Source organism: Aquincola tertiaricarbonis (assembly GCF_000969605.1).
Lineage (GTDB): Bacteria > Pseudomonadota > Gammaproteobacteria > Burkholderiales > Burkholderiaceae_C > Aquincola > Aquincola tertiaricarbonis.
In genome coordinates this window covers 225335-280636 of the sequence record NZ_JZUE01000007.1, presented here as the reverse complement: position 1 = coordinate 280636, position 55302 = coordinate 225335, and the positions used below count along the sequence as shown (strand labels likewise).

The window sequence follows — 55302 nt, the reverse complement described above, 5'->3', positions numbered from 1 at the left end:
CTCTCGGAGGGGGCTCGGGGGAGCCGTGCGTAGAGCCGCAGGCTAGGAGGCGGCGCGGCTTCTGCCGCGCAGACTCCTAGCTCTGCATCAGCCGCCGGCTCTTGGCGATGGACATGAGGATGCCCAGCCCAAGGCCCATGGTGACCATGGCGGTGCCGCCATAGCTGACGAAGGGCAGCGGCACGCCCACCACCGGCAGGATGCCGCTGACCATGCCCATGTTCACGAAGCAGTAGGTGAAGATGGACAACGACAGCGCCCCGGCCAGCAGGCGGGCGAAGACGGTGGGCGCCTCGGCCGCGATCATCAGGCCGCGGAACAGCAGGAAGGTGAAGCCGAGTAGCAGACCGGCCACGCCGGCCAGGCCGAACTCCTCGCTGAAGGCGGCGAAGATGAAGTCGGTGGTGCGCTCGGGGATGAACTCCAGGTGCGTCTGGGTGCCGTTCATGAAGCCCTTGCCGTGGATGCCACCGGAGCCGATGGCGATCATGCCCTGGATGATGTGGAAGCCCTTGCCCAGCGGGTCCTGCGTGGGATCGAGCAGGGTGCACACGCGATGCTTCTGGTACTCCCGCAGCACCGGCCACACGACGTCGGGCTGGCAGATCGCGTCTTCCGACAACACCAGCGCGGTGATGCCCACGCCGCCGAGCACGATGACCGGCAGGATGAGCTTCCAGCTCAGGCCGGCAAAGAACATCACGTACAGCCCGCCGGCCAGGATGAGGATGGCGGTGCCCAGGTCGGGCTGCTTCATCACCAGGCCCACCGGCACGGCCAGGATCAGCCCGCCCACCGCGAAGTCCAGCGCGCGCAACTGGCCTTCGCGCTTCTGGAACCACCAGGCCATCATCAGCGGCATGCCGATCTTCAGGATCTCGCTGGGCTGCACCACCACGCCCACGTCCAGCCAGCGGGTGGCGCCCTTCTTGGTGACGCCGAAGATGGCCGTGGCCACCAGCAGCGCCACGCCCACCACGTAGATGGGCACGGCCAGCATCATCAGCCGCTGCGGCGGCACCTGCGCCACTACCAGCAGCACCGCGGCGCCCAGCAGCATGTTGCGGCCATGGTCCACGAAGCGGGTGCCGTGGTCGTAGCCGGCGGAATACATGGCCACCAGGCCAGCGCCGGCCAGCATCAAGATGCCGATGATCAGCCAGTAGTCGTAGCCGATGAACAGCGGCCGCAGGCGGACCCACAGCGAAGGGCGTTCGATCACCGCGCTCATCGTGTCGCCCGGTTGTGCGGCGCGCTCTGCGCCACCTGCTGCGCCGCCGAGGCGGGCGGTGCAGGCGGCACCGCGGGCACCGGCGCCGGTGCACCGCGCTCGCTGCCCACGTCCAGCGCCACGCCGGGCAGGCCGGCCATGGCGGTGCCGCCGGGCAAGGGCACGTCGGCCGCCTGGCGCGGTGTGCCGAAGGGGGCGCCGGACTTGCCCTGCTGGGTCAGGGCCATGTCCTCGTCGTTGGGCCACAGGCCCTGCAGCGCGTAGTCGAACACCCGGCGGGCGATCGGCGCCGCGGCAGCCGCGCCCCAGCCGGCGTTCTCCACGATCACCGCCAGCGCGATGGTCGGGGCTTCCAGCGGCGCGAACGCCATGTACACCGAGTGGTCGCGCTGGTACTCGCTGAGCTTGGCGGCGTTGTACTTCTCATTGGCGCGTACGCCCACCGCCTGCGCGGTGCCGGTCTTGCCGCCGGTCTTGTAGGGCGCGCCGGCGAACACCGGCGTGGAGGTGCCCTCCTGCGTCACGCCGTGCAGCGCACGCAGGATCAGCGACACATGCTCCGGCTTGTAGGCCAGCGGTTCCAGCGCGTCGCCGGAGACGCGTGTCTTCTGGTGCGTGACCACGTTCTCCACCTCCCGCACCAGCCGCGGCTGGAAGCGCTGGCCGCCGGCCACCAGCGTGGCCGTGGCGCTGGCCAGCTGCAGCATGGTGAAGTTGTTGTAGCCCTGGCCGATGCCCAGCGAGATGGTCTCGCCCGAGTACCAGCGCTGCTGCTCGGGCCGCTTGTAGGCCCGCTTCTTCCAGGCGGTGGAAGGCAGCAGGCCGGCGCTTTCGCCTTCCAGGTCGATGCCGGTGCGGCGGCCGAAGCCCAGCGGCGACAGCTGCTCGTGCATCAGGTCCACGCCCATCTCGTTGGCCAGCGAGTAGTAGTAGACGTTGCTGGACTTGACGATGGAGCGGTACATGTCCACCGGCCCGAGGCCCTTGTCGCCGTGGCTGCGGAAGGTGTGGTTGCCGAAGACGAAGCTGCCGTTGTCCTGCACCACCGCGCCGCCGCTGCGCTTGCCGCTGTTGAGCGCAGCCAGCGCCATGAAGGGCTTGAAGGTGGAGCCCGGCGGGTACGTGCCGCGCAGCGCACGGTTCAGCAGCGGCCGGTCGATGGACTCGTTGAGTTCCTTCCAGCTGTCGTAGTCGATGCCGTCGACGAACAGGTTGGGGTCGAAGGTGGGCTTGCTGACGAACGCCAGCACCTCGCCGTTGCGCGGGTCGATGGCCACCAGCGCGCCACGGCGGTCGCCGAACATCTGTTCCACCAGCGCCTGCAGCTTGATGTCGAGCGACAGCACCAGGGTGTTGCCGGGCGTGGAGGGATGGCTCTTCAACCGACGCACGGCGCGGCCGCCGGCGCTGGTCTCCACCTCCTCGAAGCCCGTCTGGCCGTGCAGCTCGCGCTCGTAGCTCTGCTCCACGCCCAGCTTGCCGATGACCTCGGTGCCGCGGTAGTTGGCCTGGACATCCTCGTCCCAGTCCTCCATCGCCTTCTTCTCGGTCTGGTTGATGCGGCCGATGTAGCCCACCACATGCGCACCCACTTCGCCCAGCGGATAGTTGCGGAACAGCCGGGCGCGCACGTCCACGCCGGGGTAGCGGAAGCGCTGCGCCATGAAGCGCGCCACCTCGGCGTCGTCGAGCTTGGTGCGGATGGGCAGCGACTCGAAGCTCTTGCTTTCCTCCATCAGCCGCTTGAAGCGGCGGCGATCGCGCGGCTGGATGTCCACCAGCTTCGCCAGCGAATCGATGGTGGCTTCCAGGTCGTGCACCTTGGAAGGCGTGATCTCCAGCGTGTAGGCCGAATAGTTGGTGGCCAGCACCACGCCGTTGCGGTCGACGATGAGCCCGCGGTTGGGCACCACCGGCAGCACGGCGATGCGGTTGGCCTCGGCCCGCGTCGCCAGCTCTTCGTGGCGCACCACCTGCAGGTGCACCATGCGCGCGGCGATCAGCCCGAAGCCGAACAGCACGAAGACGGCCGCAGCCAGCAGACGGCCGCGGAAGCGGCTCATCTCGCGTTCGAGGTTCTTGATCTCGGTCACAGCGGTCGATTCTGATCCGGATCGGGCGCGCGGCGCTGCGGCGCCAGCAGCAGCCACGTTGCCGGCAGCCACAAGGCCGACTCGATCACCGGCGCCCAGAGGATCTGCCAGCCCGGCAGCATGCCGCCGGCGGCCAGCCGCACGATGATGGACACCGCATGCGCGGCGGCGAACAGCGGCAGCACATGCAGCGCCTGCGCCGGCAGGCTGAACCAGCGCAGCCGGCGGTGAATGGTGATGGCGAAGAACGACAGCAGCGTGTAGGCGAGCGCGTGCTGTCCGAGCAGCGCGGCCTCGTGCACGTCCATCAGCAGGCCGAACACGAAGGCGGCGCCCACGCCGACCCGGCGCGGCTGGTGCACGTTCCAGAACACCAGCACCAGCGCCAGCAGGTCCGGCATCGCCGGTTCACGGCCGAACGGCAGCAGGTTGAACACCAGCGCGAACAGCAGCGTGAACCAGACGAAGAAGGGATTGGCCGGCAGCAGCAGCTGGTCCGACCCGCGCGGCATGATCATGGCTTGCGCTTGCTCCGGGGGTCGACCTTGGCTTCCGGCTCCGGCGGCGGGGGCGGCGGCAATTGGGTGCTCAGCGGCTCCAGCACCAGCACATGGCGCACGCCGTCCAGCGGCGCCGAAGGTTGCAGCGTGATGCGGGCGAATCCTGCATCCGCCTGGCGTTCCACCGCAGCCACGGTGGCCACCGGCAGGCCTGACGGGTACACGCCGTCCACGCCGGAGGTGGTGAGCACGTCGCCCACCTTCACGTCGGAGTTGGCGGCCATGTAGCGAAGCTCCAGCGCGGCGCCCTGGCCGGGCCCGCCGAAGGCGGCGCTGCGCTGCTGGGTGCGGGTGTTCAGCACTGGGATGGCGGCGTCCTTGTCGGTCAGCAGCGTCACTTCGGCGGTCAGCGGGTACACGCGTGTCACCTGGCCCATCACGCCCGATTCATTGACCACCGGCGATGCGGTCACCACGCCATGGCGCTCGCCGCGGTCGATGAACACCTTGCGCGAGAAGGGGTCGGCCGCCTCGTACAGCACCTCGGCCGCCAGCGAGCGGACCGTCACCGCGGGCCGCAGCTCCAGCAGCGCGCGCAGGCGTTGGTTCTCGCGTTCCAGCAGGTCCACCTGCGCCACGCGCTCGGCCTGGCGAACCATCTGCACCCGGGCCGCGTCCTCGGCCGCACGGGCCTGGCTGATGCCTTCCAGGTAGTCGCGGCCGCCGAGCAGGATCTCGCGCGGCACCATCAGCGCGCGCTCCACCGGCAGCAGCGCGGTGGCCAGCACCGCACGTGCGGTGACCACAAGCTGGAAGCGCCCATCGGCCACCATCAGGAACACGGCCAGCGCGGAGCAGAACAGCAGCTTGGTGAGTGCCGACACGCCCTGGCGGAAGAAGGGCGGGGGAGTGCGGTCGAGGGTGCCCAACTGCATGGTGTCGGCTCAGGAAGTCAGGTGCTCAGATGCGGCAAGGCCGGCCACGTGATGCTGCACGCGCCGGCCCGTGGCAGCAGTGTCGGCGGTTTACTCCGAGGTGAAGATGCTGCCCAGGCGCTCCATGCGCTCCAGGGCCATGCCGCAGCCGCGCACCACGCAGGTCAGCGGATCTTCGGCCACCAGCACCGGCAGGCCGGTTTCCTCTGCCAGCAGGCGGTCCAGGTCGCGCAGCAGCGCGCCGCCGCCGGTGAGCATCATGCCGCGCTCGGCGATGTCGGCACCCAGCTCCGGCGGGGTTTGTTCCAGCGCGTTCTTGACGCTGGAGACGATGTTGTTCAGCGGGTCGGTCAGCGCCTCGAGGATCTCGTTGCTGCTGATGGTGAAGCTGCGCGGCACGCCTTCGCTGAGGTTGCGGCCCTTGACCTCGATCTCCTTGACCTCGGAGCCCGGAAACGCGCTGCCGATGTTCTTCTTGATCGCCTCGGCGGTGGGCTCGCCGATCAGCATGCCGTAGTTGCGGCGGATGTAGTTGATGATGGCTTCGTCGAACTTGTCGCCGCCCACCCGCACGCTGCCCTTGTAGACCATGCCGCCCAGCGACACGACGCCCACTTCCGTGGTGCCGCCGCCGATGTCGACCACCATGGAGCCGGAGGCTTCGCTCACCGGCAGGCCGGCACCGATCGCGGCGGCCATCGGCTCCTCGATCAGGTAGACCTCAGAGGCGCCGGCGCCCAGCGCGCTCTCGCGGATGGCGCGGCGCTCCACCTGGGTGGAGCCGCAGGGCACGCAGATGATGATGCGCGGGCTGGGCTTGAGCACCGAGCGCGGATGCACCATCTTGATGAACTGCTTGAGCATCTGCTCGGTGACGGTGAAGTCGGCGATCACGCCGTCCTTCATCGGGCGGATGGCTTCGATGTTGCCCGGCACCTTGCCCAGCATGGCCTTGGCTTCCGCGCCGACGGCCTGGATCGTCTTCTTGCCGTGGGGGCCGCCTTCGTGGCGGATGGCGACCACGGAGGGCTCGTCCAGCACGATGCCCTTGCCGCGAACGTAGATCAGCGTGTTGGCGGTGCCCAGGTCGATGGCGAGATCGGTGGAGAAGTAACGGCGAAACGATTCGAACATGGCGGGGGGAGGGGGGCGCACTCAACGGCCGCGCGCATCGACCGGACCACCGGGCCCGGGACGCATCGCTGCAGCGGCTGGCGCATCAAATTTGGAGGGTTGTTCGTTCGGAGGGCGTGGCGCCCGGCCCCGAGGGCCGCGCGGCACCTGGATCTCTTGCCCCATCACCTTGCCCAGAACCGGGCACGGCGGCGTTGCGCGGCAACGTGCGGCGGACCATGAGCCTTGTGGGGAACGGGAGATAATACCCCATCAACCCCCGCCGATCGGTGGTTTTGCACGGCGTTGCCGCCGATGTGCAGCCTGATTTACCGACCCGGCGCCAACCCCAACAAGCCCCCACCGATGGCCCTGACCCCCGAGGACGTGAGCCGCATCGCGCATCTGGCGCGGCTGGAACTCAAGCCTGAAGCCCGCACCGAGTTGCTGGAGCAGCTCAACGGCTTTTTCGGCATCGTCGAACGCATGAGCGCCGTGGACACCAGCGGCGTCGAGCCGCTGTACACCCCGCTGTCCGCCGTGCAGGCCGTGCAGCTGCGCCTGCGCGAGGACGCCGTGACCGAATCGAACGAGCGTGAAGCCAACCAGCGCAGCGCCCCGGCCGTGCAGGACGGCCTGTTCCTCGTGCCCAAGGTGATCGAATGAGCGGCGCCGACCTCCACACGCGCGGCGTGGCCGCGCTGTCCGCCGCGCTGGCCGCGGGCGAAGTCTCCAGCGTCGAGCTGACGCAGGCGCTGCTGTCGCGCGCCGAAGGCCATGCGCAACTCGGAAGCTTCCTGCACCTGGACGCCGACAACGCGCTGGCGCAGGCCCGTGCCGCCGACGCACGCCGCGCCGCTGGCCAGGCCCATGCGCTGACCGGCGTGCCCATCGCGCACAAGGACGTGTTCGTCACCGCCGACGCGCCCACCACCGCCGGCTCGAAGATGCTGGCCGGCTACCGCAGCCCGTTCGACGCCACCGTGGTGGCTCGCCTGGGCCGCGGCGCCGATGGCGTGGCCGGCGCCGGCATGGTGAGCCTGGGCAAGCTCAACTGCGACGAGTTCGCGATGGGTTCGGCCAACGAGAACTCGGCCTACGGCGCCGTACGCAACCCCTGGGACACCACGCGGGTGCCGGGCGGCTCCTCGGGCGGCTCGGCCGCGGCCGTTGCCGCGCGGCTGCTGCCTGCCGCCACCGGCACCGACACCGGCGGCTCCATTCGCCAGCCGGCCAGCTTCTCGGGCGTGACCGGCATCAAGCCGACCTACGGCGTGTGCTCGCGATACGGGATGATTGCCTTCGCCTCCAGCCTGGACCAGGCCGGCCCGCTGGCCCGCAGCGCCGAGGACTGCGCGCTACTGCTGTCGGCGATGAGCGGCTTCGACCCGCGCGACGCCACCAGCGCCGAGCGGCCGCCGCAGGACTTCCATGCGCAAATGCTGGCGCCGCGTGAAGGCGCCACCGCCGCCCAGCCGCTGAAAGGCCTGCGCATCGGCCTGCCGAAGGAGTTCTTCCCGCAGGCGCTGGCGGCCGATGTGGAGGGCACGGTGCGCGCGGCGCTGGCCGAGCTGCAGAAGCTCGGCGCCACGCTGGTGGACGTGAGCCTGCCGCGCACCGAGCTGTCGATCCCCGTGTACTACATCATCGCGCCGGCCGAGGCGAGCTCGAACCTGAGCCGCTTCGACGGCGTCAAGTTCGGCCACCGGGCCGACAAGTACGCCGACCTGCTCGACATGTACAAGAAGTCGCGCGCCGAAGGCTTCGGCGCCGAGGTGCAGCGCCGGATCATGATCGGCACCTACGTGCTGAGCCACGGCTACTACGACGCCTACTACCTGCAGGCGCAGAAGCTGCGCCGCATGATCGCCGACGACTTCCAGGCCTGCTTCCGCGACTGCGACGTGATCGCCGGCCCGGTGGCGCCCAGCGTGGCCTGGCATCTGGGCGAGCAGGGCAACGACCCGGTGAAGGCCTACCTGGCCGACATCTTCACGCTGCCCGCCAGCCTGGCCGGCCTGCCCGGCATGAGCGTGCCGGCCGGCACCGGCGACGGCGGCATGCCGGTGGGCCTGCAGCTCATCGGCAACTACTTCGCCGAAGGCACCCTGCTGCATGCCGCCCATGCCTTCCAGCAGGCCACCGACTGGCACACCCGCGCTCCGGCGGGCTTCTAGACAGGAACCGGCACACGCCCATGTCCACTGCCCACATGATCCGCGGCTACGAGGTCGTCATCGGCCTCGAGACGCACGCGCAGCTTTCCACCCAGAGCAAGATCTTCAGCGGCGCCAGCACGCAGTTCGGCGCCGCGCCCAACACCCAGGCCTGCGCCGTCGACCTGGCGCTGCCCGGCACGTTGCCGGTGATGAACCGCGGCGCGGTCGAGCGCGCCATCCGCTTCGGTCTGGCCGTCGGCGCCAAGGTGGCGCCGCTGTCGATCTTTGCGCGCAAGAACTACTTCTACCCGGACCTGCCCAAGGGCTACCAGATCAGCCAGTACGAGATCCCGGTGGTGCAGGGCGGCAAGATCAGCTTCTTCGTCGGCGAGCACCGCAAGACCGTCAACCTGACCCGCGCGCACCTGGAAGAGGATGCCGGCAAGTCGCTGCACGAGGACTACCACGGCCAGACCGGCATCGACCTCAACCGCGCCGGCACGCCGTTGCTGGAAATCGTGTCCGAGCCCGAGATGCGCTCTTCCGCCGAGGCGGTGGAATACGCGCGCACGCTGCACGGCCTGGTCACCTGGCTGGGCATCTGTGACGGCAACATGCAGGAAGGCAGCTTCCGCTGCGACGCCAACGTGTCGGTGCGCCGCCCGGGCCAGCCCTTCGGCACCCGGCGCGAGATCAAGAACCTCAACAGCTTCCGCTTCCTGCAGCAGGCCATCGACTACGAGGTGCAGTGGCAGATCGACCAGCTGGAAGACGGCCTGCCCATCGTGCAGGCGACGGTGCTGTTCAACCCCGACACGGGCGAGACGCGTTCGATGCGCACCAAGGAAGACGCGCACGACTACCGCTACTTCCCCGACCCCGACCTGCCGCCGCTGGTGATCGAGCCGGCCTGGGTCGAGCGGGTGAAGGGCGAGATGCCCGAGCTGCCGGCGACGATGGCCGAGCGCTTCCAGACCGCCGACGGCCTGCCCGCCTACGACGCGACGATGATGACGCAGAGCCTGGCGCTGGCCCGGTTCTACGAGACCGCGCGTGACGCCTGCGGGCAGCCCAAGCTGGTGGCCAACTGGTTGATGGGCGAGGTGTCGCGCCGGCTGAATGCCGAGGGCAAGACGATCGACGCCTGCCCGGTGTCGGCAGCGACGCTGGCCAAGCTGATCGGCCGCATCGGCGACGGCACCATTTCGAACAACGGCGCGCGACAGGTGTTCGAGGCGCTGTGGTCGGGCGAGGCCGACGTCGATGCCGTGATCGAGGCCAAGGGCCTGAAGCAGATGAGCGACACCGGCGCGCTGGAGGCCATCGTGGCCGAGGTGCTGGCGGCCAACCAGAAGTCGGTGGACGAGTTCCGCGCCGGCAAGGACAAGGCCTTCAACGCCCTGGTCGGCCAGGTGATGAAGGCCAGCAAGGGCAAGGCCAATCCGGCCCAGGCCACCGAGCTGCTGAAGAAGAAGCTCAGTTCTTGACGCCGGTGCGGGTGTCGCTGGCGGGCAGCGTCTGCGCCCCGCCCAGCGAGCCCGCCGGCGCGCCGGCCCACAGTCGGCGCAGGCGGTCCAGCTCGGCGTCGTACAGCCGGTTGATGCGCTCGAGCTCGGCCGCCTGGGTCTGCGCGGCGGCGCGCTGTGCCTCGGCTGCGGCCTCGTTGGCGTCCAGCTGCTGCTTCAGCAGGCCGGGCAGCGGGCGGTCCCGGTAGAACTCGGCTTCCGCATCCAGCGGCTTGCGCTCGGCGGCCAGGCGCTGCAGCCGCATCTCGGTATTGCGGATGGCCACGCGCACCGTGTCCAGCGATGCCTCGCGGGCCTTGCGGTGCGCCGCCTCGTTCGGAAAGCGGTTGATCAGGTTGCGGTCACGCCGGATGGCGTCCAGCTGTGCGGTGCGCTCGGCCTGGGCGCGGCGCTCGGCGGCTTCGCGCGCGGCGCGCTCCTCGGCGGTGAGCGACGGCGGGTGGATGCGCTGCAGCGAGCCGTCGCTGTTGAGCACCCGCTGTTCCTGCGCGTTGCAGGCCGGAATGGGGCGGTCGGACGTGAGCCGCCGGCCGTCAGCCGTGGTGCAGGTGTAGATGCCGGGGCTGGCGGATGCCGAAGGCTGCGGCTGCGCCAGCGCGCCACACGCGCCTGTGCACACGAAGGCAGCGGCCAGCCATCGTGCAATTGCCAGGCGGGGTGTCGGTCGGGGCATTCAAATTCCGTAACGGGCTCGGTAGCGGGAAACGCTTTCGGCGTGGGCCGCCAGCGTGCTGTCGCTGGTGGTGTCCAGATAGTCCAGAAGATCTTTGAGCGTGGCAACCGAGACCACGTTCAACTTGAAACGGCTGGTCACGTCCTGCACCGCCGACCAGGGCACGTCGGCGCCGTTCTCGGTGGCCTTTTCCTGCCGGTCCAGCGCCAGCGCCACGCCCACCGGCTGGCCGCCGGCGGCTTCGATCATCGTGATCGATTCGCGCACCGAGGTGCCGGCGGAGATCACGTCGTCGATGATGAGCACGCGGCCACGCACCGGCGCGCCCACCAGCGTGCCGCCCTCGCCGTGGTCCTTGGCTTCCTTGCGGTTGTACGCGAACGGACGGTTATGCCCCAGCCGGGCCAGTTCCATGCTCACGGCGGCGGCCAGGGTGATGCCCTTGTAGGCCGGGCCGAACAGCATGTCGAACTGCAGGCCGGAAGCCAGCAGACGGCGTGCATAGAATTCCGCCAGGCGGCCCAGCTTGGCGCCGTCATCGAACAAGCCGGCGTTGAAGAAATAGGGCGACATCCGCCCCGCCTTGGTCTTGAACTCGCCAAAGCGAAGCACACCGGCCTTCACCGAGAACTCGACGAACTCTTGGGCCAGCGGGTCGGTGTGTTCGTGGGTGCTCATGAAGGAAGGTCCTCAAGGTATGTTTCGGCTCGTCACCCTGAATCTGAACGGCATTCGCTCGGCGGCCACCAAGGGTTTCGAGGCCTGGGCCGCGCAAACGGGCGCAGATTGTATGGGGGTGCAGGAGGTCAAGGCCCAGGCGGATACCGTGGTCGGGCGCTTCGATTCCCTCGACGGCATGGCCGGGCATTTCCACTATGCCGAGAAGAAGGGCTACTCCGGCGTGGGCCTGTATTCGCGCAAGCCGCCCACCGACGTCATCCTCGGCTTCGACCCCGATGAATTCGATGCCGAGGGCCGCTACGTGGAGGCCCGCTACGACACCGGCGGCCGAAAGCTCAGCCTCATCAGCTGTTACTTTCCCAGCGGCAGCAGCGGCGAGGAGCGGCAGGCCGCCAAATTCCGCTTCCTGGCCAAGATGTATCTGCACCTGGTGCGGCTGAGGACCGAGCGCGAATTCATCCTGATGGGCGACATCAACATCGCGCACAAGGAAATCGACCTGAAGAACTGGCGCGGCAACCAGAAGAACAGCGGCTTCCTGCCCGAGGAGCGCGCGTGGATGACCCGCCTCCTGGACGAGGCGGGCCTGGTGGACGTGTTCCGCACGCTCAACGATCGTGCGGAGCAATACACCTGGTGGAGCAACCGCGGGCAGGCCTGGGCCAAGAACGTGGGCTGGCGTCTGGACTACCACCTGGCCACGCCCGGCGTGGCGGCCGCCGCGCGGCGCGAGCACATCTACATCGAGCAGCGCTTTTCAGACCATGCGCCGCTGGTGATCGACTACGACTTCAGCCTCTGACAGGGCGCCGCACGGCACGCCAAGGCCAAAAAGCGTGAATATTCACGCGTAGCAAGTCACATTGCACTGTTGCGTGCCATGCAGGGCGACCTACGCTGTGCTGCGCACCGCCGCCCGCCGCGTGTGAACCGGAGAGTCCATGTCGCCCGACAGCCTGATGTCCAGCGCCCTGCACATGCTGCCCGCGCCCTCCCTGGGCCGACCCGCGGCCTATCGCGGCCTTGAAAGGCGACGTCGGCCCGATGCCGCGCACTGGCTGCAGCTGGCACTGGACGAGGTGGACTACGGCCTGCTGCTGGTGAGCCACCGCGGCCGCGTGCTGCACATGAACCACGTGGCCCGGCTGGACCTCGCCGACGGCGCGCATCCGCTGCTGGTGGTGGGCCATCAACTGCGCACCCGCCATGCCGACGACGACGGCGCGCTGCGCGACGCCCTGGCCGATGCGGCCGAGCGCGACCTGCGCTGCATGCTCACCGTGGGGCAGGCACCACGGCGCGTCAGCCTGGCGGTGGTGCCGCTGGCCGGGCCGCAGGGGCAGGACGAAGGCGCCAGTTTGCTGATGTTCAGCAAGCGGCAGGTATGCGAGGCGCTGTCGGTCGAAGCCTTTGCGCGTGGCCATGGCCTGACCGGCGCCGAGACCCAGGTGCTCAAGGCCCTGTGCAGCGGCGTCACGCCGCACGAGGCGGCGCAGATGCAGGGCGTGCGCCTGTCCACCGTGCGCACGCAGATCGGCAGCATCCGCGCCAAGACGGGCGCCTCCAGCATCCGCGCACTGGTGCAGCAGGTGGCCTGCCTGCCGCCGCTGGTCACGGCCTTGCGTGCCGCCGGCATGAAGGAAGCCGCGCTCGCTGACGCGAGGCTTACACATGCGCACGCCTGAGGCATTGCACAGGTAATTTTGCAAAGCCCGTTACGATGCAGAGAAGAGCATCTGGGCTCACGTGCCGGGCATGTCGAACCAAACCGTCGAAGAAGATCTTTCCTGCCAATTCCTGAGCCCGCTATTGCATCGGCTGGCTCAGCGGGGGCGTGTCTGCCATTACCGCACCGGCTCATTGCTGATCCAGGAAGGCGATCGCGACGACACCATCTACATCCTGCTGTCGGGCCGCGTGCGCGCCTATTCCGTGGGCGAAAAAGGCCAGGAGATCACCTATGGCGTCTACGGCCCGGGCGAATACCTCGGTGAACTGAGCCTGGACGGCGGCGTGCGCTCGGCCAGCGTGGTCACCATCGAGCGTTGCACCTGCGCGGTGGTCAGCCGGCAAACGGTGCTCGAGCACATTGCGCAGCATCCCGAATTCGCATTCGAGTTGCTGTCCAAGGTGATTCGCCGTGTGCGCAGTGCCACGATGAATGCGCGGCAACTGGCACTCAATGATGTTTATGGGCGCCTGATCCACATGGTCAACACCATCGCCGAGCCCGGTGGCGACGGCACCCGCGTGATCCGCGAGCGCTGGACGCACAAGGAACTGGCCAGCCGGCTGGGCTGCTCCCGTGCCATGGTCAGCCGGCTGCTGAAGGACCTGGAGACGGGCGGCTATGTGCGTCTCGAGCCCGAGTGCTTCGTGATCATCAAGCCGCTGCCCACCCGCTGGTGAGCTGGCGCTCGGCGGGCCCGGCCCTGCTGCTGGCGCTGCTCGGCCTGCTGGCCTGGGCGCTGGAGCCGCTGCTGCCGCTGGAATCGTCGATCGGCCCGCGCCTGCTGTTCACTGCCCGCGGCGCAGTGCCGCCGCCCGAAGAGGTGCTGGTGGTGGCCATCGATGAACGTTCCGCCAGTGCCTTCGGCCTGCCCGAGCGGCCGCGCCAATGGCCACGCAGCCGCCATGCCGAGCTGGTGGCCCAGCTCCATGCGGCAGGCGCCCGGCTGGTGGCCTTTGACCTCACCTTCGAATCCGCCACCGCGGACGACGACGCCTTCGCACGCAGCCTGCAGCTGGCCGGCAACGTGCTGCTCACGTCGTCGCTGCGCACCGACGTGTGGCGCAGCGGCGGCGCGCAGGCGGTGGTGGAACAGGTGCGGCCATCGGTAGGGCCCATCGGCGAAGCGGCACGCGAGCATGCGCCCTTCGTGCTGCCGAAGGACGCGCGGGTGGATGCCTACTGGACCTTCCGCCGCGGCGCCGACCACATGCCCAGCCTGCCGGTGCTGGCCTTCCACCTCTTCCATCCCACGGCGGTGGATGCGCTGGTCGGCCTGTCCTGCCGGGCGCAGCCCACGGCGGATTGCGCGGGCCCGCTGGCCACGCCCTTGGCCGATGCGGCGCAGCCGGCGGCACGGCTGCGCTGGCTGCGCGAGCGCTTCGTGCGCTGGCCCGGACATGCGGCCGCCGTGCAGCGCCTGCTGCCGTCGGCCCTCGAAGCGCCGCCGCAGGTGGCCACGCTCGTGGCGCTGCATGCGGGCGGAAGCGTGGCCCACCTCAACTTCCATGGCCCGGCGCGCAGCATCCGCACGGTGGCCTATGCGGATGTGGCGCGGCTGGCACGGGAGCAGCCGTCGCTGTTCGCCGGACGCATGGTGTTCGTCGGTTTCTCGGCGGAGTCCTCCGGCGCGCAGGACCGTCTGCGCGACGACTACCGCACCGTGTTTTCCGACGAGTCGGGCGTGGACGTCAGCGGCGTGGAGATCGCCGCCACCGCCTTTGCCAACCTGCAGCAGGGCCGGCCGCTGATGCCGCTGGCGCCGGCCGCCGCGGCCATGCTGGTGGCCGGCTGGGGCCTGCTGCTGGGTGTGCTGTCGGCGTGGCGGGCGCGCTGGTGGCCCGGGCTGCTGATGGCGCTGCTGCCGCTGGCGCTGGCCGCCTGCGGCCTGGTGGTTTTCACCCGGCAGGCGCAGTGGTGGCCGCTGGTGGTGCCGCTGCTGGTGCAGTGGCCGGTGGCCGTCGGCCTGCTGCTGTGGCTGCGCATGCGGCACAACCGGCGTGAGCGCGACCGGATGCACCAGGCGTTCGCGCACTTCGTACCGCGTGGCGTGGCCGAGCAGCTGGCCCAGGCGCCGGCGCACATCGCCGCGGCGCACCGGGTGGGCTTCGGCGTGTGCATGGCCACCGACGCGGTGCAATACAGCGCACTGGCCGAGCGGATGGATCCGCAGGCGCTGGGCGAGACCCTCAATGCCTACTATGCGCGCCTGTTCGAGCCGGTGGCGCGCCACGGCGGCTGGGTGATCGACGTGGTCGGCGACGCGATGCTGGCGCTGTGGGAATCACCGCCCGACGAACCGGCCGCCCGCAGTGCGGCCTGCCACGCGGCACTCGCCATCCAGGCGGCCCTGGCGCAGGAGCCGCCGGGCTCGCCCGCCGCCCTGCCCACGCGCATCGGCCTGCATTGCGGCGACATGCGCATCGGCACCGTCGGCGCACGCACGCATTACGAATTCCGCGCGGTGGGGGATGCGGTGAACACCGCCTCGCGGCTGGAGGGCCTGAACAAGCTGCTGGGCACCCGTGTGCTGGCGTCGGCCGAGATGGCGGCCGGCCTGCGGCACGTTTTCGTGCTGCGGCCGGTGGGCAGCTTCGTGTTGACGGGCAAGCGCGAGCCGGTGGACGTGGTGGAGGTGATGGGCCTTGCCGGCCCGGCCTCCGCTGCCCTGGATGGGCGATTGACGGCCTTTGCCGATGCATTGGCCGCCTACCGGCAAGGCCATGCATCCTTGGCGATGTCGGGCTTCGAAGCGTTGCTGCGTCAATGGCCCGATGATGGGCCGTGTGCGTATTACTTCGCGCAATGCCGGCATTTGTTGTCCGACCCGCAACACCACGACCCGAAGTTACCAATTCAGGTCGCTGCGAAATGACATGGCTCAGGCAAATCGGGCTCGTCGTGATGTAGCCTACGCAGGTTGAATATTTACGTCTCGTTGCACGACACCGTCACCGACCTGCGAGTGGACCCTTGATCAAGAACCTCATGACCGGCGCGGCCGGCCGCTGGCGCCAGGGGGTACGCGCCATCGTGCAATGGGCCTGGGCCGGTGCCGGCTGCCTGATGGCCGCAACGCAGGCTGCCGCCGCCTGCGAGCCGCCGCTGGCGCGCATGGCCTCGGTGCAAGGCCTGGTGGAAGTTCGCCGTGGCGCCGAAGCTCCCTGGCAGCGGGCCGAGATGGACCAGCCGCTGTGTGCCGGCGACCTGGTGCGCGTGGGCGAACGCAGCCGCGCCGCCCTGTTGATGAGCAATGAGACCACGCTGCGGCTGGACCAGCAGACCAGCGTCACGCTGCTGGCGCCGGAGGCGCCGCGCGGCACGCTGGTGGAACAGCTGCGCGGCATCGTCAACGTAATCACGCGCACGCCGCGCCCCTTCCGGCTGACCACGCCCTTCGTCAATGCGAACGTGGAGGGCACCGAGTTCCTGGTGCGCGTGGACGAGGCCCAGGCCAGCGTGCTGGTGTACGAAGGCCACGTGGTGGCCAGCAATGCGGCCGGCCGGGTGGACCTGGCGGCCGGTGAGCAGGCCGTCGGCCCGGCAGGGGCGGCGCCGCGAAAGTCGCTGGTGCTGCGCCCGCGGGACGCCGTGCAGTGGGCCGTGCACTACCCCACGGTGCAGCCGCGCGTCGGCGCCGATCTGCCGGCCGTGCGCCAGGCCGCCGCACTGGCCGCCGAAGGACGGGTGGCCGAGGCGGTCGCCTCGCTCGACGCCCGGCCGGCGCAGGAGCGCACCGGCGCCTTCCGACTGCAGCGCGCCGCGTTGCTGCTGCAGGTGGGGCGGGCTGACCAGGCGCTGCCGGAGCTCACTTCCATTGCGGCCGGCGATCCGGCCCATGCCGAAGCGCTGGCGCTGCAGGCCATCGTTGCCCTGGTGCGCAACGACACCGCCGGGGCGCTGGCCCTGGCTGAGGCCGCCGTGGCCGCCGACCCGCGCGCCACCGCCGCGCTGCTGGCGCTGTCCTATGTGCAGCAGTCACGCTTCGACCTGGATGCGGCCACCGTGCACGCACGCGCGGCCGTGGCCCAGGAGCCGGGCCATGCGCTGGCCTGGGCCCGGGTGGCCGAGCTGGCCCTGCAGGCCGGTGACCAGGCCTCGGCGCGTGAAGCTGCCGAACGCGCGGTGCAGCACGACCCGGCGCTGGCGCGTGCGCACTCGGTGCTGGGCTTTTCCCTGCTGGCCGCCTTCGACACGGCGGCCGCCCGGCAGTCCTTCCAGCGCGCCATCCGCCTGGACCAGGGCGACCCGCTGCCGCGCATGGGCCAGGGCCTGGCGTTGATCCGCGAGGGCCAGCTCGAAGCCGGCCGCCAGTCGCTCGAGTTGGCCGTGGCGCTGGACCCTGAAAGCGCGCAGTTGCGCAGCACGCTCGGCAAGGCCTACGCGCAGGAGCGCCGCGCCGGGGCCGCGCAAACCCAGTGGTCGCTGGCCAGGGAGCGCGACCCGCTGGACCCCACGCCCTGGTTCTACGGCGCCATGCAGCAGCTGCTGGACAACCGGCCGGTGCAGGCACTGGACGAGGTCATGCGCTCCATCGCGCTGAACGACAACCGCGCCGTGCTCCGCCCGCGCCTGCTGCTCAATGACGACCGGGCGGTGCGCGGCACCACGCTGGCCCGCATCTACGACGAGCTGGGCTTCGGCCCGCTGGCCGTCACCGAGGCCACCCGCGCGCTGGCGCTGGAGCCGGCCAGTGCCGCCGCGCACCGCTTCCTGGCCGATGCCTACAGCGGCCGCGACCGCCATGAAGCCGCCGTGGCCAGCCAGACGCTGCAGGCCCTGCTGCTGCAGCCGGTGCAGCCCGCCTACCTGCTGCCGCGCCGCAGTTCGTCGGCGCTGATGGGCTCGGTGGATGAATCGGTGCTGGGCACGCCCAATGACGACTCCCGCTACTTCGACGAACGCGGCGTCAGTGGCCGGGCCGGCCTGGCCGGCGGCACCCGGGGGCTGTGGTCGGCAGAGCTGAGCGCGGCCTATGCCGGCGAATCGCTGGCGCTGGACGCGGGCGCATTCCGCTATCACTCCGGCGGTTTCCGACCCAACAGCGAGTTGAACCACCAGGTGGACGAGGTGCTGCTGCAGGGCCGCGTGCTGCCCACGCTGAACCTGCAGGGCCACTGGCGCGACCGGCACAGCACCTATGGCCAGCTGCGCTCCAACTTCGACGCCCCCGGCGCCTGGCAGCGCGGCAGCAACGACGTGCATCAGCGCGATGCGCGGCTGGGCCTGGCCTGGCGGCCGCGGGCGGGTGAGGTGATCACGCTGTCGTACGGCACGCTGCAGCGTGACGGCAATACGCAGTTCGGCTTTGTGCCGCGGCAACAGCGGCTGTTGAGTGACTTGAGCACCCGCACGCTGGAGGGCCAGTACCAACTGGACACCCGGCATGGCCACCTGCTGCTGGGTGCGGCGTGGCCGCGGTATGAAGCTGAGACCATCATCAGCACGGTGGATCCGAACGTCGGTCCGGCAGGCCCTTGCTCGGTGCAGGCGCCGTGCAGCACGCTCGTCGGCGACGTCGCTTACAAGCAGGACCATGTGTATGCCTATTGGCAGCAGCCGGTGACGCCCACGCTGCACGCCACCCTGGGCCTGGCCCATGTGCGCACCAAACTCGTCGGACCCGCCACCGATGTCTGGTTGCCCAAGCTCGGCCTGCTGTGGCAGCCCGCGGTCGGCACCACGCTGCGGGCAGCGGCCTTCCGCACCGTCAAGCGGCTGGCTTCGCTGGAGCAGGCCCTGGAGCCAACCCATGTGGCCGGCTTCACCCAGCTGTTCGACGATTCCGCCGGCGTGGTGTCGAGGGTCGCCGGCCTGGGGGCCGATGTGCTGTTGTCGCCTCAGCTCCGGCTGTCCGCGGAGGCCGTGGAACGAAGCGAGGAATTCCCCGGCGCCCTGCGGGCCGATGGCAGTGGCCGCTTTCCCAGCGAAACCTGGATCGAACAGCAGGGCCGCTTGTCGGTGTTGTGGACGCCGACGACCCGGCTGGCGGTGCGTGGCACGGTCCAGCACGACGGCTACCGCCGACACCCGCATTCGTCCGCGGGCTTTCCAGTGCGCGTGCGTACCGACGAACTGCCCGTAGCGGTGCGCTACTTCCTCGACGACGGCTGGTTTGGCGAGCTGGCAATGACTCACGTGCGACAGCAGGTGCGCCGGGTGTCGCGCTCCTCCGAGCCCGCCGGCAGCGAGCGATTCAACGTTTTCGACTTCACGCTGGGCCACCGTGTCCGGTCGGCGCCGGTGACGGTGACGCTGACGGCCAAGAATCTGTTCGGACAGACCTTCCGCTACATGGACGACAGCTTGCGCACCGGGGAAATCAAGCTGGCCAAGTACCAGCCGGTGCGCAGCGTGGTGCTGGCAGTGCAGACCGCCTTTTAGGAACTTGGGATTGGACCCCCGAGCCACAGTTGCATACGATGCAACGCTTTGCAACAAATCAGGCGGATAACGTGGTCAGACTCAGAAAGTGGCTTTGTGGCGCATGCCTGTTGATCGCCAGCACGGCGGGCGCCCTTCCGCCGGCTGTCGCGGCATTTTCGGAAGAGCCGACCAGCCCACAGCCCCATCTGGACTGCTATTGGAATGGCTCCGAGTGGGTGTGCAAGCGCCCGGCTACTTCTTAGCCGCAGCCGGCGGCGGCGGGCCGAACTTGCGCGGCGGCTTGTCGGCCCGTGCGTACAGCGGCTCCACCTTGGGCAGCTTGGCCTCGATCTCGCGGATGCGGGTCTGGCCGGCGGGGTGGGTGCTCAGGAACTGCGGCGGCGCACCCTTGCTGGCCTGCAGCATCTTCTGCCACAGCGTGACGCCGGCGCGCGGGTCGTAGCCGGCGCGCGCCGCCAGGTCCATGCCGACGATGTCGGCTTCCGATTCGTCGTCGCGGCTGAACTTCAGCGTCAGCAGCTGGCTGCCCATGTTCAGCAGTGCGTCGCCCGTGCCGCCCAGCCCCAGCACGCTCGACAGCACGCTGGCGCCGATGCGGGTGGCCGCCGTCTTGCCCATGCGCTCGCGCGCATGCTCACGCAGTGCATGGGCCATCTCGTGGCCCATGATGGTGGCGGTCTCGTCGTCGGTCAGCTGCAGCTGCTGCAGGATGCCGTAATAGAAGGCGATCTTGCCGCCCGGCATGCAGAAGGCGTTCAGCTGCTGGCTGCCGATCAGGTTCACCTCCCACTGCCAGCGGCGGGCACGTGCGTTCCACCCTTCGGTGAACGGGATCAGCCGCTGCGCGATGGTGCGCAGGCGCACCACCTGATCATTGTTGTCGGGCGCCAGCGCCCGCTGCTGCGCGGCTTCGCGCTTCATCTGCGCGTACTGCTGCTGGGCGGCGGCTTCCACTTCTTCGGCCGGCACCAGCTTGGAAAACTGCGATTCTCGGCCCACGTCGCCGCGCACGCCGTCGGGGTCCTTCTGGGCCAGCGCCGGGAAGGCGGCGCCGGCCACCAGGGCGCCGGTGAACAGGCGCCGGCCATGCAGGGCGCAGCGGCAACCCGCGCCATGCGGCACGGCAATCTCGGCATCGGTGCGGAAGAGAGGGTTCATGTCGATCCAGGTCGGGGCGGCGGTTGCAGGTTCCAGGGCGGCTTGGCAAATGCCTTGCCTCAATCGTCGACGGCCCCCGAGGCGGGCGTCACCTCCAGGGCGCGGATGCTGCTGCGCAACCACCAGAGCATCCACAACGCGGGCAGCGCCGCCAGCGTGGACACCAGGAAGAAAGTGGGCCAGCCGATGGATTCGGCCAGCACGCCGGCCAGCGGCCCCACCCACACCCGGCCCACCGACGCGAAGGCCGACAGCAGCGCAAACTGCGTGGCGGTGAAGCGCTGGTTGCACAGGCTCATCAGGAAGGCCACGAAGGCCGCCGTGCCCATGCCGCCCGAGAGGTTCTCGAAGGCGATGACCATCAACAGCCCGCCGTCCACCCGCGTGGCCTGCGCCAGCTGCACGAAGCCCCAGTCGAAGGCCGGCAGCGTCAGCCCCGGCAGCACGCCCGGGCCGTTGAGCGCCAGCCACCAGAAGCCCAGGTTGCTGGCCATCTGCAGCACCCCGAACAGCAGCAGCGAGCGCCACAGCCCCAGCTTGAGCATCAGCGCGCCGCCCAGCAGCGCGCCGCCGATGGTCAGCCACAGGCCGATGACCTTGTTGACCACGCCCACCTCGGCCGGGCTGTAGGCCATGGCCTTGAGGAGGAAGGGCGTCATCAGGGAGCCCGCGAAGGCGTCGCCCAGCTTGTACAGCACGATGAAGGCGAGGAAGGCGCCGGCGCCGGCCTGAGAGAAGTAGCTCTGCAGGCCCGACAGCAGCGTCTCGAAGCGGGCGCGCCGGGCCGCCCAGGCGGCCAGCGGCAGCGTGATGCCGATGCCCATCAGCAGGCCCAGCAGCTCGGCCCACTTGCCCTGCAGCGTGGCACCGGGGCCCGTGCCCGGGCCGAACACCGCACCCACCAGCCAGCGCGCGAACGGGTTGGCCAGGCGGTCGGTCAGCAGCACGCCCACCGCCACGGCCAGCACCACGGCGGCAAAACCGATCAGGTCGTTGCGCGCCACCGTGCGCGGCACCGGCGCATGCACCAGCCGCGGCAGCAGCAGCGCCGAGCAGACCGCCGCGACCAGCATCAGCAGCGCCATCAGGCGGTAAACCTGCGGCCAGGTCCAGCCGAAGGCGGTGCCGGCGTTGCCGGGGTCGGTCCAGATCAGCGCGACGCCGCCGGACACGATCATCGCCAGCCGGTAGCCCAGCACGTTGAGCGACGAGCCCAGCCCGCGTTCGGCCGGCGGCAGCAGGTCGGTGCGGTAGGCGTCGATCACCACGTCCTGCGAGGCGGACACGAAGGCCGTGAGCACCGCCAGCAGCGCGAAGGTGCGCAGCGCGGCCGACGGGGATGTGTCGGCCAACGCATACAACACCGCCGCCAGTGCCAGCTGCGTCAGCACCAGCCAGCCGCGGCGGCGGCCCAGCCAGGGCAGCTCGAAGCGGTCCATCAGCGGCGCCCACAGGAACTTGAAGGTGTAGGGCAGGCCCACCAGGCTGAGGAAGCCGATGGTGGCGACGTCCAGGCCTTCCAGGCTGAGCCACGCCTGCATGGCCTGGCCGGTGAGCGCCAGCGGCAGGCCGGAGGCGAAGCCCAGCACCATCACCGCCAGCAGGCGGTGCCACGCGGCCAGCCGCTGGGCGGCCGTGCGCGGAACGGAGCGGGGCGCACGGGCGGCAGGGGCGTGATCGGGCATGCGGGGGATTCTAGGCAGCGGCCCTGCCAGGCCCGGGCGGCTCAGCGCGACGGGCTGCCGGCTGGCGGTGCGGCGCCTGGGGCCGGCTGCTGGCGGTAGATCGCCTCGGCCAGGGCCAGCAGGCGTTCCCGCGGCAGGCTGCCGGCCAAAGCGTAGCCGGCGCCCCCTTCCACCCAGTAGAACAGGCCCAGCTCACCCTGCTGCTCATAGCGGAAGGCGGCGGGTGTGTCCGCATCGGGCTTGCGCAGGTACACGGTGACGCGCTCGCCGCCCGCGTCCTGGTACATCAGCTGCGCGCTGGGGCCGGCGCTGTCGGGCAGCAGGCGGCCACCCACCAGTTCGAAGCCCTGCTCGCGCAGGTCGAACAGCTTGACCGGCAGGCTGGTGCGGCGGGTCAGCCACCGGGCCAGGTGTTCTTCCTGCGCACGCACCTCCACCGGATGACGCTTCTCGGGCACGTAGACGCTGTGGGCCAGCGCGGCGCGCTGGACCCAGGCCGGGTCCGGCCCCGGTTGGCTGGCCAGCTGCACGCCCCCCGGGCTGTGCTGCGCCCACCACACCGCGCCGCCGCCGGCCAGCGCGCCGGTGGCCAGCAGGCCGGCCACCATCGCGGCCCGGGCCCACGCCGGCCAGTCGCCGCCGCGCCAGAGGCTGCGCTGCAGCGCGGGCGGCACCGGTTCGTCCGCCACCGGGCCGAACAGCCGCTGCAGCGCGTCGCGGTCGGCAGCCCAGCCCTGCACCCGCTGGGCGTCGGCCGGATGGGCTTCCAGCCAGGCGCTGACCTGCTGGTGCTCCGCCGGCGGCAGTTCACCGTCCAGCCAGGCGCCGAGCGTGGTGTCGTCAGGGGGCAGCAAGGGGGTGTTCATCGCAGGATTCAGCTCACGCGGCGCAGGGCGGGCGCCGTGCCCGGCAGCGGCTGGCTGCCGCCGTCCAGCGCGGCGCGCAAGGCCACCCGGGCCCGCGACAGGCGCGACATCACGGTGCCGACGGGAATGCTCAGCAGCGCCGCCGCCTCGGCATAACTCAGCTGCTCCACGCCCACCAGCAGCAGGATCTCGCGGTGGTCGGGCGGCAGCCGGCGCAGGGCGGCCTGCAGGTCGATGCGCAGGCCGGGGTCGTGCGGGCCGGGGTGGGCCAGGCTTTGCGCATCCATCTCGGCGGCCAGGTCGGCGGGATCCATGGGGGTGGTGCGGGCGTCGCGGCGGCGGTGGTCCAGGTGGGCGTTGTGCAGGATGCCGAGCGCCCACAGCGACAGGTCGCGTCGCTGGTCAAACTGGTGCCAGTGGGCCAGCGCGCGCTCCAGCGCCGTCTGCACCAGGTCGTCGGCCAGGTGCACCTCATACACCAGCGAGCGGGCATAGCGCCGCAGGCGCGGAATGGCGCCCAGCAGTTGCTGGCGGAAGGCGGCGGGGGCAAGCACGCTGGATCTACGGCTGGCGGGCCGGGTTTATTCCGGCGGCGCGGCGGGCTTCGGCATCCAGGTCCACCCGGTGCCACCAATCGTTCCAGAACAGCGGGCGCCGGTAGCCGACGACCCACGGGTGCAGCAGGTCGACGCTGATGCGGTGCACCGAGGCCTTGTAGGGCATGTAGGCCACCGACAGCGCCTGCGCCTGGCGAAACAGCGCCTCGCGCTCGGGCCCGTCGGGCAGGGCCGAGAGCCGGTCGTACAGCGCGTCGAAGGCGGGCAGGCTGAAGCGCGCCAGGTTCTGGCCGCCGGCCTGCGGGCCGTTCAGGCGCTGCAGCACGTCCTGCCCGTCGGGTGTGCTGGCGGTATTGCCCAGCATCCACAGCATCAGCTTGCCGGCGCGCGCCAGCTTGAGCTGCTCAGGCCACTGCCCGGTGAGAAAGCGCACCCGCAGGCCCACCGCATTCAGGTCGCGCTGGAACTGCTCGTCGAACTGGCGGTAGATCTGGTCGGGCTGGGTGGACATCTCCAGCAGCAGCGGGCTGCCGTCGGGCTGCTCGCGGAAGCCGTCGCCATCGCGGTCCAGGTAGCCGTAGACGTCCAGCAGCGCGCGGGCGCGTGCCGGGTCGTGGTCGCCGTTCTCGCTCTTGAACGTGGGGCTGTAGCCGGTGGTGTGCGGCAGCAGCACCGATTGCGCCGGCACCGCCAGCCCGCGGCGGATCAGGCGCGCCTCGCGACCGGTGTCCATCGCCAGGCCGATGGCGCGGCGCAGCGCCACCTGCGGCGGGGCATTGCCGCCGACCAGCGGATGGGCCATGTTGAACATGGTGAGGATCACGTCGGGGTTGAGCTGCCGGTGAGCGCGGATGCCGCGCTGCGCCAGGTTCGGCGCCAGCGTGCCGTTGGGCATGGCGGTGGGTGCGAAGCTGCCAGGCAACGAGCCGTAGACGCCGGCCAGCGCATCCAGCTGGCCGTTGAGGAAGCTCAGCCAGCGCGGCTGCTCCTCGTCGATCATGCTGACCTGCACCTCGTCGACCATCGGCAGCGGCCGGCCCTTCAGCCGCGCCAGCACGGCCTGGCCTTCGGCATCTTCGGGCGCGGGCTGGGCGTCATAGGTCACCGTGCGAAAGCCGGGGTTGCGCGCCAGCACCACCAGCGAGCTGCGCCGCCACTGCTTCAGCAGGAAGGGCCCGGTGCCTACGGGATGCTCCATCACCGCGCCGCCGTGGTGCTCCACCACCTCGCGTGCCACCGCGCCGAAGAGGTCGCTGCCCGCCAGCACGTAGTCGAAGCGCGGGCGCGGCTCGCGCAGGCGGAACTGCAGGGTGTAGCGGTCCAGCGCGCGAAGGCCGTCGATCTCGCGGTCGTAGTCGAAGGGCTGGCGGCGCGCGGTGGCCTGCTCGCGCAGCTCGGCCAGGCCCAGCAGGCCATAGGACTCCAGGTACGACCAGATCGGGCTGGCATTGGCCGGATCGGCGAACCGCTTGAAGCTGTAGACGTAGTCCTGCGCCACCAGCTCGCGCGGCCGGCCGCCGAAGGCCGGGTGGTCGGCGAAGCGGATGCCCCGTTGCAGCTTCACCGTCCAGGTGCGGTAGTCGGCGCTGTGCTCGGGCATCGCGGCGGCCGTGCGCGGGCGCAGGCGGGCGGGACGCGCCAGCGGGTCGTATTCCAGCGGCGCTTCGAAGATGTGCGCGGTGAGCGTGCGCGAGTAGGTGTCGCTGATCTTGGCCGGATCGAACCCCGTCTCGGCCGAGTTGAAGGCCACGCGCAGCACCTTGGGCGCCGGGGACTGGGCCTGCGCCTGCACGCCCGGTGCGATCAGCAGTGCCGCGCCGCACAGCGCCGCCAGCCAGCGCTTCAAGGCTGCGCCCGCTGGCGTTGCACTTCGGTGTCGATGTCCAGGTACTGCCAGAAGTCCTGCCAGAACAGCGGCCGGCGGTAGCCGATCAGCCAGGGCTGCGCCATGTCGGTGACGATGCGGTGGCTGTGCGACTTGTAGGGCATGTAGGCCACCGCCAGCTTGCGCGCCTGCACGAAGAGCGCGTCGCGCTCGGGGCCGTCGGGCATCACGTCGAGCTGCTCGTAAAGCGCGTCCAGCGCCGGCAGCTTGAAGCGTGACATGTTCTGCCCGCCGATCTGCGCGCCGTGATAACGCTGGAAGGTGCCCAGGCTGTCGGGCCCGGCGGCCATGCTGCCCACGCCCCACATCATCAGCTTGCCGGCGCGGCTGGCCTTCAGGTTTTCCGGCCACTTGGCGGGCTGGAACTCGATGCGCAGGCCGACGGCAGTCATGTTGCGCTTCCACAGGTCGTCCTGCTGGCGGCTGCGCTGGTCGGGCTGGGTGGCCTTGCGCAGCAGCAGCGGGCTGCCATCGGGCATGTCGCGCCAGCCGTCGCCATTGCGGTCGACGTAACCGTAGAGGTCGAGCAGGGCCTTGGCCCGGGCCGGGTCGTGGTCGCTGTTCTCGCTCTTGAAGGCCGGGTCGTAGGCCAGCGTGTTGGGCATCACCGGGCTTTGCGCGGGCACGCCCTGGCCGCCCAGCACCAGGCGGATCTCGGCATCGACGTCCACCGCCAGCGAGATGGCGCGGCGCAGCGCCACCTTGTCGGGCGTGTAGCCGCCGACGATGGGGTCTTCCATGTTGAACATGGTCAGGCTGATGTCGGAGCGCCGGCTGCGGAAGGCCTGCAGCCCCTGCTCGGCCAGGTAGGGTGCGAGCTTGCCGCCCGGCATCGCCTGGTTGACGAACTCGGCCGGCAGCAGCTCGATCAGGTCGGCGCGCTGCTGCAGGAAGCTCAGCCAGCGCGGCTGGTTCTCCTCGACGATGGACACCTCCACCCGGTCCAGCATCGGCAGCTTGCGGCCCTTCAGCCGCGCCAGCAGCGCCTGGCCCGCGGCATCGTCAGCCGCGGGCTCGGCGTCGTAGCGCACGTCGCGGTACTGCGGGTTGCGCTCCAGCACGATGAGCGAGCTGCGCCGCCATTGCCTCAGCACGAAGGGGCCGGTGCCCACCGGGTGGGCGTTGATGTCGGCGCCGTACTTCTCCACCACCTCGCGGGCCACTGCGCCCACCAGGTCGCTGAGCGTGAGCGCGCTGGTGACGAAGCGCGGCGATGGCTTCTCCAGCTTGAACTGCACCGTGTAGCGGTCCAGCGCCTTCAGGCCCTCGATGGGCCGGTCGTAGTCAAAGGGCTGCTTGCCTTTGAGCGCGGCCTCGCGCAGGCCGTCCAGCCCGACGAAGCCGAACTGCGCCATCCAGCTCCAGGCGGGGCTCTTCACCGCAGGGTCGGCAAAGCGCTTGAAGCTGTAGACATAGTCGGCCGCCACCAGCTCGCGCGGCTTGCCGCCGAAGGCCGGATCGTCCGAGAAGTAGATGCCGGGCTTCAGCTTCACCGTCCAGGTGCGGTAGTCGGCGCTGTGCTCGGGCATGCCGGCGGCGGTGAGCGGCCGGGCCTTGGCCGGGCGGGCCAGCGGGTCGTACTGGTACAGGCCTTCGAAGATGTGGGGCGTGATGCTGCGCGAGTAGATGTCGCTGATCTGCGCCGGGTCGAAGCCGGTTTCCGCCACCGGAAAGGCGTAGCGCAGGACCTTGGGCGCGGCCGGGGCTGCAGGCTGCGCCTGCACGGCAGTGGCGGTGGCCACCACCAGCGCCAGCGCGGCCGTCAGCCCGGCGCGCAGCCCGCGCATCAGCGCGTGGCCTCGGCCTGCAGCGCAGGATCGATGTCCACGTACTGCCAGAACTCGCGCACGAAGATGTTGCGGTGGTAGCCGATCAGCCATGGTTGTGCCAGGTCGGTGAAGATGCGGTGGAGGTGGATCTTGTACGGCATGTAGGCCACCATCAGGTCACGGGCCCGGCCCATGGCCGCGGCGCGCTCGGGGCCATCGGGCAGCATGCGCTGGTGCTCGTACAGCAGGTTGAAGGCCGGCAGGTCGAAGCGGGCCAGGTTGGCCGAGCCCTTGTTGCCCGCGTAGCCCAGTGCCAGGAAAGTGTCGGCGTCGGGGCGGGTGGCGCTCCAGCCCACGCCCCACATCATCAGCTGGCCGGCGCGGGCAGCCTTCAGGTTCTCGGGCCACTTGGCGGTGCGGAAGTTCATGCGGATGCCGATGGCACGCATGTTCTTCTCCCACAGCTCGATGAGCTTGCGGCTCTGCTGGTCGGGCTGGGTGGCGTAGTCGATCACCATGGGCTGGCCGTCGGGCAGCTCGCGCCACCCGTCGCCATCCACGTCGCGGTAGCCGAACACGTCCAGCAGCGCCTTGGCGCGTGCGGTGTCGTGGTCACCCATCTCGCTCTTGTAGGCCGGGTCGTAGCCCCAGGTCAGCGGCGCGATGGCCGACTGCGCCGGCACCGCCTGGCCGCCGCGCACGCTGCGGATCTCGTTGGGCACGTCCACCGCCAGCGCGATGGCGCGGCGCAGCGCCACTTGTCTAGGCAGGTAACCGCCCACCACCGGATGCTCCATGTTGAAGTACGACAGCGAGGCGTCGGCCCGCGGGTAGCGCACCATCGTCACGCCGCGCTCGGCCAGGTAGGGCGCCAGCAGGTTGTTGGGCATGGCCAGCGGCGCGAATTCAGGCGGCAGCTCTTCCAGCAGGTCGAGGCTGCCGTTGAGAAAGCTCAGCCAGCGCGGCTGGTTCTCCTCCACCACCGAGATTTCCACGCGGTCGATCATTGGCAGCCGGCGGCCCTTGAACTGGCGCGCGATGGCCACCAGGCGTTCATCGCCGGGCGGCGGGTGCTCGTCGTAAAACCGCTCGCGGTAGCCGGTGTTGCGCTCCAGCACCATGCGGGCACTGCGCTGCCAACGGGTCAGGCGGTAGGGCCCGGTGCCCACCGGGTGCGCCATGATCTGGTCGCCGTAGGCCTCCACCACCTCGCGCGCCACCGCGCCGCTGAGCGATGCGTCGGCCAGCTCGTACAGGAAGCGCGGCGAGGGCGTGGCCAGCTTCACCTGGAAGGTGTAGCGGTCCAGCGCGCGCAGGCCGGCCACCTCACGGTCGTAGTCGAAGGGTTGCTTGCGGTCAATGGCCTGCTTGCGCAGCTCCGACAGGCCGAGGATCTTCGCGTTTTCCAGCAGGTAGAGCTGCGGGCTTTTCCAACGCGGGTCGTAGTGGCGCTTCAGCGCATACACATAGTCCTGCGCCACCAGCTCGCGGCGCACGCCCTTGAAGGCCGGGTCGTCCGCAAAGTAAATGCCAGGCTTCAGCCGGATGGTGAATGTGGTGTGGTCCGCGCTGACCTCCGGCATGGCGGCGGCGGTGTTGGGCCGCATGCGCGCCGGCTGGGCCAGGAATTCGAACTCCAGCGGCGCGTCGAAGATGGACGCGATGACGATGCGCGAGTACAGGTCGATCACCTGCGCCGGATCGAAACCCGTCTCGGCGATGCGGAAGGTATAGCGCAGCACCTTGGCCGGCGGCTGGCCTTCGGCGGGCGCAGGCTGCGCCCGCACGGCCGCGGCCAGCACGGCGGCGTGCAACAGGACGACGAAGGTGCGGCGGAGGAACTTCACGGCGCCCAAGTCTAGCGAGCGGCGTGCCGTCCACACCCGCATGTCGGCACGATGACATCCGGATGACGGTTTCGTCATATGGTTGATGCCATCAACCGTTCCTAGCATGCGGATTGTTGCGATGCGGCAAATGGTCTGTTGAGTGCACACCGGGTCGTTCGCCGGGGCCATCCTGCCTATCGTTGCGTCCTGAGGTTTCCACCCTGGAACATCAAGAAGGAATCGCAATGAAGAAGACCCTGTTCGCTCTGGCCGCACTCGGCGCTTTCGCCGGCGCTGCTTCCGCCCAATCGTCCGTCCAGCTGTTCGGCGTGGTCGACCTGGCCGTCCGCCACATCAAGAACGGCGACATCGACCGCACCGACCTGGCCAGCAACGGAAATGCCACCAGCCGCCTGGGCGTGCGTGGCGTGGAAGACCTGGGCGGTGGCCTGAAGGCCGGCTTCTGGCTGGAAGCCGCCGTCAACCCCGACTCGGGCACGGCCGACAGCACCCGCTTCTGGGGCCGCCGCTCCACCGTCAGCCTGATCGGCAACTTCGGTGAAGTGCGCCTGGGCCGCGACAAGCTGCCGACGCAGCTGGCGTTCGAGGAATACGACGTCTTCGGTGCCACCGGCATCGGCGACATCAACACGACCTATGCGCTGCCCAACAGCGCCACCGTGGCGGCCAACAGCCGTGCGGACAACGCGGTGCAGTACTTCCTGCCGGGCAACCTGAACGGCGTGTATGGCTCGCTGGCCGTGGCGGCCGGTGAAGGCGTGGCCGGCGGCAAGTACGTCGGCGGCCGCCTGGGCTGGCGCTCGGGTGCCATCGACATCAGCGGCGCCTACGGCCAGGCCGAGGTGACCGACGACGAGGACTACAAGCGCTACGTCATCGGCGGCTCGTACGACTTCAACGTGGTGAAGGTTTCCGCCAACTTCCAGGAAACCAAGTTCACCAACCAGAAGGACCGCCACCTGACGGTGGGCGCCGCCGTGCCGGTGGGCGCGGGCTCGTTCAAGGCTTCGTACTCGAAGATCGACGGCCGCGGCGGCGCCATCGACGACCGCGATGCCGACCAGTTCGCCATCGGCTACGTGCACAACCTGTCCAAGCGCACCGCGGTGTACGGCACCTACGCGTACATCAAGAACGACGGCACCGCCAGCTACGTGGTGGCTGCCAACGGTGCCACCGCCGCCAGCATGCGCGGCGAGAAGTCGCAAGGCTTCGACATCGGCGTGCGCCACTCGTTCTAAGCCTGCCGCGGCGCGCCGGGGCCTGCCCTGGCGCGCCGCTTGCATTCCCTCTCCCCGGTTGAACAAGAGGTTTTCCGACCTCCTTCGGGCCCTGGCGATCGCATCGCCCGGGCCCTTTTTTCGTGGCCCTACACTGCCGGCGTCCGACGTGCATGGAGTTGTGATCGATGACGGCCTACCTCGTTCGCCGCCTGTGGCAGATGGTCCCCACCCTGGCGGGCGTCGTGTTGCTGGTGTTCCTGCTCTTCAAGTTCTTCGGGGGTGATCCGGCGGAGATCCTCGGCGGGCTGAATGCGACGCCCGAGCAGGTGCAGGCCATCCGCGACCAGCTCGGCCTGAACGAGCCGTGGTGGGTGCAGCTGGGCATCTTCCTCAAGAGCATCGCCACCTTCGACTGGGGCAAGAGCTGGGCGACGAATGAATCCGTGGCCAACCTGTTCGCCACCCGGCTGCCCGCCACGCTCACGGTGATGGTGCCCATCCTGGTGCTGGACGTGCTGCTGGCGCTGCCCATCGCGATGTGGGTGGCCTACCGCCGCGGCTCGCTGACCGACCGCGTGATCATGGTGGCCACCACGGTGGCGCTGTCCATCTCGTTCCTGGTCTACATCATCGTCGGCCAGTACGTGTTCGGCTTCCAGCTGGGCTGGTTCCCGGTGCAGGGCTGGAGCGACAGCACGCTGACCAACCTGCTCACCTACGCGCCGCTGCCGGTGCTGCTGGCGGTGGCGGTGGGCCTGTCGCCGCAGACGCGGCTGTACCGCAGCTTCTTCCTCGACGAGCTGGGCCACGACTACGTGCGCACCGCGCGCGCCAAGGGCCTGCCCGAGCGCACGGTGCTGTTCAAGCATGTGCTGCGCAACGCGATGATTCCCATCCTCACCAACATCGGGCTGCAGCTGCCGGGCATCTTCGTCGGCTCCTTCCTGATCGAGGTGTTCTTCTCCATCCCCGGCCTGGGCCGCGAGGTGCTGCTGGCGGTCAACCGCAGCGACTACCCGGTGATCCAGGCGGTGACGGTGTACCTGGCCGCACTCACCATGGTCATCAACCTGGTGGTGGACCTGCTGTACAAGCTGGTCGATCCGCGGGTGGTGCTCAAGTGAGCGCGGTGCTGCACACCAGCGCCGCAGCCGTGGCGCCCGAGCGCTCCGAAGGCGTATGGCATGCCGCCTGGCGGCGCTTCAGGCGCGACCGCATCGGCATGGCCTCGGCCGTGGTGGTGATCGCCTTCCTGCTCGTCATCGCGCTGGCGGCGCTGGGCCTGGTGGCCGCCGACTGGCAGCGCGAGGTGGGCGTGCCCAATGCGCCACCCACGCTGCTGGGCCCGGCACCGGCCGAGCAGCAGGCCGCGCTGGAAGTGCCCAAGGGCCCCAACGTCGACCTCTCGGCCATCGACCCGCTGGCGCCCCGCTACCAGGAGTGGGAAGAGCGCGCCCGCCAGTTCAAGACGGAGGAGACGCCCAAGGCCGAGACGCTGCCGCTGGGCGGCGACCGGCTGGGCCGCGACGTGCTGGCCAAGGTGGTCAAGGGCACCGAGATCTCGGTGTTCGTCGGCGTGCTGGCGGCGGTGGTGGCGGCCCTGGTGGGCACGCTGCTGGGCGCGCTGGCCGGCTTCTTCGGCCGCAAGTTGGGCGACTTCATCGAGTGGGTCTACAACGTCTTCACGTCCATCCCCGACATCCTGCTGATCTTCGCCTTCGCGGCGGTGTTCGGCCGCGGCATCGGCACCGTGGTGCTGATCCTGGGGTTGACCGGCTGGACGGGCATCTACCGCCAGGTGCGGGCCGAGTTCATCAAGCACGGCAGCCGCGAATACGTGCGTGCGGCCGAGGCCATCGGCGCCTCCACCACCTCGCGCATGTTCCGCCACATCCTGCCCAACGTGAGCCACGTCATCCTGGTGCGCATGTCGCTGCTGGTGGTGGGTTTCATCAAGGCCGAGGTGATCCTCAGCTACCTGGGCCTGGGCGTGCCGGTGGACCAGGTGAGCTGGGGCACCATGCTGGCCGAGGCGCAGAGCGAGCTCATCCTCGGCCACTGGTGGCAGCTGGCCGCGGCCACGGTGTTCATGGCGGTGTTCGTCACCGCGTTCTCGTTGATGGCCGATGCGCTGCGCGATGCGCTCGACCCCAAGCTGCGCGGGCTGGAGTAAGCGATGACCCTGCTGAGCATCCAGGACCTGAAGGTGGCCTTCCGCATGGGCAAGGCCGGCGGCGTGCAGCAGCATGCGCAGGCGGTGGGCCGCGAAGGCGCCGGCATCAGCTTCGACGTGCCCGAGAACACCACCGTGGCGCTGGTGGGCGAATCGGGCTCGGGCAAGAGCGTGACGGCCATGTCCATCCTCAACCTGCTGCCCGACAACGCCGAGCGCCAGGGCCGCATCCTGTTCGATGGGCGCGACCTGCTGCAGGCCACGCGGACCGAGCTGCTGGCGCTGCGCGGGCGCGAGATCGCCTGCGTGTTCCAGGACCCGATGAGCTCGCTGAACCCGGTGTTCACCGTCGGCGACCAGCTCTGCGAGCCGCTGCAGCAGCACCTGAAGCTGGGCCGCCGTGCCGCGACGGCGCGGGCCGAGGCCTTGCTGGCCGAGGTGGGCATGCCCGAGCCGAAGCGCCGGCTGGGCGCCTATCCACACGAGCTGTCGGGCGGCCAGCAACAGCGGGTGATGATCGCGATGGCCCTGGCCTGCGAGCCGCGGCTGCTCATCGCCGACGAGCCCACCACCGCGCTCGACGTCACCATCCAGCGGCAGATCCTGGAGCTGCTGGCCCGGCTGAAGGACAAGCACCGCATGAGCCTGCTGTTCATCAGCCACGACCTGGGCGTGGTGGGCGAGATCGCCGACCAGGTGGTGGTGATGCGCCATGGCACGGTGCGCGAGCAGGGCCCGGTGGCCCGCATCTTCAGCGCCCCGCAGGACGCCTACACGCAAGCCCTGCTGGCCTGCCGCCCCAGCCTGACCGGCAATCCCGCGCGGTTGACGGTGATCGACGACCACATCGCCGGCCAGGCCACGCAGGCCCGGGCCCCCGCACGGCCCAAGGACGCCGCCGCGCCGGTGGTGCTGGAAGTGCGCTCGCTGGCCAAGAGCTTCTTCCTGCCGCAGGGCCTGTTCCGCAAGCGCGAGTTCAAGGCGGTGCAGGGCGTGAACTTCCAGCTGCGCCGCGGCCACACGCTGGGCGTGGTGGGCGAGTCCGGCTCCGGCAAGACGACGATGGGCCTGACCCTGCTGCGGCTGCACGAGCCCACCGCCGGCGAGGTGATCTTCGACGGCAGGAACCTGCTCACGCTGACCGACCGCGAGCGCCAGGCCATGCGCCGGCGCATCCAGATCGTGTTCCAGAACCCGTATGCCTCGCTGAACCCGCGCTTCACCATCGGCCAGACGCTGGTGGAGCCCATGACCATCCACGGCATCGGCGCCGACCTGGCCGAGCGCGAGCAGCGCGCCCGCGCCCTGCTGGGCAAGGTGGGCCTGGACGGCAGCGCCTTTGGCAAGTACCCGCACGAATTCAGCGGCGGCCAGCGCCAGCGCATCGCCATCGCGCGCTGCCTGACGCTGCAGCCCGAGGTGCTGGTGCTGGACGAGGCGGTGAGCGCGCTGGACGTCAGCGTGCAGGCCCAGGTGCTCAACCTGCTGAAGGACCTGCAGGACGAATTCGGCCTGGCCTATGTGTTCATCAGCCACGACCTGGCGGTGGTGCGCTTCATCAGCGACGAGGTGCTGGTGATGAAGGACGGCCTGGTGGTGGAGCAGGCCAGCGCCGCCCAGATCCTGGCCGCACCGCAGCAGGCCTACACCCAGCGCCTGCTGGCGGCGGTGCCGCGCGGCTGGCAGCCGGCCTGACACTTCGTGGCCCGCCGGGCCGCGGCTGACAGGAAACGTCGCAGGGCGGCAGGCACTGCTGACACATTCCGTCACCTGCGGCGGCGTTCCGTGATGCTTTGCACGCCCGTGCGGCATGGCACGGATGCTGCCCTGGCTGGGGCACAGGAGTCCATCGCCATGTCCGTGCCGTCGTCCTTCCGCCCCACCTCTTCCGGCGTGCCCGTGGTGCCCAGCGGCGCCCCGGCGGCCGCGGCGCGCGGACCGGTGCAGCCCATGCAGCCGCGCGTGCTGCAGTCGGCGCGGGCACCGGGGCAGCTGTCCTTCGTGTTCCGGCGCTGAGTCGCGCGGCCGGCCTGTGCCCGGCCCACCGTGATATCCCCCGGCAGGCGCGCCATGGCGCTGCTGCACACTCAGGTCCTTCTCGCAGTACCTGAGGTAGACAAGGGATCATGAGCATCACCCGCCGCACCTGGCTGGCCGCATGGGCCGCCGCACCGCTGGCCGCCGCGCCATTCGCCTCGCTGGCCCAGGCCGCCTGGCCGAGCAAGCCCGTCCGCATCGTCGTGCCGTTCGCGGCCGGCGGCACCACCGACATCCTCGCGCGCGCGCTGGCGCCCGAACTGCAGAAGGTCTTCGGCCAGCCCTTCGTGGTCGACAACAAGCCCGGCGCCGGCGGCAACATCGGCGCGGCCGAGGTGGCCAAGTCCGCGCCCGACGGCCACACGCTGCTGATGGGCACCGTGGGCACCCACGGCATCAACCAGTCGCTGTACCCCAAGCTGCCGTACGACCCGATCAAGGACTTCGCGCCGGTGACGCTGGTGGCCGCGGTGCCCAACGTGCTGGTGATCAACCCGGCCAAGGCCGAGCAGTACGGCATCCGCAACGTGGCGGACCTGATCAAGTACGCCAAGGCCAACCCGGGCAAGCTGAACATGGCCAGTTCGGGCAACGGCACCTCCATCCACCTGGCGGGCGAGCTGTTCAAGGCCAACACCGGCAGCTACATGGTGCACTTCCCGTACCGCGGCTCCGGCCCGGCGCTGATCGACCTGATCGGCGGCAACATGGACCTGATGTTCGACAACCTGCCGTCGTCGATGCAGCAGATCAAGGCCGGCAAGCTGAAGGCGCTGGCGGTGACCAGCGCGGTGCGCTCGCAGGCGCTGCCCGAGGTGCCCACCATCGCCGAGGCGGGCCCGGTCAAGGGCTACGAGGCCAGCAGCTGGTTCGGCCTGCTGGCGCCGGCCGGCACGCCGGCCGACGTGGTCAACCGCATCCAGCAGGAAACCGCCAAGGCCATGGCCGGCGCGGCGCTGAAGGAGCGGCTGCTGTCGCAGGGCGCGATTCCCAGCGGCAACACGCCGGCCGAGTTCGCCAAGCTCATCGAGGCCGAGACGGCCAAGTGGGCGCAGGTGGTGAAGGTGTCCGGCGCCAAGGTGGACTGAGGCGGAGGCCGGACCCGGCTGCGGGGAGGAACCGCAGCCGGGAGGCCGACGGACCGATCGCCGTCAGAACTTGTGGCGCAGGCCCACCGTGTAGGTGTGGCCGGTGTCGAAGCCGGTGAGCTTGTCCGTCATCACCAGCAGGTAGGCATCGGTGCGCTTGGAGAAGCTGTGGTCGTAGGCCACGGTGAGCGTCTTGCTCGTGTAGTCGGCCAGGCCGGCTTCGCGCTTCGATTCGCCGTAGGACGCCAGCACCGCACCCACCGCGCCCACCGGCACCGAGGCACCCACCTGCGCATTGCGGGTCTTCACCTCGGTGGTGGCGTCGGTGGTGATCTCGCCATACTGCAGGAACAGCTTGGCCATCGCCAGGCTGTAGGAAGCGCCCAGCTGCCAGGCGGTCTGCTTGTCGAAGCCGGGGAAGTTGAGCAGGCTGTTGCCGCCCGGGCCGTTGGCCTCCACATGCTGGTAGGCCACGGTGGCCGCGAGGGGCCCGCCGGTATAGAGCAGGTTGCCGCCGTAGTTCGGGCCGCGGTTGACACCGCCTTCGCCGGCCGACACGGCCACGTTGGCGCTGAAGCCGCCGAACTTCGGCGTGCCGTAGAACACCGCATTGCTCCAGCCGGAATCGCCGATCAGCGGCGTCTGGAAGATGCGGTTGCCCGCGCCCTTGTTATTGCTGTACCACTGGCGGATGGCCGGCGAATAGCCGAAGGAATCGCCGAACGGATTGAACAGCAGCGTGGACACGAACAGCGGCGTGCCGGCACGGCCCGCACGCAGGGAGCCGAAGGCACCGGCCACGCCCACGTTGGCGGCGCGGGCCCAGAACACGTCGGGGCCGAAGCGGCCCGACGTGCCGCTGTCGGCAAGGAAGAAGCTCTCCAGCGCGAAGGTGGCCTTGAGGCCGCCGCCCAGGTCCTCCGTGCCGGCGAAGCCGATGTAGCTGGTGGCCATGCGGCCGCTTTCCACGCGCTTGAGCTTGGCTTCACCGGCGTTCTGGAACTGGCCTGCGGACAGGTCCACCAGGCCGTAGATGGACACCGAGGACTGTGCATGGACGGCACTGCCGGCCAGGCCCGCGAACAAGGCGCACAGCAGCGCGTGGGGCAAGCGGGCGTGAGGGAACAACTGCATGATCGAACCGACTCCAGGCGGCAAAAGGGGGTGATCGAGACCGCGGGTCATGCGCAATTCGCATGCCCGGCGGGCTGCACCACTTTGGGCGCCGGATGCACCGGCCCTACAGGCCGCCCACGTTCATCACCTCGGCCAGCGCCGCATGCAGCCGCGCGGGATCGATGGGCTTGGTGAGGAAGTCGTTCATGCCGGCGGCCAGCGCCTGTTCGCGCTCGGACACCAGGGCCGCCGCGGTCAGCGCCAGGATGGGCAGCGCCCGTGCGTCGAACTGCTGGCGCAGCAGCCGCGTGGCCTCATGGCCGCTCATCACCGGCATCTGCACATCCATCAGCACCGCGTCGAACAGGCGGCCCGAGGCGGCCGCGCGGCGCACGGCTTCCACCGCCGCACGACCGTCCACGGCCTGCTCGACCTCCACGCCCCAGCGCTCCAGCAGCGCCACGCCGATCATCATGTTGACCGGGTTGTCCTCCACCATCAGCACGCGGCGGCCGGCCAGCGGGCTGCTGGCATCCAGCGGTCCGAAGGCCGAGGGCGTGCCGTCGTCCTCGCTGGAAGGCAGCGGCAACTCCACCCAGAAGCAGCTGCCGCGGCCCGGCTCGCTGTTGACGCCCACCTCGCCGTCCATCAGCGAGGCCAGCTGCCGGCAGATGGACAGGCCCAGCCCGGTGCCGCCGTAGCGCCGGGTGGTGGATTCGTCGCCCTGGGTGAAGGGCTGGAACAGCCGGGCCTGCGTGGCGGCGTCGATGCCGGGGCCGGTGTCGATGACCTCGATGCGCAGCCGGGTCTCGCTGCCCAGCGGATCGGGCGAGCCGCTGCGCGGCCGGCGCGCCGGCCGCGCGCGCAGGGTCACGCCGCCGCTGGCGGTGAACTTCAGCGCATTGCTCATGAAGTTGCCGACGATCTGCCGCACCCGCACCGGGTCGCCCAGCACGCGGCGCGGCAGCTGCTCGTCCACCTGCATCTGCAGGTGCAGGCCGCGCGCCTCGGCCGGGCCGATGCTGCCGCGGTGCAGGTTGGCCAGCAGCGCATGCAGGTCGAAGGGCACCGTCTCCAGCCGCAGCTTGCCGGCCTCCACCTTCGACAGGTCGAGGATGTCGGAGATGATGGCCGACAGCTGCTTGGCGCTGTCGACGATCTGCTCCAGGTACTGGCCGCGGCGGCCTTCGTCCAGGTCGGGCTGGCGCGCCAGCCGGGCCAGGCCCACCAGCGCATTGAGCGGCGTGCGGATCTCGTGGCTGGTGTTGGCCAGGAAGGCGCTCTTGGCCTGGCTGGCGGCCTCCGCCTCGTCGCGGGCCTTGGCCAGCGCCTGTTCCACGCCGCGGCGCTCGGTCACGTCGTCGGCGATCCAGATGGTGCTGCCGCCGCTGGGATGGTCGGGGTCCACCGCGCGGGCCAGCAGGCGGCACAGGAAGGTGCTGCCGTCGTAGCGGCGCATCGGCGCCTCGTACTCCACCTGCTCGCCGCGCGCCAGCCGGGGGCCGATGGCGCGGCTCATCGTGGCATAGGCCTCGTCGTCGGGCCACACCGCGCGGCCGGCATGGCCGGGCAGGGTGCCGCGCGGCCAGCCGAACATCTGCTCGAAGCGCGGGTTGGCCAGCTGGAAGATGCGGGCGCGGGTGAGCGCGATGCCGATGGAGGCGTTCTCCAGGATGGCCTCGCGCTCCAGCCGGGAGCGCTCGGCCACCGTCACGTCGCGCGCATTCAGCACCAGGTACTGGCGGCCGTCCATCTCGAAGCGGGCGGCCGACACCACCATGTCCAGTCGCTGGCCGTCCTTGGTGCGGAAGTGCGTGGGCAGGTCGCGCACCACCGGCGCATGCTCCAGCGCCTGCACGATGTGGGCGCGGTCCTGGGGCGAGGCCCAGATGCCCAGCTCCGCCGCGCTGCGGCCGATGACCTCGTCCATCGCATAGCCGCTCAGCCGCACGAAGGTGTCGTTCACCATCACGTAGCGCTGGCTGGCCATCTCGGTCAGCGTGATGACGTCGGGGCTGGTGGCCACCAGGTGCGACAGCAGCGCCTCGGAGCGGCGCACCGCTTCCTCGGCGCTGCGGCGCTCGGTGTCGTCCATGAAGCTGGTGAGCATGGCCGGCTGGCCATCGGCTTCCACCGCCACGCCGGACACCCTCACCGTGCGCTGGCGGCCGTCCAGCGTGGTGAGGCTGAATTCGGCCGGCACCAGGTCCGGGCTGCCGGCGGCGGCCTGGTCCGAGGCCGGCTTGAGCGCGGCGAACACGTCCTGCCCCAGCATCGACGCCAGGTCGCGGTAGCCGAACAGCGCGGCCGCCGCGGGGTTGGCGTCGAGCACCCGGCCCTGGCGGTGCAGCAGCAGCGGCGAGGGCAGGCGGCTGAACAGCTCCTGGTAGCGCACCTCGGTGGCCACCAGCGCCGCGCGGGCGCGCATGTCCAGGGTGACGTCGCGCGACACGCCCCAGTAGCCGACAAACACGCCGCGGCGGTCGAAGCGGGGCTCGCCGCTCAGCACCTCATGGCGGATGCTGCCGTCGGGCTGCAGCTCGCGCACATGCACCTCGCGGAACGGGCGCCGCGCCTGCAGGTCGGCGCGCAGCGCGTCCAGCACCTCGTCGTCGAACAGGCGGCCGGGCAGCTCCCAGGGCGCGACCTGCGGCGGCGGCACCTCGGGCTCGAAGCGGTGGTCGCCGGCGCGGATGGACAGGTGCACGATGCGGAAGGCCGTGTCCAGCTCCCAGTAGGCATCGGCGGCGATGCCCAGCAGCCCGACGAAGCGCTGCTCCCGCTCGGCGCTGGCGCCCACGTGGTGGCGCAGCACCCGCGCCAGCAGCGCGCCGCAGGCCAGGCCGGCGGCCAGCAGCAGCCACTGGTTGAGCAGCCGGCGCAGCAGCGGGATGTCGGCCACGGCGGTGGCGCCGAGGATCCACTGCCGGTGCTCGGCCAGCGCCAGCACCGCCAGCGACAGCGCGCCTCCGGCGGCCACCAGCGTGCCGCGCCGCACCGTGGAGATGGCGCAGGCGGTGCAGGTGAGCAGGCTGTAGAAGCCGATGGCCGCGCTGTTCAGGCCCCATTCGAAACTGAGGCTGGTGAGCGTGATGAGCGCGATCGTGCCCAGGGCCACCGGCATCACCGCGAGGTCGATCACCGGGCCGCGATGGCGCTGCAGCAGCGCACCGGCCAGGGCCAGCAGCAGGAAGCCGCCGCCCAGCAGGCCGCGCTGCGTCAGCGGGCCGGGCTGGGCCAGCAGCAGCAGGGCGGCTGCCGCCAGCGATGCCACGCCCACCGTGCCGTAGAAGTAGCGCGCCACGAGCGCGCGCACCGACGGCAGCGGGTCGGCCAGTGGTGACGGTTTCACCGGGCCGCCGCCCGCGTCAGGCCGGCGTGCCAGGCCGTGCCGCGTTCAAGGTGTCCCGCGTGGCCAGCGCCGCGGCGCGCGCGGCGGCCGCGAAGTCGTCGCCGCGGGAGGCATACAGCACGGCGCGGGAGGAGGACACGATGATCGGGCCCTCCGGCCGCCAGCCGGCGCGCACCGTGGCCTCGGCGTCGCCGCCCTGCGCCCCCACGCCGGGGATCAGCAGCGGCAGCGTGGGCGCCAGTTCGCGCACACGGGCCACCTCGGCGGGGAAGGTGGCGCCCACCACCAGGCCGATCTGGCCGTTGGCATTCCAGGGGCCGGCGGCCAGGCGGGCGATGTGCTCGAACAGTGGTTCGCCGCTGGCCAGGCGCTGGGCCTGCAGGTCGCTGCCGCCGGCATTCGAGGTGCGGCACAGCAGGATGGCGCCGCGGCCCTCATGGCGCAGGTAGGGCTCGATGGAATCGAAGCCCATGAACGGCGACAGCGTGACCGCATGCGCCTGGTAGCGCTCGAAGGCCTCGCGCGCGTACTGCTCGGCGGTGGCGCCGATGTCGCCGCGCTTGGCGTCGAGGATCACCGGCACCGCGGGTGCCACGCGGCGGATGTGGGCGATCAGCCGCTCCAGCTGGTCTTCCGCCCGGTGGGCATGGAAGTAGGCGATCTGCGGCTTGAAGGCGCACACGAGGTCGTGCGTGGCATCGACGATGGCGGCGCAGAAATCGAAGATGCGGCCGGCGTCACCGGCCCATGCGCCCGGAAACCGCGCCGGATCGGGGTCCAGCCCCACGCAAAGCATCGAATCCTGGGTGCGGGCGGCCTGCCGGAGCGCTGAGACAAAGTTCATGCGGCGATTCTAGGCAGCGGGCGCTTGCCCACCCCCCGCGCGCCGTGGTTCAGATTCGCCGCGCCAGTTCGGCAGCCTTGCCGGTGTAGGCCCCCGGGGTCAGCGCCAGCAGCCGGGCCTTGTCGGCCTCGGGGATTTCCAGCGTGGCGACGAACTGCTGCATCGCCTCGCGGGTGATGCCCTTGCCGCGCGTCAGCTCCTTCAGGCGCTCGTACGGGTTGGGCAGCGCGTAGCGTCGCATCACGGTCTGGATGGGCTCGGCCAGCACTTCCCAGGCGGCGTCCAGGTCGTCGGCCAGGGCGGCTTCGTTCAGCTCCAGCTTGTCCAGGCCGCGCAGCAGGCTGTCGTAGCCCAGCAGCGCATAACCCAGCGCCACGCCCATGTTGCGCAGCACGGTGGAATCGGTGAGGTCGCGCTGCCAGCGGCTGATCGGCAGCTTCTGGCTCAGGTGGGTGAGCAGCGCGCTGGCCAGCCCGAAGTTGCCTTCCGCGTTCTCGAAGTCGATCGGGTTGACCTTGTGCGGCATCGTGGAGCTGCCGATCTCGCCCGCCTTGGTCTTCTGCTTGAAGTAGCCCAGCGAGATGTAGCCCCACACGTCGCGCGACCAGTCCACCAGGATGGTGTTGGCGCGGGTGACGGCATCGAACAGCTCGGCCATCCAGTCGTGCGGCTCGATCTGGATGGTGTACGCGTTGAAGGCCAGGCCGAGCTGCTGCTCCACCACCTGGCGGGCATGCGATTCCCAGTCGTGCTCGGGCCAGGCCGACAGGTGCGCGTTGTAGTTGCCCACCGCGCCGTTCATCTTGGCCAGCGGATGCACCGCCGCGATGCGGGCGCGCGCGGTGCGCAGCCGCGCCACCACGTTGGCGATCTCCTTGCCCACCGTGGTGGGGCTGGCCGTCTGGCCATGGGTGCGGCTGAGCATCGGCACCTCGGCGAACTGGCGGGCCATGTCGGCCAGCTTGTCGACGATGCGGTCCAGCGCGGGCAGCATCACCTCGTCGCGCGCGGCCTTGAGCATCAGCGCATGGCTGGTGTTGTTGATGTCCTCGCTGGTGCAGGCGAAGTGGATGAACTCGCCCGCCGCCTCCAGCTCGGCCTGGCCCGCGATGCGCGACTTCAGCCAGTACTCCACCGCCTTCACGTCGTGGTTGGTGGTCTTCTCGATGTCCTTGATGGCCTGCGCGTCTTCTTCCGAGAAGCGCACCACCAGCCCGCGCAGCAGCCCACGCGAAGCCTCGGTCAGCGGCTTGAACTCGTCGAAGCCGGCGTCCGACAGCGCGATGAACCACTCCACCTCCACCTGCACCCGCCGGTGCATCAGCCCGAACTCGGACAGCAGCGGGCGCAGCGCGGACACCTTGGCGGCATATCGGCCATCGAGCGGGGACAGGGCGGTGAGGGGGGAGGGCGTCATGGTCAGCCGGCGGGCGGGGCGCCCTGTGCAAAAAAGGGCCTATTTTAGGCGGCCGGCCTCGGTGAAGCGCCGCACGCGCTCGGCGTCGTCCGGGTGGCTGGCGAGGGCGATGCGCAGCAGCGTCATGGGCGCCCCGGGCGCATCTTCGCGCAGCGCTTCGAACAGCCGGGCCATCTGCGCGGGGTCGAGGCCGTCGGCCTGCATGGCATGGATCGCGTCTGCGTCGGCCTCGCGCTCGAAGTCGCGCGAGTAGCCCAGCTGCGCCAGGCCGACCGACAGCGCGCCGGCCACGCTGCTGATGTCGCCGATCAGCAGCGAGCCCGCCACCACCAGCACCGACGCCTGCACCAGCGAGCGCATGCCGTGCCGGTGCGCGACATGGCCCAGCTCGTGTGCGAACACACCCACCAGCACCGGCTCGCCCTGGTCCCGGTCACGCTCGAAACGCTGCACGAGCGCGTCGGTGAAGACGATGGTGCCGCCGGGCAGGGCGAGCGCATTGGCGCCCAGCTTCGGGCTGTGGCGGAACAGCACACGGTGCGGCGGTGGCGCCTGCGGTGCATGGGCGGACGTCGCCGCGCGCTGGAAGCGGTCGAGCCACCGGCGCCGCGCACCGTCCGGCAGGCGCGAGGGCTCGAACAGTTCGGCGTCGAGCGTGGCCATCAGCTTCTGGCCCACCTGTTCGTCCACCGCATGTGGCAGCACGGCCACCGCAGCCTGTGCCCCAAGCGGCAGGCCCCACAGGTAGCCCGCGACGCCGCCCGCGATGAGCAGCAGGCCGGCCAGCACGACGCCGCGCCAGCTCTGCTGCGCCCGCACGACCAACGAGTCGGTGGCGCCGGCGCCGCGGCGCCAGGCGTCCCAGGCGGCGGCGTCAGCGGCTTGCAGGCTGGCGCCGCCGGGCAGCTCCGCCTGGCGCGGGCCATGGCGCTGGCGCTCTGACCAGCGCACGTCGGCCAGCGGCACCTTCACCGGCTCGAAGCCGGCGTCTGCGCCTGCGCCTGCGCCGGGCAGGACCAGCAGCGCGCGGCCCTGGATGCAGGCGCGTGCTGCATGCGCACGGGCGCTGCGGCCGTCGAAGTACCGCACGTCCATGGTGCGGCCGGGCCCGATGTCGTCCGGGCGCAGGGGTGCCGTCACAGGCCGATGTCCATGCCGATGGCGTCGGCGCCGGCGTCGCCCACGGCACGTGACGCACCGCCGCGTTGCTTGGAGGCCAGCGCGTCGATGTCGACGAACAGCTCGATCCACACCGCTTCCAGGCGCAGCCGCGCCATCGCCACCTGCGCGAACGGCCAGTACAGGCCCAGCGTCAGCACCAGCAGCAGCAGGTTCTTCAGCGACACGCCGAACATCGGCAGGAACGCCAGCCGGCTGTGGAAGCGGACGTACTCGCTGCCGGCGCCGTGCCAGATGGCGTTCTGCATGCGGCTGGCGTGGTAGGCCCTCACCGACCACAGCAGGGCGAGGTAGGCGACGACCAGTGCAGCGCCGGTGAACCATGCGGTGGGCTGCATCAACCACTGCAGCAGCATGCGCGGGCCGGCACCCTCCTGCGGCGTCGCGGTGCGCCATGCGATGCCGGCCGCGGCCAGCCCGACGGCCAGCGCGACCAGCAATGCCACCCCGGCGGTGCGCACGAAGACGCCGTAGAAGCGGCCGGCGCCGGCCTGCAGGGGCGCATGCAGCTCGGCGAAGGCGGCATGGTCCAGCCGGTAGCGGGCCTGCTGGTGCGCCCACAGCGGCACCATGGCCAGGCCCAGCAGCATCACCCCGGCCAGCGCAGCGGCCCCGCGTGCGCCGGAGGACGGTGCCGACGCCGTGGCGGCCGTGCCCAGCGCCACCGCCAACAGCAGCGCCAGCGGGGGCAGCACCGGCCACTGGCTGCGGTACGCGCCGGCCAGCGTGCCGGTGAAGCCGAAGCGCAGGCCGCGCCAGCTGGTGTGCGACAGCCGAAAGCGCAGGGCGGCCCAGAGCAGGGCAGGTGTCGCCACCAGCGCCGCCAGCACCAGCACGGCCTGCGCCCCGGGTCTGAAGCTGCCCGCCACCGCGTAGACGAGCACGAAGGCCCCGACCACCGCGGTGCCCTTCACCATCTGGCGAGGCTCGCCGTGAAAGTCCAGCGGATGGCCGCCCACCAGGGTGTTGCCGTGGAAGTAGCGCAGCCGCCTCACCTTGGCCCACGGGTGGTACACGCCCAGCGTGAAAATGGTGAGCAGCAGGTTGACGATCCAGATGCGGAAATACTCGCTGCCGGAGCCGGTGAACCGGATGTCGAGCCGCTGCCTTCTGGTGACCACGAGCGCGGCGGCAGGGGGGAGGGAGGCCATGGTGATCCCTTTCGGTGGGAGGTTGCGGCGACCACTGCCTTCCTGCCTCTGTCGCGCCCGTGCGAGCCATTGTGCGCACCACGGAATGGCAATTGCTTTGTGTAGATTCACACGGCTACTTTTCGCCGGTCTTGCCTTGGAGTCCTCGATGCCCACCGCTCTACGCCGAACCCTCATCGCGCTCGCCGCCTGCGCCGCGGGCCTGGCGGCCCTGCCTGCCTTCGCACAGTCGAAGATGAAGGTCGCCGCCATCTACACCGTGCCGGTGGAGCAGCAGTGGGTCAGCCGCATCGACAAGGCGTTGAAGGCCGCCGCCGGCCGCGGCGAGGTGGAGTACGTGTTCAGCGAGAACGTGGCCAATGCCGACTACGAGCGCGTGATGCGCCAGTACGCCGAGCAGGGCAACGTGCTCATCGTCGGTGAATCCTTCGCGGTGGAGGCCGCGGCCCGCAAGGTGGCCAAGGACTACCCCAAGGTCGCCTTCCTGATGGGCAGCAGCGGCAAGCCGCAGGCGCCGAACTTCTCGGTGTTCGACAACTACATCCAGGAGCCCGCCTACCTCACCGGCATGATCGCCGGCGGCATGAGCAAGAGCGGCAAGATCGGCCTGGTGGGCGGCTACCCCATCCCCGAGGTCAACCGCCTCATGAACGCCTTCATCGAAGGCGCCAAGGAGGTGAACCCCAAGGCCACCTTCACCGTGAGCTTCATCAACAGCTGGTTCGATCCGCCCAAGGCCAAGGAAGCCGCCTTCGCGATGGTGGACAAGGGCGTGGACGTGCTCTATGCCGAGCGCTTCGGCGTGAGCGATGCGGCCAAGGAGCGCAAGGTGCTGGCCATCGGCAACGTGATCAACACGCAGGACAAGTACCCCGAGACGGTGGTGGCCTCGGCCCTGTGGCACATGGAGCCGACGATCGACGCCGCGCTGGCCGCGGTGAAGGCCGGGCAGTTCAAGGCCGAGGACTACGGCAAGTACTCGCTGATGAAGGCCAAGGGCAGCGAGCTGGCGCCGCTGGGCAGCTTCGACGCCAAGCTGCCGGCCGAGTTGAAGAGCAAGGTGATGGCCAAGCAGCAGGCCATCCTCGACGGCAAGTTCAGCGTCAAGGTGAACGACGCGGCGCCCAAGACCAAGTGACGGCGGCGGCAGTACCGGCCGCACCGGCCGCGGCGCCGGTGCTGCAGCTCAGGGGCATCGGCAAGCGCTTCGGCGCGCTGGTGGCCAACGAGGACATCTCGCTCACGCTGCAGCGTGGCGAGGTGCTGGCGCTGCTGGGCGAGAACGGCGCCGGCAAGAGCACGCTGGTGTCCATCCTGTTCGGCCACTACACCGCCGACACCGGCACGGTGGAAGCCTTCGGCCGGCCGCTGCCGCCGGGCGACACCCGCGCCGCGCTGGCCGCCGGCATCGGCATGGTGCACCAGCACTTCACGCTGGCCGACAACCTGAGCGTGCTGGACAACGTGATGCTGGGCACCGAGCCGCTGTGGTGGCCTTTCTCGCGCCGCGCCGCCGCGCGGAAGGCGCTGGTGGATACCGCGCGGCGCTTCGGCCTGGGCGTGGACCCCGAGGCCCGCGTCGGCCAGCTCTCGGTGGGCGAACGCCAGCGGGTGGAGATCCTGAAGGCCCTGGTGCCCTTCGGCCGCCGACGCGGCGCACGGGTGCTGATCCTGGACGAGCCCACCGCGGTGCTCACGCCGCAGGAAAGCGAATCCCTCTTCGCCACGCTGCAGCAGCTGGTGGCCGAGGGCCTCTCGGTGATCTTCATCAGCCACAAGCTGGACGAGGTGCTGCGGGTGTCCGACCGCGTGGCGGTGCTGCGCGCCGGCCGCCTGGTGGCCATGCTGCCCACCCGGCCGGTGGCCGGCAGCGGCGAGCCGCCGCTGACCAAGGCGGCCCTGGCCGAGCTGATGGTGGGCCGCCGCGTCGCACCGGCCACGCGCCAGCCGCGGCAGCGCGGTGCGCCGGTGTGCGTGCTGCAGGGTGCCTGCGTGGAAGGCCCGCATGGCCGCCGGCTGCTGGACGGCATCGACCTCACGGTGCATGCCGGCGAGCTGGTGGCCATCGCCGGCGTGTCCGGCAACGGCCAGCAGGCGCTGGCCGACCTGCTGTGCGGGCTGCACAGGCTCTCGGCCGGCACGCTGGCCATCGGCGGCCACGCGCTGCCGGCCCGGCCGCGGGCCTATGTGGATGCCGGCATCGCCCGCGTGCCGGAGGACCGCCATGCGGCCGGCGTGGTGGGCGACCTGCCGCTGTGGGAGAACGCGGTGCTCGACCGGTATGCGCAGCCGGCCTTCTCGCGCGCCGGCTGGCTGCGGCGCGGCCGCATGCGGGCCCATGCGCAGGCGCTGGTGCAGCGCTTCGACGTGCGCGGCACCGAAGGCGGCGGGCTCGACACGGTGACCCGCCGGCTGTCGGGCGGCAACATGCAGAAGCTCATCCTCGGCCGCGCGCTGGCCGCCAACGGCGATGCGGTGCCGCCCTTCATCATCGTCAACCAGCCCACCTGGGGCCTGGACATCGGCGCGGTGGCCTACGTGCACCAGCAACTGCTCGACGCCTGCGCCCGCGGCGCCGCGGTGCTGGTGATCAGCGAAGACCTGGACGAGGTCTTCGCGCTGGCCGACCGCATCGCGGTGATGCACCACGGCCGGCTGACCGAGGCGCTGCCGGTGGCCGACTGGAGCCTGCAGCGCATCGGCCTGGCGATGGCCGGCCAGCAGCCGGAGGCAGCGCATGTCTAGACAGGTGCTGCCCTTCCGCTTCGAGCGCCGGGCCGACGTGTCCCGCGGCTGGCAACTGGCCGCGCCCTTCCTGGCGGTGGCCTTCACGCTGGCGGTGGCCTCGCTGCTGGTGGCGTGGGCCGGCGCGCCGGTGGGCCGCGCCTATGCGCTGCTGATCGAAGGCGCCTTCGGCTCCCGCTTCGCGATCACCGAGACGCTGACCCGCGCCACCCCGCTCGTCTTCACCGGCCTGGCCGCGGCGGTGGCCTTCCGGGCGCGGCTGTTCAACATCGGCGCCGAAGGTCAGCTGTATGCCGGCGCGCTGGCCGCAGTGGCGGTGGGCGGCCTGCACGACGGCACCGGCTTCGAGGCCGCCACCTGGCTGCTGTTCCCGGCCATGATCGCCGCGGCCATGCTGGCCGGTGCGCTGCTGCTGCTGGGCCCGGCGCTGATGAAGGCGCGGCTGGGCGTGGATGAGGTGGTGACCACGCTGCTGCTCAACTTCATCGTGCTGCTGTTCGTCTCCCTGATGCTGGACGGGCCCATGAAGGACCCCACCGCGATGGGCTGGCCGCAGAGCGTGGCCCTGCAGGACAGCCTGCAGCTCGGCAAGCTGATCGAACGCAGCCGCGTGCACACCGGGCTGCTGGCGGCGCTGGGCCTGGCGGCGGCGCTGGCCGTGCTGCTGCGCAGCACCACCACCGGCTTGGAGATCCGCGCCGTGGGCGCCAACCCGCGCGCCGCCGCCTTTGCCGGCATGCCGGCGGGCTGGGTGACGGTGAAGGTGGCGTTGCTGTCGGGCGCGCTGGCCGGCCTGGCCGGCGCGGTGGAGGTGGCCGGCCGCACCAGCTACGTCACGCTGGACATGTCGCCCGGCTATGGCTACAGCGGCATCGTCATCGCAATGCTGGCCGGCCTGAATCCGCTGGGCGTGGTGGTGGCGGCGGTGTTCGTGGCCGGCATGCTGGTGGGCGCCGACAGCATGAGCCGCAGCGTGGGCGTGCCCACCTACATCGCCGACGTGATCGTGGCGGTGAGCCTGATCGCCATCCTGGTGGCCGGCCTGCTGGCGCACTACCGGCTGCGCCGCGTGCCGCGGGTGCTCAGCGCCTGAGCGTCATCAGCCGGCGCACGGTGCCGTCGGCGCGCAGCTTGTCGAAGGCCTGGCGGGTGCGGTCCACCACCGCGTCGGGCGTGGCCAGGCTGTAGGCGGCATGGATGCCGGTGCTCATGTCGGCCAGCGTGTGCACCTTCTCCAGGCCGGCGCAATCGAAGCGGGCCTCGCGGCACAAGGCCAGGGCATCGTCCTCGGGCATCGGCATCAGCTGCACCTGCCCCGCGATCAGCTTGCGGAAGTTGTCCATGTTGTGCGCCGAGACCACCAGCTTGCTGAAGCCGCGCTGCTGCAGGTACTGGTGGCGCAGGTCGTCGCGCGTCACGCCCACGGTGTAGCGGCGCGCATCGTCCAGCCGACCCACCACCACGTCGGCCTGTGTCTTCAGGCGGTAGAAGTGGTAGTCGATCTTCATGAACTCGCCCACCCACTTGAACTGCGCCTCGCGCGCGGGCGTGCGGGCGATCAGGAAGATCAGCGTGTGCGGTTCCTTCAGCGCCAGGTCGTAGGCCCGCGCCCAGGGGTAGAGGTTGATGCTGGTGTCCGTCAGCCCGGCTCGCTGCAGCGCCGTGGTCACGATCTCGGTGGCCGGGCCGGCCACGCGGCCGCCTTCCAGGTAGGTCCAGGGCGTGGCCTCGGTCACCACCTGGATGGTCTGCGCGGCGGCGACGGCCGGGGCGGCCAGCAGGGCGCAGGCGGCCGTGCCGGCGGCCAGCAACCGCCTCAGGCGTGGGATGAAGCACATGGCAAGGCTCCTTCAGGCGGGACAGGCCACGCGGTCGCGGCCCTGCCGCTTGGCCCCGTACAGGGCCTGGTCGGCATGGTGGAACAGGATGTCGAAGCGGTCCATCGACTCGGCGCGGTAGGCCGCCACGCCGATGCTCAGGGTGACGTGCGGCGCCACCTCCGAGCCGCTGTGGTCGATCGCCAGCGCGGCCACGGCCTGGCGCAGGCGCTCGGCCGCTTCGCGGGCGGCCTCGGCGTCCATGCCGGGCAGCAGCACGGCGAATTCCTCGCCGCCGATGCGCGCAGCCAGTTCGCCGGCGCGGCCGAAGCAGGCCTGCAGCGCCTGCGCCACGCGGCCCAGGCATGCGTCGCCGCCGGCGTGGCCGTAGGTGTCGTTGTAGCGCTTGAAGAAGTCGATGTCGCACAGCAGCAGCGACAGCGGCTGGCCGGTGCGCTGGGCACGGCGGAATTCGGCTTCCTTGGCTTCGTCGAAGTGGCGCCGGTTGGGCAGGCCGGTCAGCGGGTCGCAGCGCGACAGCGCCTCCAGCTTGGCATTGGCAGCCTGCAACGCCTCGGTGCGCTGCTGCACCAGTTCGGCCAGCCGGTCGCGGTGCGCGGCCAGCTCGCGCTCGTCCTCGCGCTGGCGCGCCAGGTACTCCGACAGGCTGCCCTGCAGCTGGTTGACGCCGGCGGCCAGCAGCGTGAGTTCGTCGTGCCGCCGGCTCTTGCGCAGCAGCTCCAGCCGGCGCGCCAGGTTCTCGGGCGACAACTGCGCCAGGTGGCGTGCGATGTGCTGCACATGCACGGTGACCGAGCGGTTGAACAGCCACATCACCAGCGTGACCAGCAGCAGGGTCTGGATCACCTGGGTGAGCACGATCCCGCCCACCTCGTCGCCCAGCCGGCTCCACAGCACGCGCTCGTCGCCGTCCAGGCGGATGCGGCCGACCGTTTCGCGGGCACCGGCGTAGGGCTCGTAGGCCAGGTCCTGCTCCAGCGAGGGCACCAGGCGGGACGGTGCCCAGCCGTCGCGCTGGCGCTCCAGCCGGTCGCCCGCGCGCTGTGCCTGGCCGATCTGCAGCGACACCCGGCCCACCGAACCCACCTTGGCCGCGCTGGACAGGTGCGCCTCCAGCGCGTCGCGGTCCATCTCCCAGATGGCCTTGGACAGCGTGTTCTGGAACACCTGCTCCAGCTGCTGCAGCTCGGCCGTCATCGCCTGCCGCTGGTCGCGCCAGGCGGAGCCGGTGCGCACCATCACCGTCAGCAGCGTGAACACGATGCTGAAGCCCAGCGTGGCCATCACCAGCCGGGTGGCCAGGGGGGAGTAGCGGGCGGCGCCGCTCACAGCCACTTCTTCTTCAGCGCTTCGTAGCGCCCGTTCTTGCGCACTGCCGCCAGGCCCTTGCGGAAGCGTTCCACCATGGCGTCGGAGGTCTTGCTGCCGAAGGCCATGTACAGGCCGTCGGTGCCGCCCAGGTCGGGCAGCGCCAGCACGCGCACCAGCACCCGCGCAGGGTCGTCGCCGGCCTGGCGTGCCAGGTGGTGGGCCACCAGGTCGTTGGCGATCCACAGGTCCACGCGGCCGCGGCGCAGCTTCTCGTAGTTGAACTCGTACTTGTTGCTGGACTGCAGGTTGCGCCCCAGCGCGAAGCCCTTGGCGGCCAGGTACTGCTCGCCGGCGTCCTCGTTGACCGTGGCCACCTGGTACCTGCGGGCGTCGTCCAGGCTCTGAACGCCGGCAGCCTGTGGCGTGCCCTGCAGCGCGAACAGGTACCAGTCCGAAGGCGCCACCACGCCCACCCACTTGAACAGCGCCTCGCGCTGCGCGGTGCGGGTGATCGAGTAGATCAGCACGTTCTCTTCGTTGCGGGCGGTGTCGTAGGCCCGGGCCCAGGGCATCGACTGGATGGGCGCCTGCAGTCCGATCTCCTGCAGCACGGCTTCCACCACCTCGGTGCTGAAGCCGGTGACGCGGCCGTTCTCCGTCAGGTTGTAGGGCGGGAATTCCTCGGTGACGATGCGCAGCGGCGGCGGCGTGGGCGGTGCCGCCTGGGCCGAAGCCTGCCCCATGCAGGCGGCCGCCGCGGCCCACCAGGCCAGGCACCACCTTCTCGACAACCACCCGACCGTACTGCTCATCGGCTGGCTTTCGGCGCCCTTGGCCCGGAACTTGAATCGGGCTTCGTTATGCTCGAACGCGACCTGACGGCCTTCACGGCCGCCGCAGTGCCACCCTGCCGTACCCTCCGCTGATGCCGACCCTGCCGGGCCAGATCGCCGACCTGCTTGCCTCCGCACCCTTCTGGGTGGCCGTGCTGCGCATCGCCACGCCGCTGGTGCTGGGCACGCTGGGCGTGCTGCTGTGCGAGCGCGCGGGCGTGCTGAACCTGGGCATCGAAGGCATCATGGTGGCGGGTGCCTTCGGCGGCTGGCTGGCCGTGTACCAGGGTGCGCCGCTGTGGGGCGGCGTGCTGGCGGCGGCGGTGGTGGGCATGGCCTTCGGCCTGCTGCACGGCTGGCTGACGGTGAAGCTGGCGCTGTCGCAGCATGTGTCCGGCCTGGGCATCACGCTGCTGGCCACCAGCCTGGCCAGCTATGCCTACCGCGTGAGCTTCCCGAAGGTGGAGAGCCCGCCCACCATCACGCCTTTCCAGCCGATGAGCTGGCTGCCGGTGCCGGTGCTGTCCGAGCAGACGCCGCTCACGCTGCTGGCGCTGCTGCTGGTGCCGGCGGTGGGCTGGTTGCTGCTGCGCACGCCGCTGGGCCTGGCGCTGCGCATGGTGGGCGAGAACCCGTCCGCGGCCGAAGGCCAGGGCCTGTCGGTGGCGCGGCTGCGCATCGCCGCAGTGGTGGCGGGCTCGGCGCTGATGGGCGTGGCCGGCGCCTTCCTCACGCTGGCGGCGTTCGACGCCTTCTACTTCAACATGGTCAACGGCCGCGGCTGGGTATGCGTCGCACTGGTGGTGTTTGCCTCCTGGCGGCCGGGCAAGGCGTTGCTGGGTGCGCTGTTGTTCGCGTTCTTCGATGCCCTGCAGCTGCGCCTGCAGCAGGCCGACGGCAGCGGTGGCGAGGCCGCTTTCCATCTGCCTTACCAGCTGTACCTGATGCTGCCCTATGCGATGGCCATCGTCGCGCTGGTGGTGGTGGCCCGGCGTGCCGCCTATCCGCAGGCGCTGATGAAGCCCTATCGCAAGGGCGAACGGTGATGCGTCGCCGGCGTTGGCTGCCAGGGCGCGTACGATGTTTTCGAGCTTCCAAGTTCCAGTGTCCCCGGAGACCTTGAGATGACCACCTCGTCCGCCGAGCCCGCACGGCACATCCGACTGACCTCGCATCCGGGCCAGCAAGGCCCGGGCGGCGCGCCCATCATCCAGTGGGGCGCGGCCGATCCGGTGCTGCGTGGGCCCGTCGTCGGCAGCACCACCAGCCGCGCGCAGCGCAACGTCATCGGCACCCACAGCGGCAGCTACGGCGTGTACCGCGCGCTGGCGGTGGCGGCCGGCAACCTCACCCGTGGCCACCGAGCCGACCTCACCAACACCGCGCCCACCGATGCCATCGGCCCCTATCCCCAGTGGGCCGACGCAGAGAAGATGGTGTCCATCGATCCCTGGGGCGCCTCGGTGCAGTCGGTGTATGCCGACTTCCTGGCGCAGGGCTACGACATCCGCCCGACCATCGCCGTCACCAAGGCGCATGTGCACCTGCCCGAGGTGAAGCAGGCCATCGCCTTCCAGCGGCTGCAGCCCGATGGGAAGTTCCTGCTGGAAGACGGCTCCGCCGTGGTCACCAAGGTGGCGGTGGAGCCGGTGTGGTGGCTGCCCGGCGTGGCGCGCCGCTTCGGGGTGAAGGAGTCCGACCTGCGGCGCGCGCTGTTCGAGGAAACCGGCGGCATGTACCCCGAGCTGGTTACGCGCAGCGACCTGGAGGTGTTCCTGCCGCCCATCGGCGGGCAGACGCTCTACGTGTTCGGCGACATCCGCGATTTGGCCGACCCGATGGTCACGCTCACCGCCCGGGTGCATGACGAATGCAATGGCTCCGACGTGTTCGGCTCCGACATCTGCACCTGCCGGCCCTACCTCACGCATGCGATCGAGGAGTGCATCCAGGGCGCGCAGAAGGGCGGCGTGGGCCTGATCGCCTACAGCCGCAAGGAGGGCCGCGCGCTGGGCGAGGTGACCAAGTTTCTCGTCTACAACGCGCGCAAGCGGCAAGAGGGCGGAGACCGCGCCGACAAGTACTTCCTGCGCACCGAATGCGTGGCCGGCGTGCAGGACATGCGCTTCCAGGAGCTGATGCCCGACGTGCTCCACTGGCTGGGCATCCGCAAGATCCACCGGCTGGTGAGCATGAGCAACGACAAGTTCGACGCCATCACCGGCAGCGGCATCGAGGTGGGCGAGCGGGTGAAGATCCCCGACGCGCTGGTGCCGGCCGACGCCAAGGTGGAGATCGAGGCCAAGATCGCCGCCGGTTATTTCACCGATGGTGGCGTGATGACCGAAGCCGACCTGGCGCAGGTCAAGGGGCGCGGCCTTGTCTGAGCTGCAGGACCACGCCGCGGTGCAGCTGCTGCGCCAGGCCGCCACCATCCGCGAGCGCTGCCGCAACATCACCCATGCGGTGCAGGCCGAGCGCTCGCCGCACTTCCGGCTCGACCTCGGCCGTCTGGACGCGGTGGCCGACCGCGTGGCCGCCCTCACCCGCAGCCGCTTCCCCCAGGGCGGCATTCCGTACCACAGCCGCTGGCGCCACTTCGAGGCCGGCGGCGTGGACCGCAAGGCCGAGATGGATGCGCTGCTGGCCGGCCGCAGCCCGGCCGAGGTCGCGCGTGCCCGCATCGACCTGGCGCTGGTGAGCGTGCTGCTGGATGCCGGCGCTGGCCCGCAGTGGTCGTATGCCGAGGTGCTGGCCGACGGCACGCCCGGCCAGGTCTACAGCCGCTCCGAAGGCCTGGGCGTGGCCAGCTTCCGCGCCTTCGTGGCCGGCCGGTTCTCGTCCGACCCGGCCGAGCCGCTGCGGGTGGATGCGCAGGCGCTGCGGCAGCTGGATGCCGCATTGCTGGCCGAGGTGTTCCGCGCCGACGACACCCATCCGCTGGTGGGGCTGGAAGGCCGTGCCGCCCTGCTGCGCCGGCTGGGCGAGGCCCTGGCCGCGCAGCCGGAGGCCTTTGGCGCCGATGGCCGGCCGGGCCGCCTGTTCGACCTGCTGGCACCGGCCGGCACGGTGCAGGCCGCCGACATCCTGAAGGCGCTGCTGGACGCCTTCAGCGGCATCTGGCCCAGTGGGCAGCGCTTTGGCGCTGCCGGGCTGCCGGTGGGCGATGCCTGGGCGCATCCGCTGGCCGGCGGCAGCGGGCCCAGTGCCGGCTGGGTGCCGTTCCACAAGCTCAGCCAGTGGCTCAGCTACTCGCTGCTGGAGCCCTTCGAATGGGCGGGCGTGCCGGTGGCCGGGCTGGACGCGCTCACCGGCCTGCCCGAGTACCGCAACGGCGGCCTGCTGCTGGACGCCGGTGTCATCGTGCCGCGCGATCCCGGCTTTGCCGACCGGCCGCGCACGCCCGGCGAGCCCTGGACCATCGAATGGCGTGCCCTCACCGTGGTGCTGCTGGACGAGCTGGCGCCACGCGTGCGGGCCCGGCTGGGCGCCAGCGCGCAGCAGATGCCGCTGGCCCGCGTGCTGGAAGGCGGCACCTGGCAGGCCGGCCGGCAGATCGCGGCGGAACTGCGTCCCGGCGGCGGCCCGCCGGTGCAGATCGACAGCGACGGCACGGTGTTCTGAGGCTGCGCACCGGCTGCCGCGGCCCGGGCCTGGCGTCAACACGCAGCCGCGGGGCCAGGGTGACTTGAGGCCCTGGCCTGGAACGGTCGCCCGCCAGGCCTCACAATTGCTGCACTGCAGCGAAAGTGCCCGAAGGGGCGCCGAGCGTGCAAACCTGCACCGTCCCGGCGTGCACGGCGGTTGCCGTGTTTCAGCCGGCGGTCAGGCGTCCGATGCAGCCATCAGGCGGCGCGCCATCCGCCTTGTCCAGCCACCAGAGAGGATCGTTTCCATGAGTTCGCGCATCGCCTACGTCACCAGCGGGATGGGTGGCGTCGGCACTGCCATCTGCCAGGCCTTGGCGCGCAGCGGCCACACCGTGGTGGCCGGTTGCGCGCCCGATTCGCCGCGCCGCGCGGCCTGGCTGGCGGCGCAGAAGGCGCTGGGCTTCCATTTCATCGCCTCCGAGGGCGACGTGACCGACTGGGCCAGCACCACGCGCGCCTTCGGCGCGGTGCAGCGGGAGCTGGGCCCCATCGACGTGCTGGTCCACAACGCCGGCCGCTCCTGCGAGCGCCATTTCCGCGACATGGAC

At 70.6% G+C, this 55302-nt stretch carries 44 protein-coding genes (1 of these 44 running past the window's edge); 21 read left to right on the top strand and 23 right to left on the bottom strand.

Annotation, left to right across the window (positions count from 1 at the left end):
• Positions 1 to 76: 76 nt before the first annotated feature.
• The 5 genes from rodA to VO99_RS11075 form a co-directional block, all read right to left on the bottom strand.
• Positions 77 to 1231, bottom strand: coding sequence for a rod shape-determining protein RodA (gene rodA / locus VO99_RS11095; RefSeq protein WP_046112890.1), 1155 nt, complete (start codon positions 1229 to 1231; stop codon positions 77 to 79).
• Positions 1228 to 3324: a penicillin-binding protein 2 gene (gene mrdA / locus VO99_RS11090; RefSeq protein WP_046112889.1), complete on the bottom strand. Its 2097-nt coding sequence runs from the start codon at positions 3322 to 3324 to the stop codon at positions 1228 to 1230. Before mrdA ends, rodA begins: the two co-directional genes overlap by 4 nt.
• Positions 3321 to 3842, bottom strand: coding sequence for a rod shape-determining protein MreD (gene mreD, locus VO99_RS11085; protein ID WP_046112888.1), 522 nt, complete (start codon positions 3840 to 3842; stop codon positions 3321 to 3323). The genes mrdA and mreD overlap by 4 nt, the downstream gene beginning before the upstream one ends.
• Complete coding sequence (mreC, locus tag VO99_RS11080) at positions 3839 to 4759, bottom strand: rod shape-determining protein MreC (protein WP_046112887.1); 921 nt, start codon at positions 4757 to 4759, stop codon at positions 3839 to 3841. Before mreC ends, mreD begins: the two co-directional genes overlap by 4 nt.
• Positions 4760 to 4849: 90 nt before the next feature.
• Complete coding sequence (locus VO99_RS11075) at positions 4850 to 5893, bottom strand: rod shape-determining protein (RefSeq protein ID WP_046112886.1); 1044 nt, start codon at positions 5891 to 5893, stop codon at positions 4850 to 4852.
• Positions 5894 to 6238: 345 nt separating this feature from the next.
• Between VO99_RS11075 and gatC the strand changes: the two genes are divergently transcribed.
• Genes gatC through gatB form a run of 3 tightly spaced genes read left to right on the top strand, consistent with a single transcriptional unit; the run spans position 6239 to position 9518 of the window.
• Positions 6239 to 6538 carry an Asp-tRNA(Asn)/Glu-tRNA(Gln) amidotransferase subunit GatC gene (gene gatC / locus VO99_RS11070; protein ID WP_046112940.1) on the top strand — a complete coding sequence of 100 codons (300 nt, stop codon included), beginning with the start codon at positions 6239 to 6241 and terminating at the stop codon, positions 6536 to 6538.
• Positions 6535 to 8049 carry an Asp-tRNA(Asn)/Glu-tRNA(Gln) amidotransferase subunit GatA gene (gene gatA, locus VO99_RS11065; protein ID WP_046112885.1) on the top strand — a complete coding sequence of 505 codons (1515 nt, stop codon included), beginning with the start codon at positions 6535 to 6537 and terminating at the stop codon, positions 8047 to 8049. Before gatC ends, gatA begins: the two co-directional genes overlap by 4 nt.
• A 20-nt stretch (positions 8050 to 8069) precedes the next feature.
• Positions 8070 to 9518 (top strand): Asp-tRNA(Asn)/Glu-tRNA(Gln) amidotransferase subunit GatB, encoded by a 1449-nt coding sequence (gatB, locus tag VO99_RS11060; RefSeq protein WP_046112884.1) that lies wholly within the window; start codon positions 8070 to 8072, stop codon positions 9516 to 9518.
• Here gatB and VO99_RS11055 read toward each other — a convergent pair.
• Both VO99_RS11055 and pyrE read right to left on the bottom strand, forming a co-directional pair.
• Positions 9508 to 10230, bottom strand: coding sequence for a hypothetical protein (locus tag VO99_RS11055; protein WP_052736261.1), 723 nt, complete (start codon positions 10228 to 10230; stop codon positions 9508 to 9510). The two genes, gatB and VO99_RS11055, sit on opposite strands and share 11 nt — an antisense overlap.
• Positions 10231 to 10908 (bottom strand): orotate phosphoribosyltransferase, encoded by a 678-nt coding sequence (pyrE, locus tag VO99_RS11050; protein ID WP_046112883.1) that lies wholly within the window; start codon positions 10906 to 10908, stop codon positions 10231 to 10233.
• Between the two features lie 19 nt (positions 10909 to 10927).
• Here pyrE and VO99_RS11045 point away from each other — a divergent pair, with 19 nt between their 5' ends.
• The 5 genes from VO99_RS11045 to VO99_RS11025 all read left to right on the top strand — a co-directional run bounded on the left by VO99_RS11045 (position 10928) and on the right by VO99_RS11025 (position 19024).
• Positions 10928 to 11713 carry an exodeoxyribonuclease III gene (locus tag VO99_RS11045; RefSeq protein WP_046112882.1) on the top strand — a complete coding sequence of 262 codons (786 nt, stop codon included), beginning with the start codon at positions 10928 to 10930 and terminating at the stop codon, positions 11711 to 11713.
• A 139-nt stretch (positions 11714 to 11852) separates the two neighbouring features.
• Entirely contained in the window at positions 11853 to 12596 is a 744-nt protein-coding gene (locus VO99_RS11040) for a helix-turn-helix transcriptional regulator (protein WP_232315334.1), read from the top strand.
• Positions 12597 to 12666: 70 nt separating this feature from the next.
• Entirely contained in the window at positions 12667 to 13320 is a 654-nt protein-coding gene (locus VO99_RS11035) for a Crp/Fnr family transcriptional regulator (protein WP_052736260.1), read from the top strand.
• Positions 13317 to 15515, top strand: coding sequence for a CHASE2 domain-containing protein (locus VO99_RS11030; protein WP_046112881.1), 2199 nt, complete (start codon positions 13317 to 13319; stop codon positions 15513 to 15515). The genes VO99_RS11035 and VO99_RS11030 overlap by 4 nt, the downstream gene beginning before the upstream one ends.
• A 98-nt stretch (positions 15516 to 15613) precedes the next feature.
• Positions 15614 to 19024, top strand: a complete 3411-nt coding sequence (locus tag VO99_RS11025; protein ID WP_046112880.1) for a TonB-dependent receptor domain-containing protein — start codon at positions 15614 to 15616, stop codon at positions 19022 to 19024.
• Positions 19025 to 19258: 234 nt separating this feature from the next.
• On the opposite strand, the gene VO99_RS11020 is transcribed toward VO99_RS11025, so the two are convergent.
• Genes VO99_RS11020 through VO99_RS10990 form a run of 7 tightly spaced genes read right to left on the bottom strand, consistent with a single transcriptional unit; the run spans position 19259 to position 28794 of the window.
• Positions 19259 to 20185: a M48 family metallopeptidase gene (locus tag VO99_RS11020; protein ID WP_046112879.1), complete on the bottom strand. Its 927-nt coding sequence runs from the start codon at positions 20183 to 20185 to the stop codon at positions 19259 to 19261.
• A 59-nt stretch (positions 20186 to 20244) separates the two neighbouring features.
• Complete coding sequence (locus VO99_RS11015) at positions 20245 to 21870, bottom strand: AmpG family muropeptide MFS transporter (RefSeq protein ID WP_083440510.1); 1626 nt, start codon at positions 21868 to 21870, stop codon at positions 20245 to 20247.
• A 41-nt stretch (positions 21871 to 21911) separates the two neighbouring features.
• A complete protein-coding gene (locus VO99_RS11010) occupies positions 21912 to 22736 on the bottom strand; it encodes an anti-sigma factor family protein (RefSeq protein ID WP_046112878.1) in 825 nt (274 codons plus the stop codon).
• Positions 22737 to 22744: 8 nt separating this feature from the next.
• Positions 22745 to 23290: an RNA polymerase sigma factor gene (locus VO99_RS11005; RefSeq protein WP_052736258.1), complete on the bottom strand. Its 546-nt coding sequence runs from the start codon at positions 23288 to 23290 to the stop codon at positions 22745 to 22747.
• A gap of 7 nt (positions 23291 to 23297) precedes the next feature.
• On the bottom strand, positions 23298 to 25139 hold the full coding sequence (locus VO99_RS11000) for an ABC transporter substrate-binding protein (protein WP_052736257.1): 1842 nt from the start codon (positions 25137 to 25139) through the stop codon (positions 23298 to 23300).
• Positions 25136 to 26965, bottom strand: coding sequence for an ABC transporter substrate-binding protein (locus tag VO99_RS10995; RefSeq protein ID WP_046112877.1), 1830 nt, complete (start codon positions 26963 to 26965; stop codon positions 25136 to 25138). The genes VO99_RS11000 and VO99_RS10995 overlap by 4 nt, the downstream gene beginning before the upstream one ends.
• Positions 26965 to 28794, bottom strand: coding sequence for an ABC transporter substrate-binding protein (locus tag VO99_RS10990; RefSeq protein WP_046112933.1), 1830 nt, complete (start codon positions 28792 to 28794; stop codon positions 26965 to 26967). The genes VO99_RS10995 and VO99_RS10990 overlap by 1 nt, the downstream gene beginning before the upstream one ends.
• A 227-nt stretch (positions 28795 to 29021) precedes the next feature.
• On the opposite strand from VO99_RS10990, the gene VO99_RS10985 reads away from it, so the two are divergent.
• The 6 genes from VO99_RS10985 to VO99_RS10965 all read left to right on the top strand — a co-directional run bounded on the left by VO99_RS10985 (position 29022) and on the right by VO99_RS10965 (position 35318).
• A complete protein-coding gene (locus tag VO99_RS10985; protein ID WP_046112876.1) occupies positions 29022 to 30038 on the top strand; it encodes a porin in 1017 nt (338 codons plus the stop codon).
• A 167-nt stretch (positions 30039 to 30205) separates the two neighbouring features.
• Positions 30206 to 31144, top strand: a complete 939-nt coding sequence (locus VO99_RS10980) for an ABC transporter permease (protein ID WP_046112875.1) — start codon at positions 30206 to 30208, stop codon at positions 31142 to 31144.
• Entirely contained in the window at positions 31141 to 32193 is a 1053-nt protein-coding gene (locus VO99_RS10975) for an ABC transporter permease (RefSeq protein WP_046112874.1), read from the top strand. The genes VO99_RS10980 and VO99_RS10975 overlap by 4 nt, the downstream gene beginning before the upstream one ends.
• A gap of 3 nt (positions 32194 to 32196) precedes the next feature.
• Positions 32197 to 33888, top strand: a complete 1692-nt coding sequence (locus VO99_RS10970) for an ABC transporter ATP-binding protein (RefSeq protein ID WP_046112873.1) — start codon at positions 32197 to 32199, stop codon at positions 33886 to 33888.
• Between the two features lie 159 nt (positions 33889 to 34047).
• Complete coding sequence (locus VO99_RS30220) at positions 34048 to 34209, top strand: hypothetical protein (protein ID WP_157039529.1); 162 nt, start codon at positions 34048 to 34050, stop codon at positions 34207 to 34209.
• A gap of 110 nt (positions 34210 to 34319) precedes the next feature.
• A complete protein-coding gene (locus VO99_RS10965) occupies positions 34320 to 35318 on the top strand; it encodes a Bug family tripartite tricarboxylate transporter substrate binding protein (protein WP_046112872.1) in 999 nt (332 codons plus the stop codon).
• 63 nt (positions 35319 to 35381) lie between these two features.
• Here VO99_RS10965 and VO99_RS10960 read toward each other — a convergent pair whose 3' ends face one another.
• From VO99_RS10960 to VO99_RS10935, 6 genes are all read right to left on the bottom strand, one after another.
• A complete protein-coding gene (locus VO99_RS10960; RefSeq protein ID WP_046112871.1) occupies positions 35382 to 36452 on the bottom strand; it encodes a porin in 1071 nt (356 codons plus the stop codon).
• Positions 36453 to 36558: 106 nt separating this feature from the next.
• Positions 36559 to 39786, bottom strand: coding sequence for a PAS domain S-box protein (locus VO99_RS28765; protein ID WP_052736255.1), 3228 nt, complete (start codon positions 39784 to 39786; stop codon positions 36559 to 36561).
• Between the two features lie 16 nt (positions 39787 to 39802).
• The gene (gene pyrF / locus VO99_RS10950) at positions 39803 to 40630 is read right to left on the bottom strand and encodes an orotidine-5'-phosphate decarboxylase (RefSeq protein WP_046112870.1); all 828 of its coding nucleotides are present in this window, start codon (positions 40628 to 40630) and stop codon (positions 39803 to 39805) included.
• 49 nt (positions 40631 to 40679) lie between these two features.
• On the bottom strand, positions 40680 to 42047 hold the full coding sequence (gene purB, locus VO99_RS10945) for an adenylosuccinate lyase (RefSeq protein WP_046112869.1): 1368 nt from the start codon (positions 42045 to 42047) through the stop codon (positions 40680 to 40682).
• Positions 42048 to 42086: 39 nt separating this feature from the next.
• Positions 42087 to 43187 carry a M48 family metallopeptidase gene (locus VO99_RS10940; protein WP_052736254.1) on the bottom strand — a complete coding sequence of 367 codons (1101 nt, stop codon included), beginning with the start codon at positions 43185 to 43187 and terminating at the stop codon, positions 42087 to 42089.
• Positions 43184 to 44377 (bottom strand): YjgN family protein, encoded by a 1194-nt coding sequence (locus VO99_RS10935; protein WP_198156920.1) that lies wholly within the window; start codon positions 44375 to 44377, stop codon positions 43184 to 43186. Before VO99_RS10935 ends, VO99_RS10940 begins: the two co-directional genes overlap by 4 nt.
• Before the next feature lie 148 nt (positions 44378 to 44525).
• Between VO99_RS10935 and VO99_RS10930 the strand changes: the two genes are divergently transcribed.
• Genes VO99_RS10930 through VO99_RS10920 form a run of 3 tightly spaced genes read left to right on the top strand, consistent with a single transcriptional unit; the run spans position 44526 to position 48215 of the window.
• Positions 44526 to 45515 (top strand): BMP family protein, encoded by a 990-nt coding sequence (locus VO99_RS10930; protein WP_232315333.1) that lies wholly within the window; start codon positions 44526 to 44528, stop codon positions 45513 to 45515.
• Positions 45512 to 47122 (top strand): ABC transporter ATP-binding protein, encoded by a 1611-nt coding sequence (locus VO99_RS10925; protein WP_046112866.1) that lies wholly within the window; start codon positions 45512 to 45514, stop codon positions 47120 to 47122. The genes VO99_RS10930 and VO99_RS10925 overlap by 4 nt, the downstream gene beginning before the upstream one ends.
• Positions 47115 to 48215 carry an ABC transporter permease gene (locus VO99_RS10920; protein WP_046112865.1) on the top strand — a complete coding sequence of 367 codons (1101 nt, stop codon included), beginning with the start codon at positions 47115 to 47117 and terminating at the stop codon, positions 48213 to 48215. Before VO99_RS10925 ends, VO99_RS10920 begins: the two co-directional genes overlap by 8 nt.
• On the opposite strand, the gene VO99_RS10915 is transcribed toward VO99_RS10920, so the two are convergent.
• The 3 genes from VO99_RS10915 to VO99_RS10905 are packed head-to-tail and all read right to left on the bottom strand — an operon-like array spanning position 48205 to position 51083.
• Positions 48205 to 48960, bottom strand: coding sequence for a substrate-binding periplasmic protein (locus tag VO99_RS10915; RefSeq protein ID WP_046112864.1), 756 nt, complete (start codon positions 48958 to 48960; stop codon positions 48205 to 48207). The two genes, VO99_RS10920 and VO99_RS10915, sit on opposite strands and share 11 nt — an antisense overlap.
• 12 nt (positions 48961 to 48972) lie before the next feature.
• A complete protein-coding gene (locus tag VO99_RS10910; RefSeq protein ID WP_198156919.1) occupies positions 48973 to 50289 on the bottom strand; it encodes a diguanylate cyclase domain-containing protein in 1317 nt (438 codons plus the stop codon).
• Positions 50286 to 51083 (bottom strand): substrate-binding periplasmic protein, encoded by a 798-nt coding sequence (locus VO99_RS10905; RefSeq protein WP_052736253.1) that lies wholly within the window; start codon positions 51081 to 51083, stop codon positions 50286 to 50288. Before VO99_RS10905 ends, VO99_RS10910 begins: the two co-directional genes overlap by 4 nt.
• 113 nt (positions 51084 to 51196) lie before the next feature.
• Between VO99_RS10905 and VO99_RS10900 the strand changes: the two genes are divergently transcribed.
• The 4 genes from VO99_RS10900 to VO99_RS10885 form a co-directional block, all read left to right on the top strand.
• On the top strand, positions 51197 to 52150 hold the full coding sequence (locus VO99_RS10900) for an ABC transporter permease (RefSeq protein ID WP_046112861.1): 954 nt from the start codon (positions 51197 to 51199) through the stop codon (positions 52148 to 52150).
• 78 nt (positions 52151 to 52228) lie between these two features.
• A complete protein-coding gene (locus VO99_RS10895; protein WP_046112860.1) occupies positions 52229 to 53491 on the top strand; it encodes a GTP cyclohydrolase II in 1263 nt (420 codons plus the stop codon).
• Positions 53484 to 54728, top strand: coding sequence for a URC4/urg3 family protein (locus tag VO99_RS10890; protein WP_046112859.1), 1245 nt, complete (start codon positions 53484 to 53486; stop codon positions 54726 to 54728). Before VO99_RS10895 ends, VO99_RS10890 begins: the two co-directional genes overlap by 8 nt.
• A 271-nt stretch (positions 54729 to 54999) precedes the next feature.
• Positions 55000 to 55302: the 5' portion of an SDR family oxidoreductase gene (locus VO99_RS10885; RefSeq protein WP_046112858.1), read on the top strand. Its footprint extends 441 nt past the window's final position; 303 of the gene's 744 nt are visible here — the first part of the coding sequence; it begins with the start codon at positions 55000 to 55002; its stop codon lies beyond the right edge, outside the window.

Bases quoted from the DNA above. Each gene is read 5' to 3' on its own strand.
- VO99_RS11010 (WP_046112878.1), bottom strand. From the start codon at position 22,736: ATGAACACCCCCTTGCTGCCCCCTGACGACACCACGCTCGGCGCCTGG.
- VO99_RS10985 (WP_046112876.1), top strand. From the start codon at position 29,022: ATGAAGAAGACCCTGTTCGCTCTGGCCGCACTCGGCGCTTTCGCCGGC.
- VO99_RS10980 (WP_046112875.1), top strand. From the start codon at position 30,206: ATGACGGCCTACCTCGTTCGCCGCCTGTGGCAGATGGTCCCCACCCTG.
- gatA (WP_046112885.1), top strand. From the start codon at position 6,535: ATGAGCGGCGCCGACCTCCACACGCGCGGCGTGGCCGCGCTGTCCGCC.
- purB (WP_046112869.1), bottom strand. From the start codon at position 42,047: ATGACGCCCTCCCCCCTCACCGCCCTGTCCCCGCTCGATGGCCGATAT.
- VO99_RS10935 (WP_198156920.1), bottom strand. From the start codon at position 44,377: ATGGCCTCCCTCCCCCCTGCCGCCGCGCTCGTGGTCACCAGAAGGCAG.
- VO99_RS10895 (WP_046112860.1), top strand. From the start codon at position 52,229: ATGACCACCTCGTCCGCCGAGCCCGCACGGCACATCCGACTGACCTCG.
- VO99_RS11045 (WP_046112882.1), top strand. From the start codon at position 10,928: ATGTTTCGGCTCGTCACCCTGAATCTGAACGGCATTCGCTCGGCGGCC.
- gatC (WP_046112940.1), top strand. From the start codon at position 6,239: ATGGCCCTGACCCCCGAGGACGTGAGCCGCATCGCGCATCTGGCGCGG.
- VO99_RS10900 (WP_046112861.1), top strand. From the start codon at position 51,197: ATGCCGACCCTGCCGGGCCAGATCGCCGACCTGCTTGCCTCCGCACCC.
- VO99_RS11075 (WP_046112886.1), bottom strand. From the start codon at position 5,893: ATGTTCGAATCGTTTCGCCGTTACTTCTCCACCGATCTCGCCATCGAC.
- VO99_RS10995 (WP_046112877.1), bottom strand. From the start codon at position 26,965: ATGCGCGGGCTGCGCGCCGGGCTGACGGCCGCGCTGGCGCTGGTGGTG.
- VO99_RS10920 (WP_046112865.1), top strand. From the start codon at position 47,115: ATGTCTAGACAGGTGCTGCCCTTCCGCTTCGAGCGCCGGGCCGACGTG.
- VO99_RS11055 (WP_052736261.1), bottom strand. From the start codon at position 10,230: ATGCCCCGACCGACACCCCGCCTGGCAATTGCACGATGGCTGGCCGCT.
- VO99_RS11020 (WP_046112879.1), bottom strand. From the start codon at position 20,185: ATGAACCCTCTCTTCCGCACCGATGCCGAGATTGCCGTGCCGCATGGC.
- VO99_RS11015 (WP_083440510.1), bottom strand. From the start codon at position 21,870: ATGCCCGATCACGCCCCTGCCGCCCGTGCGCCCCGCTCCGTTCCGCGC.
- gatB (WP_046112884.1), top strand. From the start codon at position 8,070: ATGTCCACTGCCCACATGATCCGCGGCTACGAGGTCGTCATCGGCCTC.
- VO99_RS11040 (WP_232315334.1), top strand. From the start codon at position 11,853: ATGTCGCCCGACAGCCTGATGTCCAGCGCCCTGCACATGCTGCCCGCG.
- VO99_RS10915 (WP_046112864.1), bottom strand. From the start codon at position 48,960: ATGTGCTTCATCCCACGCCTGAGGCGGTTGCTGGCCGCCGGCACGGCC.
- VO99_RS10965 (WP_046112872.1), top strand. From the start codon at position 34,320: ATGAGCATCACCCGCCGCACCTGGCTGGCCGCATGGGCCGCCGCACCG.
- VO99_RS11035 (WP_052736260.1), top strand. From the start codon at position 12,667: ATGTCGAACCAAACCGTCGAAGAAGATCTTTCCTGCCAATTCCTGAGC.
- VO99_RS10905 (WP_052736253.1), bottom strand. From the start codon at position 51,083: ATGAGCAGTACGGTCGGGTGGTTGTCGAGAAGGTGGTGCCTGGCCTGG.
- VO99_RS30220 (WP_157039529.1), top strand. From the start codon at position 34,048: ATGTCCGTGCCGTCGTCCTTCCGCCCCACCTCTTCCGGCGTGCCCGTG.
- rodA (WP_046112890.1), bottom strand. From the start codon at position 1,231: ATGAGCGCGGTGATCGAACGCCCTTCGCTGTGGGTCCGCCTGCGGCCG.
- VO99_RS10970 (WP_046112873.1), top strand. From the start codon at position 32,197: ATGACCCTGCTGAGCATCCAGGACCTGAAGGTGGCCTTCCGCATGGGC.
- mreC (WP_046112887.1), bottom strand. From the start codon at position 4,759: ATGCAGTTGGGCACCCTCGACCGCACTCCCCCGCCCTTCTTCCGCCAG.
- pyrF (WP_046112870.1), bottom strand. From the start codon at position 40,630: ATGAACTTTGTCTCAGCGCTCCGGCAGGCCGCCCGCACCCAGGATTCG.
- VO99_RS10930 (WP_232315333.1), top strand. From the start codon at position 44,526: ATGCCCACCGCTCTACGCCGAACCCTCATCGCGCTCGCCGCCTGCGCC.
- VO99_RS10960 (WP_046112871.1), bottom strand. From the start codon at position 36,452: ATGCAGTTGTTCCCTCACGCCCGCTTGCCCCACGCGCTGCTGTGCGCC.
- pyrE (WP_046112883.1), bottom strand. From the start codon at position 10,908: ATGAGCACCCACGAACACACCGACCCGCTGGCCCAAGAGTTCGTCGAG.
- mreD (WP_046112888.1), bottom strand. From the start codon at position 3,842: ATGATCATGCCGCGCGGGTCGGACCAGCTGCTGCTGCCGGCCAATCCC.